This is a genomic window from Pseudomonas fluorescens group sp. (genome assembly GCF_020093335.1).
GTDB lineage: Bacteria > Pseudomonadota > Gammaproteobacteria > Pseudomonadales > Pseudomonadaceae > Aquipseudomonas > Aquipseudomonas petroselini.
Window position 1 is genome coordinate 1 of sequence record NZ_JAIOKW010000001.1, and the last position, 52,732, is coordinate 52,732.

Annotated in this window: 69 protein-coding genes (1 of these 69 cut by a window edge); 30 read left to right on the plus strand and 39 right to left on the minus strand. The window is 59.1% G+C overall.

What is annotated here, in order from left to right:
- Window positions 1-223 precede the first annotated feature (223 nt).
- From K7431_RS00005 to K7431_RS00025, 5 genes are all read right to left on the minus strand, one after another.
- The gene (locus K7431_RS00005; RefSeq protein ID WP_012723978.1) at window positions 224-1,534 is read right to left on the minus strand and encodes an MFS transporter; all 1,311 of its coding nucleotides are present in this window, start codon (window positions 1,532-1,534) and stop codon (window positions 224-226) included.
- Between the two features lie 177 nt (window positions 1,535-1,711).
- On the minus strand, window positions 1,712-2,344 hold the full coding sequence (locus K7431_RS00010) for an N-carbamoylsarcosine amidohydrolase (protein WP_043205282.1): 633 nt from the start codon (window positions 2,342-2,344) through the stop codon (window positions 1,712-1,714).
- A 183-nt stretch (window positions 2,345-2,527) separates the two neighbouring features.
- Window positions 2,528-3,280, minus strand: a complete 753-nt coding sequence (locus K7431_RS00015) for a maleate cis-trans isomerase family protein (RefSeq protein WP_012723980.1) — start codon at window positions 3,278-3,280, stop codon at window positions 2,528-2,530.
- 14 nt (window positions 3,281-3,294) lie between these two features.
- A complete protein-coding gene (locus tag K7431_RS00020) occupies window positions 3,295-4,092 on the minus strand; it encodes an alpha/beta fold hydrolase (protein WP_012723981.1) in 798 nt (265 codons plus the stop codon).
- A complete protein-coding gene (locus K7431_RS00025; RefSeq protein WP_012723982.1) occupies window positions 4,089-5,222 on the minus strand; it encodes an FAD-dependent monooxygenase in 1,134 nt (377 codons plus the stop codon). The genes K7431_RS00020 and K7431_RS00025 overlap by 4 nt, the downstream gene beginning before the upstream one ends.
- Window positions 5,223-5,528: 306 nt before the next feature.
- Between K7431_RS00025 and K7431_RS00030 the strand changes: the two genes are divergently transcribed.
- The 4 genes from K7431_RS00030 to K7431_RS00045 all read left to right on the plus strand — a co-directional run bounded on the left by K7431_RS00030 (window position 5,529) and on the right by K7431_RS00045 (window position 11,252).
- Window positions 5,529-6,581 carry a 2,5-dihydroxypyridine 5,6-dioxygenase gene (locus K7431_RS00030; RefSeq protein WP_012723983.1) on the plus strand — a complete coding sequence of 351 codons (1,053 nt, stop codon included), beginning with the start codon at window positions 5,529-5,531 and terminating at the stop codon, window positions 6,579-6,581.
- 60 nt (window positions 6,582-6,641) lie between these two features.
- Complete coding sequence (locus K7431_RS00035; protein ID WP_043206229.1) at window positions 6,642-7,076, plus strand: MarR family winged helix-turn-helix transcriptional regulator; 435 nt, start codon at window positions 6,642-6,644, stop codon at window positions 7,074-7,076.
- A gap of 160 nt (window positions 7,077-7,236) precedes the next feature.
- On the plus strand, window positions 7,237-7,719 hold the full coding sequence (locus K7431_RS00040) for a (2Fe-2S)-binding protein (RefSeq protein ID WP_012723985.1): 483 nt from the start codon (window positions 7,237-7,239) through the stop codon (window positions 7,717-7,719).
- 5 nt (window positions 7,720-7,724) lie between these two features.
- Complete coding sequence (locus K7431_RS00045; protein ID WP_043205284.1) at window positions 7,725-11,252, plus strand: molybdopterin cofactor-binding domain-containing protein; 3,528 nt, start codon at window positions 7,725-7,727, stop codon at window positions 11,250-11,252.
- Here K7431_RS00045 and K7431_RS00050 read toward each other — a convergent pair.
- On the minus strand, window positions 11,249-11,887 hold the full coding sequence (locus tag K7431_RS00050) for a TetR/AcrR family transcriptional regulator (protein ID WP_043205286.1): 639 nt from the start codon (window positions 11,885-11,887) through the stop codon (window positions 11,249-11,251). The two genes, K7431_RS00045 and K7431_RS00050, sit on opposite strands and share 4 nt — an antisense overlap.
- Before the next feature lie 178 nt (window positions 11,888-12,065).
- Between K7431_RS00050 and ggt the strand changes: the two genes are divergently transcribed.
- Window positions 12,066-13,790 (plus strand): gamma-glutamyltransferase, encoded by a 1,725-nt coding sequence (gene ggt / locus K7431_RS00055; RefSeq protein WP_012723988.1) that lies wholly within the window; start codon window positions 12,066-12,068, stop codon window positions 13,788-13,790.
- A 145-nt stretch (window positions 13,791-13,935) separates the two neighbouring features.
- Here ggt and K7431_RS00060 read toward each other — a convergent pair whose 3' ends face one another.
- The 3 genes from K7431_RS00060 to K7431_RS00070 all read right to left on the minus strand — a co-directional run bounded on the left by K7431_RS00060 (window position 13,936) and on the right by K7431_RS00070 (window position 16,928).
- On the minus strand, window positions 13,936-14,454 hold the full coding sequence (locus K7431_RS00060) for an AAA family ATPase (RefSeq protein WP_012723989.1): 519 nt from the start codon (window positions 14,452-14,454) through the stop codon (window positions 13,936-13,938).
- The gene (gene pnuC, locus K7431_RS00065) at window positions 14,451-15,014 is read right to left on the minus strand and encodes a nicotinamide riboside transporter PnuC (protein WP_012723990.1); all 564 of its coding nucleotides are present in this window, start codon (window positions 15,012-15,014) and stop codon (window positions 14,451-14,453) included. The genes K7431_RS00060 and pnuC overlap by 4 nt, the downstream gene beginning before the upstream one ends.
- Before the next feature lie 279 nt (window positions 15,015-15,293).
- Entirely contained in the window at window positions 15,294-16,928 is a 1,635-nt protein-coding gene (locus tag K7431_RS00070; RefSeq protein ID WP_012723991.1) for a methyl-accepting chemotaxis protein, read from the minus strand.
- 219 nt (window positions 16,929-17,147) lie between these two features.
- Here K7431_RS00070 and K7431_RS00075 point away from each other — a divergent pair, with 219 nt between their 5' ends.
- Both K7431_RS00075 and K7431_RS00080 read left to right on the plus strand, forming a co-directional pair.
- The gene (locus K7431_RS00075; protein ID WP_012723992.1) at window positions 17,148-17,978 is read left to right on the plus strand and encodes an undecaprenyl-diphosphate phosphatase; all 831 of its coding nucleotides are present in this window, start codon (window positions 17,148-17,150) and stop codon (window positions 17,976-17,978) included.
- Window positions 17,975-18,358 (plus strand): DUF1294 domain-containing protein, encoded by a 384-nt coding sequence (locus K7431_RS00080; protein WP_012723993.1) that lies wholly within the window; start codon window positions 17,975-17,977, stop codon window positions 18,356-18,358. The genes K7431_RS00075 and K7431_RS00080 overlap by 4 nt, the downstream gene beginning before the upstream one ends.
- Here the strand turns inward: K7431_RS00080 and K7431_RS00085 are convergent.
- Window positions 18,347-18,703 (minus strand): MmcQ/YjbR family DNA-binding protein, encoded by a 357-nt coding sequence (locus K7431_RS00085; protein ID WP_012723994.1) that lies wholly within the window; start codon window positions 18,701-18,703, stop codon window positions 18,347-18,349. The genes K7431_RS00080 and K7431_RS00085 overlap by 12 nt on opposite strands.
- The gene (locus tag K7431_RS00090; RefSeq protein WP_012723995.1) at window positions 18,700-19,608 is read right to left on the minus strand and encodes a LysR substrate-binding domain-containing protein; all 909 of its coding nucleotides are present in this window, start codon (window positions 19,606-19,608) and stop codon (window positions 18,700-18,702) included. Before K7431_RS00090 ends, K7431_RS00085 begins: the two co-directional genes overlap by 4 nt.
- Window positions 19,609-19,733: 125 nt before the next feature.
- Between K7431_RS00090 and K7431_RS00095 the strand changes: the two genes are divergently transcribed.
- Together K7431_RS00095 and K7431_RS00100 are read left to right on the plus strand one after the other, a co-directional pair.
- On the plus strand, window positions 19,734-20,345 hold the full coding sequence (locus tag K7431_RS00095) for an FMN-dependent NADH-azoreductase (RefSeq protein WP_012723996.1): 612 nt from the start codon (window positions 19,734-19,736) through the stop codon (window positions 20,343-20,345).
- A gap of 207 nt (window positions 20,346-20,552) precedes the next feature.
- Window positions 20,553-21,590, plus strand: a complete 1,038-nt coding sequence (locus K7431_RS00100; protein ID WP_012723997.1) for an alpha/beta hydrolase family protein — start codon at window positions 20,553-20,555, stop codon at window positions 21,588-21,590.
- Here the strand turns inward: K7431_RS00100 and K7431_RS00105 are convergent.
- The 9 genes from K7431_RS00105 to K7431_RS00145 all read right to left on the minus strand — a co-directional run bounded on the left by K7431_RS00105 (window position 21,584) and on the right by K7431_RS00145 (window position 29,130).
- The gene (locus tag K7431_RS00105; protein ID WP_043205287.1) at window positions 21,584-22,759 is read right to left on the minus strand and encodes an MFS transporter; all 1,176 of its coding nucleotides are present in this window, start codon (window positions 22,757-22,759) and stop codon (window positions 21,584-21,586) included. The genes K7431_RS00100 and K7431_RS00105 overlap by 7 nt on opposite strands.
- A 259-nt stretch (window positions 22,760-23,018) precedes the next feature.
- A complete protein-coding gene (locus tag K7431_RS00110) occupies window positions 23,019-24,605 on the minus strand; it encodes an ABC-F family ATPase (protein WP_080567188.1) in 1,587 nt (528 codons plus the stop codon).
- 20 nt (window positions 24,606-24,625) lie between these two features.
- The gene (locus K7431_RS00115) at window positions 24,626-25,819 is read right to left on the minus strand and encodes a tyrosine-type recombinase/integrase (protein ID WP_043205289.1); all 1,194 of its coding nucleotides are present in this window, start codon (window positions 25,817-25,819) and stop codon (window positions 24,626-24,628) included.
- A gap of 187 nt (window positions 25,820-26,006) precedes the next feature.
- On the minus strand, window positions 26,007-26,228 hold the full coding sequence (locus K7431_RS00120) for a hypothetical protein (protein WP_012724001.1): 222 nt from the start codon (window positions 26,226-26,228) through the stop codon (window positions 26,007-26,009).
- A gap of 487 nt (window positions 26,229-26,715) precedes the next feature.
- Window positions 26,716-27,174, minus strand: a complete 459-nt coding sequence (locus K7431_RS00125; protein WP_012724003.1) for a hypothetical protein — start codon at window positions 27,172-27,174, stop codon at window positions 26,716-26,718.
- Window positions 27,167-27,490: a hypothetical protein gene (locus K7431_RS00130; protein WP_012724004.1), complete on the minus strand. Its 324-nt coding sequence runs from the start codon at window positions 27,488-27,490 to the stop codon at window positions 27,167-27,169. The genes K7431_RS00125 and K7431_RS00130 overlap by 8 nt, the downstream gene beginning before the upstream one ends.
- Window positions 27,491-27,539: 49 nt before the next feature.
- Window positions 27,540-28,097, minus strand: coding sequence for an HNH endonuclease (locus K7431_RS00135; protein ID WP_012724005.1), 558 nt, complete (start codon window positions 28,095-28,097; stop codon window positions 27,540-27,542).
- Entirely contained in the window at window positions 28,094-28,705 is a 612-nt protein-coding gene (locus tag K7431_RS00140) for a hypothetical protein (protein ID WP_012724006.1), read from the minus strand. Before K7431_RS00140 ends, K7431_RS00135 begins: the two co-directional genes overlap by 4 nt.
- A complete protein-coding gene (locus K7431_RS00145) occupies window positions 28,699-29,130 on the minus strand; it encodes a hypothetical protein (RefSeq protein WP_012724007.1) in 432 nt (143 codons plus the stop codon). Before K7431_RS00145 ends, K7431_RS00140 begins: the two co-directional genes overlap by 7 nt.
- Before the next feature lie 59 nt (window positions 29,131-29,189).
- Between K7431_RS00145 and K7431_RS00150 the strand changes: the two genes are divergently transcribed.
- Window positions 29,190-29,966, plus strand: coding sequence for a hypothetical protein (locus K7431_RS00150; RefSeq protein WP_148270913.1), 777 nt, complete (start codon window positions 29,190-29,192; stop codon window positions 29,964-29,966).
- 14 nt (window positions 29,967-29,980) lie between these two features.
- On the opposite strand, the gene K7431_RS00155 is transcribed toward K7431_RS00150, so the two are convergent.
- Together K7431_RS00155 and K7431_RS00160 are read right to left on the minus strand one after the other, a co-directional pair.
- Window positions 29,981-30,151, minus strand: coding sequence for a DUF4406 domain-containing protein (locus tag K7431_RS00155; RefSeq protein ID WP_012724009.1), 171 nt, complete (start codon window positions 30,149-30,151; stop codon window positions 29,981-29,983).
- Window positions 30,148-30,789 (minus strand): hypothetical protein, encoded by a 642-nt coding sequence (locus K7431_RS00160; RefSeq protein WP_012724010.1) that lies wholly within the window; start codon window positions 30,787-30,789, stop codon window positions 30,148-30,150. Before K7431_RS00160 ends, K7431_RS00155 begins: the two co-directional genes overlap by 4 nt.
- A gap of 51 nt (window positions 30,790-30,840) precedes the next feature.
- On the opposite strand from K7431_RS00160, the gene K7431_RS00165 reads away from it, so the two are divergent.
- A complete protein-coding gene (locus K7431_RS00165; RefSeq protein WP_012724011.1) occupies window positions 30,841-31,272 on the plus strand; it encodes a hypothetical protein in 432 nt (143 codons plus the stop codon).
- Window positions 31,273-31,342: 70 nt separating this feature from the next.
- On the opposite strand, the gene K7431_RS00170 is transcribed toward K7431_RS00165, so the two are convergent.
- Window positions 31,343-33,256 (minus strand): DNA cytosine methyltransferase, encoded by a 1,914-nt coding sequence (locus K7431_RS00170; RefSeq protein ID WP_012724012.1) that lies wholly within the window; start codon window positions 33,254-33,256, stop codon window positions 31,343-31,345.
- 48 nt (window positions 33,257-33,304) lie between these two features.
- On the opposite strand from K7431_RS00170, the gene K7431_RS00175 reads away from it, so the two are divergent.
- Both K7431_RS00175 and K7431_RS00180 read left to right on the plus strand, forming a co-directional pair.
- Window positions 33,305-33,988 (plus strand): hypothetical protein, encoded by a 684-nt coding sequence (locus tag K7431_RS00175; protein WP_012724013.1) that lies wholly within the window; start codon window positions 33,305-33,307, stop codon window positions 33,986-33,988.
- A 231-nt stretch (window positions 33,989-34,219) separates the two neighbouring features.
- A complete protein-coding gene (locus tag K7431_RS00180; protein ID WP_012724014.1) occupies window positions 34,220-34,540 on the plus strand; it encodes a hypothetical protein in 321 nt (106 codons plus the stop codon).
- Here the strand turns inward: K7431_RS00180 and K7431_RS00185 are convergent.
- From K7431_RS00185 to K7431_RS00220, 8 genes are all read right to left on the minus strand, one after another.
- Window positions 34,524-34,868 (minus strand): hypothetical protein, encoded by a 345-nt coding sequence (locus K7431_RS00185; RefSeq protein WP_012724015.1) that lies wholly within the window; start codon window positions 34,866-34,868, stop codon window positions 34,524-34,526. The genes K7431_RS00180 and K7431_RS00185 overlap by 17 nt on opposite strands.
- A gap of 69 nt (window positions 34,869-34,937) precedes the next feature.
- Window positions 34,938-35,408, minus strand: coding sequence for a hypothetical protein (locus K7431_RS00190; RefSeq protein ID WP_012724016.1), 471 nt, complete (start codon window positions 35,406-35,408; stop codon window positions 34,938-34,940).
- Window positions 35,405-35,647 carry a hypothetical protein gene (locus K7431_RS00195; RefSeq protein WP_012724017.1) on the minus strand — a complete coding sequence of 81 codons (243 nt, stop codon included), beginning with the start codon at window positions 35,645-35,647 and terminating at the stop codon, window positions 35,405-35,407. The genes K7431_RS00190 and K7431_RS00195 overlap by 4 nt, the downstream gene beginning before the upstream one ends.
- The gene (locus tag K7431_RS00200; protein ID WP_012724018.1) at window positions 35,644-37,272 is read right to left on the minus strand and encodes a YqaJ viral recombinase family protein; all 1,629 of its coding nucleotides are present in this window, start codon (window positions 37,270-37,272) and stop codon (window positions 35,644-35,646) included. Before K7431_RS00200 ends, K7431_RS00195 begins: the two co-directional genes overlap by 4 nt.
- Window positions 37,269-38,075, minus strand: coding sequence for a phage recombination protein Bet (gene bet, locus K7431_RS00205; protein ID WP_041160923.1), 807 nt, complete (start codon window positions 38,073-38,075; stop codon window positions 37,269-37,271). The genes K7431_RS00200 and bet overlap by 4 nt, the downstream gene beginning before the upstream one ends.
- A 168-nt stretch (window positions 38,076-38,243) precedes the next feature.
- Window positions 38,244-38,438, minus strand: coding sequence for a hypothetical protein (locus tag K7431_RS00210; RefSeq protein ID WP_012724020.1), 195 nt, complete (start codon window positions 38,436-38,438; stop codon window positions 38,244-38,246).
- Window positions 38,435-38,626: a hypothetical protein gene (locus K7431_RS00215; RefSeq protein ID WP_012724021.1), complete on the minus strand. Its 192-nt coding sequence runs from the start codon at window positions 38,624-38,626 to the stop codon at window positions 38,435-38,437. The genes K7431_RS00210 and K7431_RS00215 overlap by 4 nt, the downstream gene beginning before the upstream one ends.
- Window positions 38,623-39,060 (minus strand): hypothetical protein, encoded by a 438-nt coding sequence (locus K7431_RS00220; protein WP_043205301.1) that lies wholly within the window; start codon window positions 39,058-39,060, stop codon window positions 38,623-38,625. Before K7431_RS00220 ends, K7431_RS00215 begins: the two co-directional genes overlap by 4 nt.
- A gap of 221 nt (window positions 39,061-39,281) precedes the next feature.
- On the opposite strand from K7431_RS00220, the gene K7431_RS00225 reads away from it, so the two are divergent.
- Entirely contained in the window at window positions 39,282-39,914 is a 633-nt protein-coding gene (locus tag K7431_RS00225; RefSeq protein ID WP_148270914.1) for a hypothetical protein, read from the plus strand.
- A 455-nt stretch (window positions 39,915-40,369) separates the two neighbouring features.
- Here K7431_RS00225 and K7431_RS00230 read toward each other — a convergent pair whose 3' ends face one another.
- Together K7431_RS00230 and K7431_RS00235 are read right to left on the minus strand one after the other, a co-directional pair.
- The gene (locus K7431_RS00230; RefSeq protein WP_012724023.1) at window positions 40,370-40,621 is read right to left on the minus strand and encodes a DUF1654 domain-containing protein; all 252 of its coding nucleotides are present in this window, start codon (window positions 40,619-40,621) and stop codon (window positions 40,370-40,372) included.
- 164 nt (window positions 40,622-40,785) lie between these two features.
- Window positions 40,786-41,004: a hypothetical protein gene (locus K7431_RS00235; RefSeq protein ID WP_012724024.1), complete on the minus strand. Its 219-nt coding sequence runs from the start codon at window positions 41,002-41,004 to the stop codon at window positions 40,786-40,788.
- Window positions 41,005-41,271: 267 nt separating this feature from the next.
- On the opposite strand from K7431_RS00235, the gene K7431_RS00240 reads away from it, so the two are divergent.
- Window positions 41,272-41,871 carry a hypothetical protein gene (locus tag K7431_RS00240; protein WP_012724025.1) on the plus strand — a complete coding sequence of 200 codons (600 nt, stop codon included), beginning with the start codon at window positions 41,272-41,274 and terminating at the stop codon, window positions 41,869-41,871.
- Window positions 41,872-41,906: 35 nt separating this feature from the next.
- Here K7431_RS00240 and K7431_RS00245 read toward each other — a convergent pair whose 3' ends face one another.
- The 6 genes from K7431_RS00245 to K7431_RS00270 form a co-directional block, all read right to left on the minus strand.
- A complete protein-coding gene (locus tag K7431_RS00245) occupies window positions 41,907-42,383 on the minus strand; it encodes a DUF4411 family protein (RefSeq protein WP_043205302.1) in 477 nt (158 codons plus the stop codon).
- Window positions 42,370-43,515, minus strand: a complete 1,146-nt coding sequence (locus K7431_RS00250) for a helix-turn-helix domain-containing protein (RefSeq protein WP_012724027.1) — start codon at window positions 43,513-43,515, stop codon at window positions 42,370-42,372. Before K7431_RS00250 ends, K7431_RS00245 begins: the two co-directional genes overlap by 14 nt.
- 108 nt (window positions 43,516-43,623) lie before the next feature.
- The gene (locus K7431_RS00255; protein WP_080567233.1) at window positions 43,624-43,842 is read right to left on the minus strand and encodes a hypothetical protein; all 219 of its coding nucleotides are present in this window, start codon (window positions 43,840-43,842) and stop codon (window positions 43,624-43,626) included.
- A 22-nt stretch (window positions 43,843-43,864) separates the two neighbouring features.
- Complete coding sequence (locus K7431_RS00260; RefSeq protein ID WP_043205303.1) at window positions 43,865-44,173, minus strand: hypothetical protein; 309 nt, start codon at window positions 44,171-44,173, stop codon at window positions 43,865-43,867.
- Window positions 44,174-44,247: 74 nt separating this feature from the next.
- Window positions 44,248-44,475 (minus strand): hypothetical protein, encoded by a 228-nt coding sequence (locus K7431_RS00265; protein ID WP_012724030.1) that lies wholly within the window; start codon window positions 44,473-44,475, stop codon window positions 44,248-44,250.
- Window positions 44,476-44,493: 18 nt separating this feature from the next.
- A complete protein-coding gene (locus K7431_RS00270) occupies window positions 44,494-45,201 on the minus strand; it encodes a LexA family protein (RefSeq protein WP_012724031.1) in 708 nt (235 codons plus the stop codon).
- A gap of 43 nt (window positions 45,202-45,244) precedes the next feature.
- On the opposite strand from K7431_RS00270, the gene K7431_RS00275 reads away from it, so the two are divergent.
- The 15 genes from K7431_RS00275 to K7431_RS00345 all read left to right on the plus strand — a co-directional run.
- Window positions 45,245-45,472, plus strand: coding sequence for a helix-turn-helix domain-containing protein (locus tag K7431_RS00275; protein WP_012724032.1), 228 nt, complete (start codon window positions 45,245-45,247; stop codon window positions 45,470-45,472).
- A gap of 54 nt (window positions 45,473-45,526) precedes the next feature.
- The gene (locus K7431_RS00280; protein ID WP_012724033.1) at window positions 45,527-46,144 is read left to right on the plus strand and encodes a hypothetical protein; all 618 of its coding nucleotides are present in this window, start codon (window positions 45,527-45,529) and stop codon (window positions 46,142-46,144) included.
- A 176-nt stretch (window positions 46,145-46,320) separates the two neighbouring features.
- A complete protein-coding gene (locus K7431_RS00285; protein ID WP_043205307.1) occupies window positions 46,321-47,298 on the plus strand; it encodes a phage replication protein in 978 nt (325 codons plus the stop codon).
- On the plus strand, window positions 47,285-48,082 hold the full coding sequence (locus K7431_RS00290) for a hypothetical protein (RefSeq protein ID WP_043205309.1): 798 nt from the start codon (window positions 47,285-47,287) through the stop codon (window positions 48,080-48,082). The genes K7431_RS00285 and K7431_RS00290 overlap by 14 nt, the downstream gene beginning before the upstream one ends.
- Window positions 48,079-48,549: a hypothetical protein gene (locus tag K7431_RS00295; protein ID WP_012724036.1), complete on the plus strand. Its 471-nt coding sequence runs from the start codon at window positions 48,079-48,081 to the stop codon at window positions 48,547-48,549. Before K7431_RS00290 ends, K7431_RS00295 begins: the two co-directional genes overlap by 4 nt.
- Complete coding sequence (locus K7431_RS00300; RefSeq protein WP_012724037.1) at window positions 48,546-49,124, plus strand: recombination protein NinG; 579 nt, start codon at window positions 48,546-48,548, stop codon at window positions 49,122-49,124. The genes K7431_RS00295 and K7431_RS00300 overlap by 4 nt, the downstream gene beginning before the upstream one ends.
- Window positions 49,121-49,666 carry a hypothetical protein gene (locus K7431_RS00305; protein ID WP_012724038.1) on the plus strand — a complete coding sequence of 182 codons (546 nt, stop codon included), beginning with the start codon at window positions 49,121-49,123 and terminating at the stop codon, window positions 49,664-49,666. Before K7431_RS00300 ends, K7431_RS00305 begins: the two co-directional genes overlap by 4 nt.
- Window positions 49,663-50,517, plus strand: a complete 855-nt coding sequence (locus K7431_RS00310; RefSeq protein ID WP_012724039.1) for a hypothetical protein — start codon at window positions 49,663-49,665, stop codon at window positions 50,515-50,517. Before K7431_RS00305 ends, K7431_RS00310 begins: the two co-directional genes overlap by 4 nt.
- A gap of 121 nt (window positions 50,518-50,638) precedes the next feature.
- Complete coding sequence (locus K7431_RS00315; protein WP_012724040.1) at window positions 50,639-50,824, plus strand: Com family DNA-binding transcriptional regulator; 186 nt, start codon at window positions 50,639-50,641, stop codon at window positions 50,822-50,824.
- 8 nt (window positions 50,825-50,832) lie between these two features.
- Window positions 50,833-51,168, plus strand: a complete 336-nt coding sequence (locus K7431_RS00320; protein WP_012724041.1) for a hypothetical protein — start codon at window positions 50,833-50,835, stop codon at window positions 51,166-51,168.
- A 209-nt stretch (window positions 51,169-51,377) separates the two neighbouring features.
- Window positions 51,378-51,749 carry a hypothetical protein gene (locus K7431_RS00325; protein ID WP_012724042.1) on the plus strand — a complete coding sequence of 124 codons (372 nt, stop codon included), beginning with the start codon at window positions 51,378-51,380 and terminating at the stop codon, window positions 51,747-51,749.
- Entirely contained in the window at window positions 51,749-52,087 is a 339-nt protein-coding gene (locus tag K7431_RS00330) for a hypothetical protein (RefSeq protein ID WP_012724043.1), read from the plus strand. Before K7431_RS00325 ends, K7431_RS00330 begins: the two co-directional genes overlap by 1 nt.
- Before the next feature lie 53 nt (window positions 52,088-52,140).
- Window positions 52,141-52,356, plus strand: a complete 216-nt coding sequence (locus tag K7431_RS00335; protein WP_012724044.1) for a hypothetical protein — start codon at window positions 52,141-52,143, stop codon at window positions 52,354-52,356.
- Window positions 52,353-52,544, plus strand: coding sequence for a hypothetical protein (locus K7431_RS00340; RefSeq protein WP_012724045.1), 192 nt, complete (start codon window positions 52,353-52,355; stop codon window positions 52,542-52,544). Before K7431_RS00335 ends, K7431_RS00340 begins: the two co-directional genes overlap by 4 nt.
- Window positions 52,541-52,732: the 5' portion of a hypothetical protein gene (locus K7431_RS00345; RefSeq protein ID WP_012724046.1), read on the plus strand. Its footprint extends 63 nt past the window's final position; the window shows 192 of its 255 coding nt (coding positions 1-192); the start codon lies at window positions 52,541-52,543; its stop codon lies off the right edge, out of view. Before K7431_RS00340 ends, K7431_RS00345 begins: the two co-directional genes overlap by 4 nt.

Here is a 52,732-nt window from a genome sequence, read left to right on the forward strand (position 1 = left end):
GCTCCCGATGGCGGTGTGTCAGTTGATGCATCTGTGGCTGTTCCACTGCCATCGGGAGCAAGCCCCCTCCCACAGTTTGATCTCCATACATCAGGTAACGGATATACCCCTTGAGAAACACGCGCTTCCACGCAAGGCGCGGGCGCACAGGCCGACCGCGACAAGCAGCGCACAGCGTTTCAAGAAGCCTTGCAGGGTGATTTATCCGCAAAAAGGGTTGTTATCAACGGTTCACCAGTTTCGCCGGCAAGGCGATGACCAGGAAGCTGCTGAGAATCAGGCAGCCGGCGAAAAACCATAAGGCACCGGCGCTGCTGCCTGTGACGTCGATCGCAACGCCCATCAACGAGTTGCTCACCAGGCCGGCGATATTCGCCACCGAGCAGGCCAGGGCAAAGCCGGTGGCCGCCGCCGTACCTTTGAGGAAGGTTGCCGGCAGGCTGAAGAACACCGGCACCGCGCCGATGATCGCCGCCGAGGCAATCGCGAACAGCGCCACGGTGGCCGCCACGTTATGAGTAAAGAAGGTGCTGGTGGCCATGGCCGCCGCGCCGATGAAAAACGGCACGATGATGTGCCAGCGGCGCTCGCGGTGCTTGTCGGAACTGGCGCCGATCAGCAGCATGCCGAGCAGGGCGGCAACGCTCGGCAACGCGGTGAGCACGCCGATATGGAAGGTGTCGATGACCCCGGCATTGCGGATGAAGGTCGGCATCCAGAAGCCCATGGCGTAAGCGCTGAGCAGGATCGAGAAATCGATGCCGCCGAGCATCCACACCTTGAGGTTGAAGAAACCGTCGCGGAAGCCGTGCTTGCTGTCGGCGCCGTCGGCGTCATCCTTGCGCAGTTCGGTTTCCAGCAGGGCCTTTTCCTCGTCCGACAGCCATTTGGCTTGCTGGTAGGTGTTGGGCAGTGCCCAGAAGGTCAGCACGCCGAGCAATACGCTGGGCACCGCTTCGATCAGGAACAGCCACTGCCAGCCGCGCAGGCCACCCATGTGGTCGAAGTGGCCCATGATCCAGCCGGACAACGGGCCGCCGATCACGCTGGACAGCGGCAGGCCGATCATGAACAGCGCGATGATCCGCCCGCGTCGGTGAGTGGGGAACCAAGTGGTCAGGTAGTACAGGACGCCCGGCAGAAAGCCCGCTTCGGCAGCGCCGAGCAGAAAACGCAGGATGTAGAACTGGGTGGTGGAGGTGACCAGCATGGTGCAGGCCGAGAGCAGGCCCCAGGTGATCATGATGCGCGCGATCCAGATCTTCGCGCCGACCCGTTCCAGTACCAGGTTGCTCGGCACTTCGAACAGGATGTAGCCGACAAAGAACAGGCCGGCACCGAGGCCGAACGCGGTTTCGCTGAACTGCAACTGGTCAAGCATCTGCAGTTTGGCGAAGCCGATGTTGATGCGGTCGAGGTAGGCGGCCAGGTAGCAGAAGCACAGGAACGGAATCAGCTTCCAGGTGATCTTGTGGTAAAGCGTGTTGACCGGGTCGGCGACGGTGGTCGCGGGCGCTGCATTCGCAATGGGCATTGGGTGTCTCCTGGCGGTGACTTATGGTTTTTATACAGCCGCTTTTGTTCCAGCACTTCGGAGTGCTGTAGAAGCGACTTCCAAAGGCAGTGTCAGAAGACTGAGGTCTTTCGGTTTTGCATTTCAGGCCTCAGTTTGTTCAAGACCGCGCTCTATGGCGCGGTTCTCGGTACCGTCTTATGGCTCCCTGAACTTGCTCATCGCCTCCTGCTTGCTCACCACGTCGCCATACTTGCTGTCGATATCGAACAGGTTGGCCTCATGGGGCGCCGGGTGCCGGTCGCCGACGCATTCGCGCACGACGATGGTGCGAAACCCGTGTTGCACCGCATCCACCGCCGTGGCGCGGATGCAGCCGCTGGTGGAACAACCGGCCAGCACCACGGTGTCGATGCCCTGGGCATGCAGCATCGGCGCCAGGCTGCTGCCGAAAAACGCACTGGCGTACTGTTTGGTGATCACCACTTCATCGGCTTGCGGCAAGACTTCGGCGCAGAACGCGGCCAGTGGGTTGCCTTCGACCATGTCTTTCATCACCGGGGCCTTTTTGACCCAGATGCCACCGTCGACGAAATGGCCGGGATGGTAGCGGATATTGGTGTGCACGACCGCAATCCCGTGCTCGCGTGCGGTGGCCAGCAGCTCAACGCTTTCGGCCACGGCCGTGACCACGCCCGGCGCGAATAATGGCGCGCCTTCGGTGGTGTAGCCCTGCATGAAGTCGATCATCAGCAGCGCGGCTTTTTTGCCGAAACCGATGCGGTTGCCCCAGACGCCCTGATAATTGGCGTCGGCGGATTGTTCGCTCATCTTCCCAACCTCCTCATTCATAGCTGTGGTGAGCGGTTTATTTGTGGTGAGCGGGCTTGCTGTGGTGAGCGGGCTTGCCCCGCGCTGGGCTGCGAAGCGGCCCCAAAAAAGCGGGAGCGCTACGCACTCCAGCGCGGGGCAAGCCCGCTCACTACAAAAAACCTGCTCACCACAGATGCGGTTTCAGTAGGCGCCGGAGAGCAGCGCGCCCGCGCCGGGAACGATGGGTTCCAGGTCCAAGGCCTTGAGCATGGCGTAAGTGGTGGCGATCGCGGCCGTCAGCACCGGCTTGCCGGTTTGCGCCTCGACCTTGGCCACCACCGGCAACGATTGCATCTGCACGCAGGCGGACAACACGATCACGTCGACACCGTCCAGGTTCATCCCGGCGACGATGGCCGGCAGGTTGGCCGGGTCGTGGCGGGCCACTTCGAGGTTGTCGGGGATCTCCAGGGCACGCCAGTCCACGACCTCGAAGCCCTCTTCGCGGATGTAGTTCACCACCAGTTCGGTCAGTGGCTTCATGTACGGCGCGACAATCGCGATGCGCTGGGCGCCCATTACTTTCAGGCCTTCGATCAAGGCCCCGGCGCTGGTGATGACCGGTGCATTGGCATCGTTGTCGGCGGTGGCCTTGCGCAGGCGTTGTTCGGAATTGCGGTGATAACCCAGACCCATGGCCATGATCGCCACCAGGCACGCATAACCCAGCACATCGACCTTGGCGTCGGACAGTTCGACGGCGCAACGGTCGGACTCGCCGTCCATGGCCGCCAGTTCTTCCTTGCGCACTTGTTTCATGCGCATGCGGCTGGAGTGAAAGGTAAAGCGCTCGGGGCGGATCGCCTGGCGGGCGGTGAGCATCGCCGGGATCTCGGTTTCCATGGTGGTGTTCGAGCTCGGCACGATCTGGCCGATGCGGTAGGGCTTCTGCATGGTGGTCTCCAGGGTTATTGTTCGAGGAAGTCGCCGAGGGCGTGGAAGAAACCGTCGAAGTCATCCCACGGAATCATGTGCCCGGCATTCGGTACGCGGGCCACCTGGATGGCCGGTTGCAGGTCCTGGATTTCGGTAATGTCCTCGTCGAGGATCACGCCGCCGCGCCCGGCCACCATCAGCAGGGCCGGCGCCTTGAGAGACGGCAAGTGCTGATGGAAATCCACCGTGTGAAAGTCATTGAAGGCGCGCACGATGGCGGGCTCATAGCAGGTGTGCAGCCATTCGGCGCGCAGTTGCAGTTGCTCGTCGGTCCAGGTAGCGCAGAAGGCGCGCATCGCCTCGGCGTCCATGCCGATCAGGGATTGGCGAATCGAGTCGACGTACCACGGCAGCTTGCTTGGGTATTCGCGTCGGCCCGGGCCGGACACCGGCGGGTCGATCAACACCACGCGATTGACGCCCTGGGGATGCAGCACCGCGCTGCGCAGGGCAAAGCGTGCCCCCATGGAGTGGCCCATCAGGTGGTAGCTGTGCAGGTTCAATGCATCGGCAAACGCGCCGATGTCCTCGGCGCAGGTATCGGTGCTGTAATCCAGCGCGGGGCCGGTCGAGGACAAGCCGCGACCGCGCACATCCAGCACGTAGGTGTCGAACCGCGCGCCCAGGCGCTCGGCCACGAAGCCCCAGGTGATCGCCGGACTGGTGATGCCGGGAATCAGGATCAGCGCCGGGCCCTTGCCGCCATAACGCAGGTAATGCTGGCGGATGCCATTGGCCTGCACGTTGCCGCCGTAGAGGAAGGTGCTCACGCGGCCACCCCCGATTTCAGTTCCTGGGCGTACAGGTCATAACCGTAGACCCAGGCCGGGTCTTCCTGGGTGCGCAGCCAGGTGTTGGCGTTGGACACGGCTTGTACGCGTGACGCACGTTCCTTGCGGTTGGCTTCGTAGAGCTGGAACGCGGTGCGGTAGTCGCTGATGCCGGTTTCCTGCAGGCAGCGAGTGAGCATCGCCGCGTCTTCGATGGCCATGCCGGCGCCCTGGGCCATATGCGGCTTCATCGGGTGGCAGGCATCGCCGAGCAGCACCAGGCGGCCACGGCTCCAAAGCGGCAGCGGGTTACGGTTGCGCAGCGGCCATTTGGTCACGCTTTCGGTGGATTCGATCAGGGCTTGAACGGTGGGGTGGTAGCCCTTGAAGGCGTCGAACATCTCTTCGCGGCTGCTGTCGACGAATGCGCCCTGGAAGTCCCATTCGGCATGGGGCACGCCGGTGACGTAGTAGTACTCGTCGCGCTTACCGGTGGTGTAGTAGACCATCATGTGGCGATCTTCGGTCCACCACTTGATGCAGTCCTCGAACTTCAGGTCGTACTTGGCCAACTGGTCGCCCCGGATCAGCGCACGGTGGGCGACCCAGCCGCTGTACAGCGGTTTTTCCGCGCCGAGCAGTTCTTCGCGGATCTTGGAGTTGATGCCGTCGGCACCGATCACGATGTCGGCGTAAGTCACCTGGCCGTCGGCGAAGGTCAGGCGCACCTGGGTGTCGGTTTCTTCAAGGGTTTCCAGGCGCTTGTTGAAGTGCAGGGTGCCGGGCTTGAGGGTCGACATCTGCAACGCGTGCAGGTCGCCACGGTGCACGGTGATGTAGGACGCGCCGTAGCCGGTGAGCGGGATGCGCGAGAGGTAGTCGCCGGTCTCGCCGCAACGGCTGAACCAGTGCTCGGGGTGCGAGCCCATCAGGTCCAGCTGCTTTTCGATGCCCATGCGGCGGAAGATTTTCATGATGTTGGGGCCCATGTGGATCCCGGCACCCAGTCGGGAAAACTCCGGCGCCTGCTCATACACATCCACGTCGAAACCAGCTTGCTGCAACAGGGTGGCAGCGGCGGCACCGCCGAGGCCGGCGCCGACGATGGCGATTTTCTGAGTGCTTCCCATGGGGCGTGTTCCTCTGTCTTTTGATTTTTCGGCGGCGTCTGTCCGCAAGATTTTAAAGTGTATACGCTCATTTTTTTAAATGGGAAGCCCATCTCTGTAAATTTATTTTTTGGCGATAATGGTCCCGTGTGACTTGATAACGCCAACAAATAAAGGAATTGTTTCGATAGGTAACGTTTTTGTGCGCCGCTTGCAGTCTGTCTGCAATTCGGGTCTTATCGTTATTAAATGGCGTATACGCTATAAAAATGCACTAGGGTGAAGCGCAGTGCTTGAACTTGGTGCAGGCCCACAGGAGACAGGAAAATGCCGGTAAGCGATTGCGAACTGACCCAGATGTTTGAACACGTGTTGACGCTGTCCAAGGTCGACCCGACCCAGAGCGTTGCCGTGCTCAAGAGCCATTACTCCGACCCGCGCACCGTGCGTGCCGCGATGGACGCCGCGCAGCGCCTGGGGGCCAAGGTGTATGCGGTGGAGTTGCCGTCGTTCAACCATCCCAAGGCGATGGGTAACGACATGACCGCCTACTGCGGCGACACTGCGCTGACCGGCAATATCGCGGCGCAACGCGCGCTGGAAGCCGCCGACCTGATCGTCGACACCATGATGCTGCTGCACTCGCCGGAGCAGGAGCAGATCCTCAAGACCGGCACGCGCATCCTGCTGGCCGTGGAGCCGCCGGAAGTGCTGGCGCGGATGCTGCCCACCGAAGAAGACAAAGTGCGTGTGCTGGCGGCGGAGCAGTGGCTGAAAAAGGCGCGCTCGATTCAGGTGACGTCCCGCGCCGGCAGCGACTTCCGTGCAGCCTTGGGGCAATACCCGTCGGTGACGGAATATGGTTTCGCCGATGAGCCGGGGCGCTGGGACCATTGGCCGAGCGGTTTCCTGTTCTCCTGGCCCAACGAAGAAACCGCCGAAGGCGTGCTGGTGCTGGACATCGGCGACATCCTGCTGCCGTTCAAGACCTACACCCGCGAGAAGATCACCCTGGAGATCGAGAAGGGCTTCATCACTAACATCCATGGTGGTTTCGAGGCGGAATACCTGCGTGACTACATGAAATATTTCAATGACCCCGAGGTGTACGGCATCTCCCATATCGGCTGGGGCCTGCAGCCACGGGCGCAGTGGACGGCCATGGGGCTGCACGACAAAAATGACGGCATGTGCATGGACGCGCGGGCGTTCTATGGCAATTTCCTGTTCTCCACCGGGCCGAATACCGAAGTGGGCGGAACGCGCAAGACGCCGTGCCATATGGACATTCCGCTGCGCAATTGCGATGTGTATCTGGATAATGAGGCCGTCGTTATTGCGGGGGATGTGGTGGCGCCGCGCGCCTCTCTCGCGCGCTGATCATCGGTATGGGGATGGAGTATCATGCCTCCCCACTTTAACCACCCACCGAGCTGCGCCGTGCCTGATTCCTACGTCTTTTCTGAACAAGTTGGCCACCTGCTGCGCAAGGCCTACCAGCGCCACCTGGCGATCTTTCAGCAGAATGTCGGCGACTCGCAGCTCACCGCCGTGCAATTCGTGACCTTGTGTGCGCTGCGCGATCACGGTGCAAGTTCCCTGACAGAACTGGTCAAGGCGACTGCGGTGGACCAGGCGACCATTCGCGGTATCGTCGAGCGGCTGAAGGCCAAGGCGCTGATCAGCCTGGAGCCGGACCCGCAGGACAAGCGCAAAGTGGTGGTCGACCTGTCCCCGGAAGGCGCCGAGCTGGTTGCCCAGACTGCACCTCGCGCCGCGCAGATCAGCGAACTGACCATGAGCAACCTCAACCCCGCCGAACGCGTCGCGGTGCTGTTCCTGTTGCGCAAGATGATCGACGACCCGCAGGAATAAACAGCCCACTCACCATACGGTCCTTTGGCACCGTTTTTGCTCTGAGTTCATGTAGTAGTCACTTCATCATTCAAGTGTGTCGTGAGGCCCCAGGTCCGCGACGCTTTTTTTTGACTGTTTCATGTAGTGCCTGCTTCATCAACTGTTACGGGCGAAGCGAATGATCAGCCAGCACATCACGGTAGCGCTTGAGGTCAACGGGCACGTCAGCGAAGTCAGCGCCATGGCGGACACGCCGCTGTTGCTGGTGCTGCGCAATGACCTGCAACTCAATGGCCCCAAATACGGCTGCGGCCTGGGGGAGTGCGGTGCCTGCACCGTGATCATCGATGGCGTGGCGGCGCGCTCATGCGTGTTCCCGCTGGCAGGTGCGGTGGGGCGCGAGATTCTCACCCTTGAAGGCCTGGGCACGCGGCAGGCGCCGCACCCGGTGCAACAAGCCTTCATCGATGAGCAGGCCGCGCAATGCGGCTACTGCCTCAACGGCATGATCATGACCACCAAGGCCTTGCTCGACCGTAACCCCCACCCCAGCGAAACCGAGGTGCGCAACGCGCTGTCGGGCAACCTCTGCCGCTGCGGCACCCATATCGAAATCCTGCGCGCCGTACTGCGTGCGGCCCGCTTGATGACCGTGGATTGATAACCATGACAGACACTCCGCTTTCCCGTGACCAGTGGCTGGCCAAGGCCGGCGTCTTGCTGATCGTCGATGACGTGCTGCCGCCCTCGGGGCCGGTGGCCAAGGGTGGCACGCCCACTGTGAAACCCAAGGAACTCGGGCTGTTTATCGCGGTGAGCGATGATGGGCGGGTCTACGCATTCAATGGCCATGTGGACCTGGGTACCGGTATTCGCACGTCACTGGCGCAGATCGTGGCCGAGGAACTCGACCTGACAATGGAGCAGGTGAAGATGGTGCTCGGCGACACCGAACGCGCGCCCAATCAGGGCGCGACCATTGCCAGTGCGACGCTGCAGATTTCCGCCGTGCCCCTGCGCCATGCCGCCGCCGAGGCGCGGCGGTTTCTGCTGGCGCGGGCGGCGGGGCGCTGGGGCGTGAGCACCGCCAGTCTTAAGGTGGACGCCGGCGTTATTCAGGCGGCGGACGGGCGCACCACCAGCTACTTTGAACTGGTCAGCGGCCAGCACGACCAACTGCGCATCAGCGGTGATGCGCCGCTGAAGGCGGTCGAGGAGTATCGCCTGGTGGGCAAGGGTGCCGCACGGGTGGATATCCCCGGCAAGGCCACCGGCGAGCTGACCTACGTGCACGACATGCGCGTGCCGGGCATGCTCCATGGCCGGGTGATCCGCCCGCCGTATGCCGGGCTTGATTGCGGGGAGTTTGTCGGTAATAGCCTGCTGAGCGTGGACGAATCGTCCATCGCCCATATCCCAGGCGTCGTTGCGGTGGTGGTGATCCGCGATTTTGTGGGCGTGGTGGCCTTGCGGGAAGAGCAGGCGATCAAGGCGGCCGCCGACTTGCAGGTGCACTGGAAAGCCTGGAACAACGCGTTGCCGGACATGAGCGATGTCGAGCAGGCCATCCGCGACAACCCCCGTGTGCGGCGCACCGTCCTCGACCAGGGCGACGTCGATGCGGCCCTGGCCAATGCCAGTCAACGCATGCCCCGCACTTACCTGTGGCCGTACCAGATGCATGGCTCGATCGGCCCCTCCTGTGGCGTGGCCGATTACTCGCCTTCCGGCAGTCGCGTATGGTCGGGCAGCCAGAACCCGCACCTGTTGCGCGCTGACCTGGCGTGGTTGCTGGAGTGCGAAGAAACCCTGATCGACGTGATCCGCATGGAGGCCGCCGGTTGTTACGGGCGCAATTGCGCCGATGACGTGTGTGCGGATGCCTTGCTGTTATCCCGTGCGGTCGGCAAGCCGGTGCGCGTGCAACTGACCCGCGAACAGGAACACCTGTGGGAGCCCAAGGGCACCGCGCAGCTGATGGATGTGGACGGTGGCCTCAACGCCGATGGCAGCATTGCCGCCTACGACTTTGAAACCAGCTATCCCTCCAACGGCGCGCCGACCCTGGCGCTGTTGCTGACAGGCCGTGTCGAGCCGGTGGCGGCGATGTTTGAGATGGGCGACCGCACCTCGATCCCACCCTACGATATCAATAATATGCGCGTGACCATCAACGACATGGCGCCCATTGTGCGCGCCTCGTGGATGCGCGGCGTATCGGCCTTGCCCAACACCTTTGCGCATGAATCCTATATCGACGAACTGGCCTTTGCCGCCGGCGTCGACCCGGTGGAATACCGCCTGCGCTACCTCAAGGACGAGCGCGCCATCGACCTGGTGAAATCCACCGCCGAACGCGCCAACTGGGCACCGCGCACCGCGCCGATGCAAACCGCCAACGAAGACCATCTGCTGCGTGGCCGTGGCTTTGCCTACGCGCGCTACATCCACAGCAAGTTTCCCGGGTTCGGCGCGGCCTGGGCGGCTTGGGTGGCGGACGTGGCCATCGACAAGCAGACCGGCGATGTGTCGGTGACGCGGGTGGTGATCGGCCATGATTCGGGGATGATGATCAACCCGGCCGGGGTGCAGCATCAGATCCACGGCAATGTGATCCAGTCCACCAGTCGCGTACTGAAGGAGCGCGTGACCTTTGAAGAGTCGACCGTGGCGAGCAAAGAGTGGGGCGGCTATCCGATCCTGACCTTTCCCGACGTGCCGCAGATCGACGTGATGATGATGCCGCGCCAGGACCAGCCGCCCATGGGCGCCGGTGAGTCGGCGTCGGTGCCCAGCGCGGCGGCGATCGCCAATGCAATCTACGACGCCACCGGCATTCGTTTTCGCGAGTTGCCAATCACTCCGGAGCGGGTGCTGGCGGCGCTGAATGCGGCGACCCTGGGTGAGCCGGCCAAGTCGCCGGGAAAACGCCGAAAATGGTGGTTCGGCGCGCTGTTCGCCACCTTGGGCGCGGTGCTGGCGACAGCCTGGCCGTTCCAGGCTGAAATCGCACCGATTGCACCGCCCAGTGCCGGCACCTGGTCCAAGGCCACCCTGGAGCGCGGGCGTTTGTTGGCGGCGGTGGGCGATTGCGCGGTGTGCCATACAGCGCCCGGTGGCGCGACCCATGCCGGTGGGTTGGCCATGGAAACGCCGTTCGGCACGTTGTACAGCAGCAATATCACCCCCGATGTGAAGACCGGGATTGGCGCCTGGTCGTACCCGGCGTTCGAGCGGGCGATGCGTGACGGCATCGGCCGTGACGGGCGCAACCTGTACCCGGCGTTTCCCTATACGGCGTTTCGCAATATCACCGACGCGGATATGCAGGCGCTGTACGCCTACCTGATGTCCCAGGCGCCGGTGAGCCAGGCGCCAACGCCGAACGCCATGCGCTTTCCGTTCAATATCCGGCCGTTGATGGCGGGGTGGAATGTGCTGAATGTGCGGCGCGGTGAAATCACGCCGCAGCCTGAGCGCGGTGAGCAATGGAATCGCGGCAATTATCTGGTCAACGGTTTGGGTCACTGCGCCGCGTGCCATTCGCCGCGCAACGTGATGGGGGCGGAGAAGGGCGGCAAGGCGTTCCTGGCGGGCGGCATGGTCGATGGCTGGGAGGCGCTGGCGCTCAATGGCTTGTCCAAGTCACCGACGCCGTGGACCGAAGAGCACCTGTTCGCTTACCTGAGCACCGGCTATTCCGACGCCCACGGCGTGGCGGCAGGCCCGATGGGGCCGGTGGTGAGTGAGTTGTCGAAATTGCCCAAGGCGGATATCCGCGCCATGGCGGTGTACCTGGCATCGCTTAACGGCAATGCGACGGCCGACGTCCCGGTGGCCGCTGCTGTGACCGTACCCAACCCCAATGGCCGAAGAGTGTTCGAAGGTTCGTGCAAGGCCTGTCATGCCGACGGCCTGGGGCCGAAACTCTTTGGGGTGAGCCCGTCGTTGGCGACCAATACCAATGTGCACAGCGATCAGCCGGATAATTTGATCAAGGTGATTCTGCAGGGCATCAGCAACCCGGCGACCCGGGATCTGGGGTATATGCCGGGGTTCAAGGACAGTTTGTCGGACAGCCAGGTGGCGGACCTGGCGGCGTACCTGCGCGGGCAATTCGCGCCGAATGCGCCGCAGTGGAAGGGGGTGGAACAGAAGGTGGCGCATCTGCGCGCCAACCCCGGTACGCACTAGGGCGTGACGCCGCGCACCACCAGGTCACTGATAAACCCCAGCCAATCCTGCTGCGGCCCTTTGTCCGCCAGGTCTTCACCGAGGAACGAACTGAGGGTATGGCGGTTGGAGTTATAGAAGTAGCACAGCGAGGCAATCATCAAGTACACGTGCTTAAGGTCCACATCCAGGCGAAACACCCCTTGCGCCTGGCCGGCTTCGATAATCGGCTTCAGCACGCCCACCGCTTCCCCCGACAGCCTGCGCATCTCGCCGGACTGCTGGGCATGCTTGCCCTGGTGCAGGTTCTCGATGCTCAGGATCGCCACGAATTCCGGATGCTTGACGTAGTAATTCCAGATGAACGCCACCAGGTCGCGCAGGGCCTGCTCGGGTGCGTCCAGGCTCAGCTTGAGCTTGCTTTCGGCTTTGTTGAACTGTTCGTAGGTGTGTTCCAGCACGCAGACGAACAGGTGTTCCTTGCTGCCGAAATAGTAATACAGCATGCGGTCGTTGGAGTCGGCTTCCTTGGAGATGGTATCGACACGGCCGCCTGAATAACCGTCACGGGTAAACACCTTGACCGCCGCCTGGAGGATACGCGCGCGGGTCTGGTCGGCCTGTTGGGCGCGGATGCCGGTTTTCTTGATCGCCATATCCCTCTTCATCGCCCTATCAGGGCGCCTTGCACGACAGTCAGGGCGCGGAATATAGCATGGGCTTTTTCGCGTCCGTTCTATGACCGACAAGTTCTGTAATAAAAACGCCATTGCGCTGGGGATTACCTGTGCGCCGGGCTATTTTGGTGCGTCTCAATAACTAGAGTAGCCATGGATGAAATACCAACCCTTCAGCCGTACCTTGATTGCCACAGCCCTGGTGTTGACGGTCAGTGGTGTGCACGCCGCTTCCCAGGCCCCGGTGGCCGGTGAAAATGGCATGGTGGTGACGGCCCAGCATTTGGCCACTCATGTGGGCGTGGATGTGCTCAAGGCCGGCGGCAACGCGGTCGATGCTGCTGTCGCGGTGGGCTATGCGCTGGCCGTGGTGTACCCGGCGGCGGGTAACCTGGGGGGTGGCGGTTTCATGACCGTGCAACTGGCAGACGGGCGCAAGACCTTCCTCGATTTCCGCGAAAAAGCCCCGCTGGCGGCCACCGCCGATATGTACCTGGACAAAGACGGCAACGTCATCGAAGGCCTCAGCGCCAAGGGCCACTTGGCCGTCGGCGTACCCGGCACCGTGTCGGGGATGGAACTGGCCCTGAGCAAATACGGCACCCTCAAGCGCGCTCAGGTCATCGCACCGGCGATCAAGCTGGCGGAAAACGGCTTTGCCCTGGAGCAGGGTGATATCGACCTGCTGCACACCGCCACCGGCGAGTTTGAAAAAGACAAGGACATGCGCGCGATCTTCCTGCACAACGGCCAGCCGCTGCAGGTGGGTCAGAAACTGGTGCAGAAAGACCTGGCCAAGACCCTCAAGGAAATCTCGGCCAAGGGCACCGACGGTTTCTATAAAGGTTGGGTCGCCAAGGCGCTGGTGGATTCCAGCCAGGCCGGCAAGGGCATCATCACCCAGGCGGACCTCGACAAATACAAGACCCGTGAGTTGGCACCCATCGAGTGCGACTACCGTGGCTACCACGTGGTCTCGGCACCGCCACCAAGCTCGGGTGGCGTGGTGATCTGCCAGATCATGAACATCCTCGAAGGCTACCCGATGGCCGACCTCGGCTATCACTCGGCCCAAGGCCTGCACTACCAGATCGAAGCCATGCGCCACGCTTATGTGGACCGTAACAGCTACCTCGGCGACCCGGACTTCGTGAAGAACCCGATCGAGCACCTGCTGGACAAAAACTACGCGACCAAACTGCGCGACGCCATCGAACCGCAAAAGGCCGGGGATTCCCAAGCCATCAAGCCGGGCGTATCACCTCACGAAGGTAACAACACCACCCACTATTCCATCGTCGACAAGTGGGGCAATGCGGTGTCGGTGACCTACACCCTCAACGACTGGTTCGGCGCGGGCGTGATGGCGAGCAAGACTGGGGTGATCCTCAACGATGAAATGGACGACTTCACCGTCAAGGTCGGCGTGCCGAACATGTACGGGCTGGTCCAGGGTGAAGCCAACGCCATCGCGCCGGGCAAGGCGCCGCTGTCGTCGATGAGCCCGACCATCGTGACCAAGGATGGCAAGGCTGTGATGGTGGTGGGCACGCCAGGTGGCAGCCGCATCATTACCGCGACCTTGCTGACTATCCTGAATGTCATCGACTACAAGATGAACATCCAGGAAGCCGTGGACGCGCCGCGTTTCCACCAGCAGTGGATGCCGGAGACCACCAACCTCGAGACGTTTGCCGTGAGCCCGGACACCCAGAAGATCCTGGAAAGCTGGGGCCACAAGTTTGCCGGTCCGCAGGATGCCAACCACTTGGCGGCGATCCTGGTGGGCGCGCCGTCGCTGGGTGGCAAGCCGGTGGGTAACAACCGCTTCTATGGGGCGAATGACCCGCGTCGTAATACGGGGCTGTCGCTGGGGTACTGACGGGGGCGCGCGGGCTTGTCGAATCTTCGCACCGCCCGCGCTGGGGGGGGAAGCCGCCCTAATAAATACGCCGCGTACTGCCTGGCAGTATGCGGCGATTGGTTTTAGGGCGGCTTCGCCCCCCAGCGCGGGGCAAGCCCGCTCACTACAACAGCTGTTCTACTGCGGTGAATGCGGCGCTCCGGCGTTCTTCCCAATTTCCCCTGATGACCACGACGGGTTGCTGGTGCTGCTGCATCCAGTCCAGGCTGTCCTGGAAAAACGCCCTGCGGTCGGCCAGCTCAGGTTGGCAGCGTTGCCCATCGGCCGTCCACTCCACATCTTCCGGCGACAACAGCAGGTGCAGGTCGTAGTGCCGAGCCAGCAGTTCGTCGTCCAGCCAGGCCGGGTAGTCGCCAAACAGGGTCTGGCTCCACAGTTTGTTGGTCAGCAAGTGCGTATCGAGGATCAGCAGGCGGGGCTGTTCGGCGCGGGCGGCGTCTTCCCAGGCGAGTTGGCCACGGGCGATGGCCGGGATATCCGCAAGGCAGGTATCACGCTGGTGATGGTCGATGAATTCGCGCACGTATTCACGCACCATCAACCCGCCAAACTGCGCTTGCAGCTCCGTCGCCAGCCAACTTTTACCACTGGATTCCGGCCCGGCCAGTACCACCACCTTCATGCGTGCAACGCCGGGTCGGCGCGCCATTCGCGCCAGCCTTGCACGGCGATCACGGTAAACAGCGCGTAGAGCGCGGCGGTGAGGTAGAGGCCTTTGTAGAGAAATAGCCCGACGAAGATCACGTCCACGGCAATCCACAGTGGCCAGCACTGCACGCGCTTCTGCGCCATCCACAGTTGCGCCACCAGGCTGAAACCGGTCAGGGCGGCATCCAGCCAGGGTTGGGCGGCGTCGGTCCAGTGCGCCATCGCGGCGCCGAGCAGCAAGCTGCCGATTGCCCCCACCGCCAGGCTGGCCATGATCGCCGGCACACCGAGGCTCGTCACTTGGCGGCCCTGCTGGACCTCGCCGGCGCGGGTCCACTGCCACCAACCGTAGACTTGCAGCGCGGCGTAGACCACCTGCAAGAGCATGTCGGAATAGAGTTTTACGTCGAAGAACACCCAGGTGTACAGCAACACCATCACCAGCCCGATAGGCCAGCACCAAGGGTTCTGCTTGACCGTCAGCCATACGGCGATCACCCCCAGGGCGGCGGCGAACAGTTCAAGCCCGGACATGGTGGTTCCTTGGGAGAGTGGGAGAGGGCGAGGATTGTAACCAAAGAAGGTGGGTCTAGGAATTGGCTGTTGTAGTGAGCGGGCTTGCCCCGCGCTGGGCTGCGCAGCAGTCCTAAAACCAATCGCCGCATACTGTCAGGCAATACGCGGCGTATTTATTGGGGCTGCTACGCAGCCCAGCGCGGGGCAAGCCCGCTCACCACAACAAGCCTGCTCATCACAATAGGCCCGCTAACCACAATTGGCTTGCTCACCACAACAAGCCCGCTCACCACAAAACTACACTTTGAATTGGCGCAGCAGGCCGTCGAGTTGTTCGCTCAACCCGCGCAATTGCGCACTCGCCACGCTCGACTGTTCCGCCGCCAGCGCCGTGCTGTGGGACAAGCCGGCGGCCTGGGTGACGTTCTGGTTGATGTCTTCCACCACATGGGCCTGTTGCAGGGTGGCGCTGGCAATCGACGCATTCAGGCCGTTGAGGTTATTCAGGGCTTGCCCGATGGCGGTCAGGCTGGCGCCGGCCTGGCCGGCCTGTTCGATGGTCAGTTGCGAGGCGCTGTGACTGTCGCTGATCACCTTGACCGCCGCTTCCGAGTGGCCTTGCAGGCGCTCGATCATGCCCTGGATCTCGGCGGTGGACTTTTGCGTGCGCTGGGCCAGCAGGCGCACTTCATCGGCCACCACGGCAAAGCCACGGCCTTGTTCGCCCGCGCGTGCCGCTTCAATCGCCGCGTTAAGGGCCAGCAGGTTGGTCTGGTCCGCGATGGAGCGGATGACCTCGAGCACGCTGCCGATCTGGGTACTTTCGGCGGACAGGGTGCGAATCACTTCCACCGCCTGGCTGATGGTGCCCGAGAGCTGGTCGATCTGCTGCAGGCTGCCGTCGATGTTGACCTGGCCTTGCTGCGCCTGGGCCTGGGCATCGCGCATTTCGCTGGCGGCGTGTTCGGCGTTCTTGGCCACGTCCTGCACGCCGTAGGTGACTTCGTTGATGGCCGTGGCCACCAGCTCCATCTGCTGGGACTGTTGCTGGCTGCGGTCATGGGCCTGGGTGGCGTTGGCGCCCAGCTCTTGCGAGGACTGGCCCAATGCGTTGGCGCATGCCTGCAACTGGGTTACCACCAGACGCAGCTTGGCGGTAAAGCTGTTGAAGTGTTGGGACAGTTGGGTGACTTCGTCCTGGCCATGGGTATCGAGGCTGCGGGTGAGGTCGCTTTCGCCGCTGGCGATGTTGCCCATGGCATTCACGGCGTCCTGCAGCGGGCGCACGATGCTGCGGGCGATCAGCGAGACCAGCAATGCCATGACCACCGCGATGCCCAAGCCGATAAACGAGGTTTTCCAGACCTGGGCGCTGAACTCGGCCTGTACATCATCCACGTAGACCCCGGAACCGATGATCCAGCCCCACGGCTCGAACAGTTGGATATACGAGGTCTTGGCCACGGGCGCTTCGGCACCCGGCTTCGGCCAGCGATAGTTGACGATGCCCGCGCCCTTGGCCTTGGCCAGAATCACGAATTCGTTGAACACGGCAAACCCGTCGGGGTCGCGGATCGCCGACAGGTTCTGGCCGTCGAGCTTGGGGTTGGCCGGATGCATGATCATCACGGGCGTGAGGTCGTTGATCCAGAAATAGTCGTCATGGTCGTAGCGCAAGCCGCGCACCGCGTTCATGGCTTGTTTCTGGGCGGCTTCGCGGGTCATCACGCCGGTGGTTTCGAGGCTGTGATAAAACGTCAGGATACCGCTGGCGGTCTGGACCACGTGTTGGGTCTGCAGGCGCTTGGCCTGGTAGAGGTCGTCATGGATCTGCTTGAGCATCAGCAAACCCAGGGCCATCAGCATCAGCACGGCGACTATCAGGATCAGCCAGAGCCGTCGGCTGATCGACATATTGCGCAAACTGTTCATCGTCCTGTCACTCCGGGCTTTTTATAATTGTGGGCGCCACATCGACTTTTACGCCTTGTCTGATAGGCTTTCGGCCTGTAATCGAAAAACCTGAGTACTGTCTGATTTTTCACAGGATTTTTGCAGCGCGGGGTTGAAACTCAGCGCTGTGTCTTGTCGTCAGTGAACCATTAAAAAGATTAACAAGGCTTGCCGTAGAGCAAGACCTTTGGGGGAAGTATGGATTTTTGGACCGCCATTCAGGCAGTGATTCTTGGCGTTGTGGAGGGGCTTACCGAGTTCCTGCCGATTTCCAGCACCGGCCACCAGATCATCGTCGCCGACTTGCTCGACTTTACCGGCGACCGTTTCAACGCGTTCAATATCATCATTCAGCTGGGCGCCATCCTGGCCGTGGTGTGGGAGTTCCGGGGCAAGATTTTCGAAGTGGTCAGCGGCCTGCCGACCCAGCGCAAGGCCCAGCGGTTTACCGTCAACCTGCTGATCGCCTTTATGCCGGCGGTGGTGTTGGGGGTGATTTTCGCTGACGTGATTCACCACTACCTGTTCAACCCGATCACCGTGGCCACGGCCCTGGTGCTGGGCGGCATCGTCATGTTGTGGGCCGAGCGTCGTGAACATGAAGTGCATGCCGAGACCGTCGATGACATCACCTGGAAAGACGCGCTCAAAGTCGGCCTGGCGCAGTGCCTGGCGATGATCCCGGGCACCTCGCGTTCGGGCTCGACCATTATCGGCGGCCTGTTGTTCGGGCTGTCACGCAAGACCGCCACCGAGTTTTCGTTCTTCCTGGCCATGCCAACCATGGTCGGCGCGGCAGTGTATTCGGGCTACAAGTACCGTGACCTGTTCCAGCCGGCGGACCTGCCGGTGTTCGTCATCGGCTTCGTGACCTCGTTTATCTTCGCGATGATCGCGGTCAAGGGCCTGCTCAAGTTCATTGCCAGTCACAGCTATGCCGCGTTTGCCTGGTACCGCATTGCGTTCGGTTTGCTGATCCTGGCGACCTGGCAGTTCGGCTGGATCGACTGGACCGCGGCCAAGGCATGATGATCCAGCACCCACGCCTGAAGGCGGCGATCTTTGTGCTGCTGTGCGCGGCGCCGTTGTTGGGTTCGGTATTGGTGTGGCAGCGTGGCGAGACGCTGATCCCGCTGGTGGCCTATGGCGTGGTCAGCGTGATCGCGTTCTTCCTGTACTGGAGCGACAAGCGCAAGGCGCGCACCGACAGCTGGCGCACGCCGGAAAATATCCTGCACGCCGTCGAGCTGGCAGGCGGTTGGCCGGGCGCGTTGATTGCGCAGCAGGTGTTCCGGCACAAGACGCGCAAGGTGTCCTACCAGGTGCTGTTCTGGGTGATCGTGTTGCTGCACCAGGTGTTTTGGCTGGACCAGATGTTCCTCGGCGGTACCCTGGTTTCAATCCTCTAGCAACAACCCGATCTGCGTGCGCTTGGGCAGTTTGCTCACCACCAACTGGTGGGAGCGCTGCAACAAGCCACGCAGCTCCTCGGCGCCCAGCGGGTAGGGCGTGTTCATGATGATCCACTGCGCACGTGCCAGGTACGGCGCCGGGTGGATGCCTGGGCGGTCCACATGGCCGAGGAACAATTCCTTGTCGACCTTGAACGCCAGCGAGTCACCGCGCAGGTTTTGCAGCGCGAACATCTTGTTGCCGGCAATCGAGAATACCCGCACGCCGCCCCATTTGTAGTCCTCCCGCGCGCCGGGCAGGCTCAGGCAGAAGGTCGCGACTTGGGCTTCGGTCATTTTCATAGCAGGCGGTCTCCACAGCCTTTGAAACCTTCTTCCAGGTAATCAATCCAGGCGCGGATGGCCGGCAACACGCCACGGCGATGCGGGTACACCGCTTGCAGCCAGCCGCCCGGCAACGACCATTCCGGCAGCAGTTGTACCAACTGGCCGCTGGCCAGTTCGGCTTCACAGTACATCATCGGCAGTATGGTGAAGCCCAGGCCCATGATGGCGCTGGTTTTGCGCACGATGAAGTCGTCGATACCCAGCCGGGCCTCCATCGCCAGCTCGTGGGCATGGCCCTGCGGGTCGATAATGCGCTGATGCACCAGGCGATCCGCCTCCAGCGCCCCGAGGATCGGCAATTGCTTGAGGTCCTCAAGGCTGGCCACCTGACGACCGAGCATCAACGCGGGGCTGGCCACCAGCACGGTCTGCGCCTGACGCAGGCGCTTGGTGACCAGCAAGGGGTCTTCATCACCGAGCTCGCGCACACGCAGGGCCACATCGATGCCCTCGGCCACCAGGTCGACGCGGCGGTTGACCAGGGTCATCTCCAATTGCACCTGAGGGTGGGCTGCGAGAAAACCCGCGACGATTTCCGGCAGGATGTGCTGTGCCATGCCCACCGGACAGCTCACCCTCAGCCGCCCACGGGGCTCGCTGGACATGCTGGCGACGGCCTCATCGGCCATTTCCGCTTCCAGCAGCATGGCCTGGCAATGCCGCAGGTAACGCTCGCCGACGGCGGTGAGGGTCAATTGGCGGGTGGTGCGTTGCAGCAGGCGCGCGCCGAGGCGTTCTTCCAGCTCGGCGATGCGTCGCGACAACCGGGACTTGGGAATCCCCAGCAGGCGCCCGGCCGCCGCGAAACCGCCGGCTTCCACGACTTTGGCGAAATAGTAGAGGTCGTTGAGGTCTTGCATGGTCAGCCTATTGTCCTGTCAGTGGGACAAACTATCGCATTTGAGCTGACTTATCGACTATTCGTTTGATGCGTAGGATCACCACCATCTGATCGCCCCTGTCGATCCCACCTCGGAGATCCACCATGAAACTGTTGCATATCGATTCCAGCATCCTCGGTGACAACTCGGCGTCCCGTCAGCTCAGCGCCGGCGTGGTCAAGGCCTGGCAAGCTGCGGAGCCGGGTGTGGAAGTGACCTACCGTGACTTGGCCAGCGAAGGCATCAACCACTTCTCCGGCGCGACCTTGGGCGCCCTGGGTACCGCTGCCGAGCTGCGTGATGCCGCGCAAAAGCATGAGGCCGAGCTGAGCGCATCGTCGCTGGCCGAGTTCCTCGCCGCCGATGCGGTGGTGGTGGGTGCGCCGATGTACAACTTCACTATTCCAACCCAGTTGAAAGCCTGGATCGACCGCATCGCCGTCGCCGGCCAGACGTTCCGCTACAGCGAAGCCGGTCCGGAAGGCCTGTGCGGCAACAAGAAAGTCATCATCGTGTCCACGTCCGGTGGCATGCATGCCGGGCAAGCCACGGGTGCCGCCCATGAAGGCTACCTGAAACTGCTGTTTGGCTTCCTGGGCATCACCGATATCGAGATCGTGCGTGCCGAAGGCCTGGCCTACGGTGACGAAGTGCGCAGCAAAGCCCTGAGCGACGCCAACGTACTGATCAACGAACAATTGTTCGCCGCCGCGTAAGGCTTGTGTAAATTTCGCCCTTCCTCGGTTTCAATCTGAAGCCGGGCGCCTAAACTCTGTATTCTGCTCGCCTGAAAACGACCGGAGTACGGAGTTTTTTCGTTTACCCGCTGTCATTACTTTGGCCCAGGTTGTGCAAGCATGGGTTTAACAACCTGGACGTTTCTTCGATATGTCGGTTCTCACGCAGCAAAGGTGGACATCCCCATGATGCGTCTTTGTGCTGTTATGGTTCTTTCCCTGCTCGGCGGCCTGATTTCAGTGCACGCTGCGCCGGCACCGCACCCGCATTGGAGTGTGGGTTTCCATCGCATGACGTTTCTTGATCCGCTGGACCTGCAGCCGATGAAGGCCGTGGCCTTTTACCCGTCCACCGGGCTTGAGCACACCACGCAATTGGGTGCGTACCACGTCGCTGCCACCGAAGACTCCAAGATTGCCATCGGCCGTTTCCCGATGTTGATGTTGTCCCACGGCAACACTGGCACGCCCCTGGCCCTGCATGACCTGGCCACCTCATTGGCGCGCAAAGGCTTCGTGGTGGTGGCGGTGTTGCACCCCGGCGACAACTACAAGGACCACAGCCGCCTGGGCACGGTGAGTAACCTGTATGGCCGGCCTATCCAGATTTCCGAAGCGATCACCGCGACCTTGGGCGACCCGATGCTCTCGCCGTTCGTGAACATCGACCAAGTGGGGGTTATCGGTTATTCCGCTGGGGGCGAGACCGCGTTGATCCTGGCCGGTGCCAAGCCGGACTTCGACCGGTTGCGCCGTTATTGCCAGGAGCGCCCGGAAGACCGCGACGCCTGCACCACCAAGGGCGAACTGGTGGTGGACCGTGACGACCTGCAACCGCAGTCCGACCCGCGTATTCATGCCTTGATGCTGATGGCACCGCTGAGCCTGATGTTTGGTCGCCACACCCTGGCGGATGTGCATGTGCCGGTGCTGCTCTACAGCGGCGACGGCGACAAGCTGGTGGCCGTGGACAAGAACGCGGCGGCCCTGGCGCGCAAACTGCCGGAACCGCCGGACTTCAAACTGCTGGCCGGGGCCGGGCATTTCGTGTTCATGGCACCGTGCGACAGCGATCAGTTGGCCGCAATGCCGGCGATTTGCACCGATGCCGATGGCGTCGACCGCGAGGGCATTCACCGCGACCTGATTTCCGAGGCGGGGCGTTTTTTCAGCCACACCCTCGGCCAATCCACCCGCGCCGGTTTGCAGACGGCTGATCAGTAAGCGCGGCGCTTGAGCAATAGCGTCAGGCCCAGTGCGGTCACCGACAGCAGTGCCGCGCAGAAGAAGATCCAGCCATAGCCGAGGTTCAGCGCCACGGCGCCCATCAATGGCCCGGCAATCGCCAGGGCCAAATCAAAGAACACCGCATACGCACTCAGTCCCGCGCCTCGGCTGCTGTTGGGCACCTGCTTGATGGCTTCCACACCCAGCGCCGGGTACACCAGTGACAAGCCAAAGCCGGTCAGCCCGGCCCCCATCAATGCCACCCCGGTGGACGGTGCGAGCCAGAGCAGCGTCAGGCCCAAGGTCTCGATGGTCATGCAGGCAATCGCGGCGCGGAAGCCACCAAAGCGGCTGATGGCGGAGATAAACACTAGACGCGACAGGATAAAGCACACGCCGAACACGGTCAGGCAGTACGCTGCGCCGGCCCAGCCGCGATTGAGGTAATACAGGGTAATAAAGGTGGTGAGGGTGCCGTAGCCGATAGATGCCAGGCACAGGCTGGCGCCAAACGGTGCGATACGCCCGAACACCGCCCAGAACGGCAGGCGCTCACCGCGCACTACCGGCACCGAGGGTTTGTTGCGGATCAGCACCAGGCCCAATGCGGACAACACCGACAGCGCAATGCCGAGGCTGTTGTAGCCATACTCGGCCACCATCACCACGCCCAGCGGCGCACCGATGGCGATAGCACCGTAGGAGGCAATGCCGTTCCACGAAATCGAGCGCGCCGTGTGTTCGGCACCGACGGCGCCCATGCACCAACTGATGGTGCCCACGCCGATCAGCCCTTGGGCTACGCCCAGCAACAGCCGCGCGACGATCAGAATGCCCAGGCTCAATGACGGCAAGCTATCCACCAGCGTCGCGAAAAACGTCAGCACGCCACTCACAAGGATCCCGGCCAGCCCCAACACGATCGCGCGTTTGGTGCCGACGGTGTCGGACATGCGCCCGGCCATGGGGCGGCTGAGCAGGGTGGCCAGGTATTGCGAGCCGATCGTGACCCCGGCCACCACGGCGCTGAAGCCCAGTTGTTCGTGCACATAGCCTGGGATCACCGCAATCGGCAGGCCGATGCAGATAAAGGCGATGAAGGTGTAGAAGACGATGGAGACGATCTTCAGGGTGATCGACATTGAACTGGGAGCGGCGGCAGGCATGGGCACTCATTCGCGGGCGGGCGGTGAGGGCATGATGGCAAGGGCCAGGGGGAAAAGAAAGCAGGCTAACTACTTTGCCTGATGAACAGGCGTGTTGTTGTGGTGAGCGGGCTTGCCCCGCGCTGGGCTGCGAAGCGGCCCCAATAGAAAACACCGCGTTCTGTCGGACAGAGCGCGGTGTTCTTTTTAGGGCCGCTGCGCAGCCCAGCGCGGGGCAAGCCCGCTCACCACAACAAGCCCGCTCACTACAAGGGGTGTTTTAGAACACCACGCCTTGGCTGCGCAGGTAGTCGTCGTAGGTGCCGCTGAAATCGATCACGCCATCGGCGCTCAACTCGATGATGCGGGTGGCCAGGGACGATACGAACTCGCGGTCGTGGCTGACGAAGATCAGCGTGCCTGGGTAATTCTCCAGCGCCAGGTTCAGTGCTTCGATGGATTCCATGTCCAAGTGGTTGGTCGGTTCGTCCATGATCAGCACGTTCGGCTTTTGCAGGATCAGCTTGCCGAACAGCATGCGACCTTGCTCACCACCGGAGATCACCTTGACCGACTTGAGGATCTCGTCGTTGGAGAACAGCATGCGGCCCAGGGTGCCACGGATCACTTGTTCGCCTTGGGTCCACTGGCCCATCCAGTCGAACAGGCTCATGTCGTCTTCGAAGTCGTGGGCGTGGTCCTGTGCGTAGTAGCCCAGTTCAGCGGCTTCGGTCCACTTGATGCTACCGGCGTCCGGCGTCAGTTCGTTGACCAGGGTGCGCAGCAGGGTGGTCTTGCCAATGCCGTTCGGGCCGATGATCGCCACGCGCTCGCCAGCTTCAACCTGGAAGCTGAAGTCTTTGAACAGCGGCTTGCCATCGAAGCCTTTGGCCATGCGCTCGACGATGACCGCCTGGCGGTGCAGCTTTTTGGTCTGTTCGAAACGGATGAACGGGCTCACGCGGCTCGAAGGCTTGACCTCGGCCAGTTGGATTTTGTCGATCGCCTTGGCGCGGGAGGTGGCCTGCTTGGCTTTCGAGGCGTTGGCCGAGAAGCGGCTGACGAAGGATTGCAGTTCGGAGATCTGCGCCTTCTTCTTGGCGTTGTCCGACAGCAATTGCTCGCGGGACTGGGTCGCCACGGTCATGTACTCGTCGTAGTTGCCCGGGAACAGGCGCAGCTCGCCGTAGTCCAGGTCAGCCATGTGGGTGCACACGCTGTTCAGGAAGTGACGGTCGTGAGAGATGATGATCATCAGGCTGGAGCGCTGGGTCAGGATGTTTTCCAGCCAGCGGATGGTGTTGATGTCCAAGTGGTTGGTCGGTTCGTCGAGCAACAGCACTTCAGGATCGGAGAACAATGCCTGGGCCAGCAGCACACGCAGCTTCCAGCCTGGGGACACTTCGCTCATCGGGCCAAAGTGCTGTTCCAGGGGGATACCCAGGCCCAGCAGCAACTCACCGGCACGCGATTCGGCGGTGTAGCCGTCCATCTCGGCGAACTCGGTTTCCAGCTCGGCCACGGCCATGCCGTCGTCTTCGCTCATTTCCGGCAGCGAGTAGATACGGTCGCGCTCGGCCTTGACCTTCCACAGCTCTTCGTGGCCCATGATCACGGTGTCGAGCACGGTGAATTCTTCGTAGGCGAACTGGTCCTGGCGCAGTTTACCCAGGCGTACATTCGGCTCCAGCATGACCTGGCCGCCGGACGGATCCAGGTCGCCGCCGAGGATTTTCATGAAGGTCGACTTGCCGCAACCGTTGGCACCGATCAAACCATAACGGTTGCCGGCGCCGAACTTGACCGAGACGTTCTCAAAGAGCGGCTTGGCGCCGAACTGCATGGTGATGTTAGCTGTGGAGATCAATTACTTTACCTATCAATAGCTTAGGGTGCGCTTATTTGAACTGGGACCAATTTGGGACCAATCTGGAGCTTTTGCATTTCGCTCCAGTCCGAGCTTGAGTTGATCCAACGCGCATAAGTCGAGAGCAGCATCTGCACACTATGGCCGAGCTGCTGGGAGATGAAGGCGGGGTTCATGCCAGACATAATGCATATTGTCGCATAGGTGTGACGACAGTTGTATGGCGGGCGACGACGGATGTTTAGTGCTTTTAGGGTAGGAACCCATTGCTTGTGCAGGTCGGACGTTTGTCGGACGTAGGCTGCGTTCTTTGAGGGCGGGAAGATGTAAGGGGTTTCCAGCACCTTGCCTTTGCCCTTTTTCCGACGTTCTGCGTATTCCTTGGCGAAATCCAAGGCATGCAGGGCGCGGTCATTTAACAAAACAAAGCGGTCACCACCCGTTTTCGTTCGCTCCACCACTTCCCCCAGTGCGACACCACGACACACGTGGGCCGTCTTCTTCTGCTCGTCCACCTCATCCCAGCGCATCGCCAGAGCTTCGGAGAGACGCATTCCTGTAAAAAACACAAACTCAAAAAATGCCGCATAAATCGTGCTGGGCCAGTGATCGTGCTCGTACATCTTGGCGATGATCAGGTTTGCCTCTTCCAAAGTGAACGGGTCAATTTCCTTCTTGCTGCGCTTGGGTAACTCCAGGATCGCCGCGGGGTTCTTCGGGATAAGCTCTTCGGACATTGCTGAGTTCAGGATGGTCGACAGCTTTGAGATCGCGTTGCGCTTTACTCCGGGGGACTTCCACTCACTGGCTGCCATTACCCGGCGGAGCAGCGTAGTGGTGATCAGGTCGATTCGCACCAGGGCCAGGCCGGGCATCCAGTACCGGTTCAGTGCACCCTTGTAGTTCGCCTTCGTTCCACCGACCACCTCACGGCTATCCAGCCAGAGCTGGGCATACTCGCCGAAGTTGATCTTCCCGCCGGCGACGTTGCTGGAACTGGGAAAAAGCTCGGCGTACTTGTCGTCGTCGAGCAGCCCCAGCTTGATCAGGCCTTTTACTTGATCAACAACCTGTGAGGCAGACTTGATTCCTTTCTGTGTCGGGGGATAGGGGAGCGTTTCACTCCGCCGGCTGCCGTTCCACATAAAGCGGATGCGGATCGATCCGTGGTGGAGGTCCATTCCTGCGGGCAAACCCATTGGCTTTCGAGCCATTCGTAATATCTCCTGATGCTGTAGATGATCCTGCCGCAATGAGTGTTCCAGACACCTTCAGGTATCTGCTTTCTGGCGCGCTTTGAGCGCAGGGCGGCGAGGGTGGTACCGAGGAGCTCGGCCATCTGCGCCTCAGGCACCTTGTCGCCAGTGATCCCGTCGTTTAGCTGTTCTGCTGCTGCCATACTTACCTCCCGCCGCCCGCAGTGGGCCGCGCTGTCTTGATGATGTGAACTGCCAGGCCGAAGGTGATCAGCAGCCAGGCGCTGGTGCCGGCGAATGCGTAGAGCAGCGACTCTGTGGTGCCGGTGCCAACCAGGTCAGGGCCTATCCAAATGAACCAGCTACCGGTTACGACCAGGTACAGCAAAGCGCCCAGCAGGATCAGGGGGAGTTTGATTGCGAACATGGGGTGTCCTTGCCGCGCTGGGCGGCTGAAGGTGGGTTAATCGGTTCTGAAGACTTCGGAGCGAACGGCTCGCCAGTCTTGTTTGGTGGTCACCGGCTCGCGGCCGAACCAGCGCTCTGCCTCTTTCGCCAGGTCCTCGCGGGCCTGACTCCAGCCGCCGCCACGCCGAAGCGCGCACACTCGCACTTGGTCGCCGAGCGATTTGCACCGCCCGATCTTCGTTTCTGCGCAAATAAACATGCGTGCATACCTCGCCCGCCGCTCACCGGCAGGCACTTGTGATTTAATGAAATGAATTCTTAAAGGTGACGCGAAATGGATAAGGCGTTTAGAAACCCGCTGTTTTTGACTGGGCTCCCATTGGCAGTCTGCGGTCTCGCGATAACTGCGCCGGCCCTCTGGATATCCGGCTTGGTACTGATGGTGTGTGGATGGGCGAAGGGCAAGAAACAGCCTTGATGCTCACCGGCAGGCATGTAGGGGGGGGTTAGGGTTTTGCTGCTGCTTTTCGCTTTCGGGCAGCGATGACCAGGGCTTTCGACGTGCTGGCCACTCCGCCGGCAACGTCCTCGGGCAATATCGCCGCCATGCAGTGAGGGCAGAGGGGCGCCATCTTCGTGCTGCGCCAGGCTTCGTCCATCACCTTTGCTGCTCTGCTACGCATCTGGAAGCTTTCGGCCTCAGCGAGTTCGCGCTGGCGGCGCTTTAGCGAGCTTATGCCGGCACTGAACACCTCGACAATTCCCACGAACGCATCAAAGGGCTCCACCTCGGATTCGCAGTCGCTGCACCAGACGCGCCGCTCTTTCTCGTCGTACACCAACTTCTTGTGCTGGCAGGTGCTGGTCGGCCTGCGTGTCATGCCGCGGGCAACGCGAAGGTCTTCGATTTGCACGACCTTCACGCCGTACAGATAGTCCTGCGGCTCGATGGGTACGTCACCCATGGCCGGCTCCCTCTCGAACGGTAATGCCGACCGCCGCCAGTGCATTGCGCACATCAATGACCGGTACCAGGCCCATGGCGCAGTCAGCCGTGTCGTCCTTCTCGCGGTCTAGGCGCCCGTCGTTGTCCCATGCTTCGACGGCAGGCAGGTTAACCACCAGCATCTCGCGGGACCGCTTGAACCAGTGCCAGGCCTTGGCGATGCACGGGTCACCGTAGCTGCCGTTTGAGAGGCGGCAATTTTTGACCAGGGCCGGGAGGCGGTGCGCATGGGCGCAGTAATCGGCCTCGAACTCATCCTGCATTGTCTGCGTCATGGCCTGGGCCCTCGGTAGATGAACACGTAGGCGAACCAGAGGGTGGCGATCATGGCGTCACCCGCTTGAACTCGACGCCTGGCGCCAAGTAGCTCCGGTTGTAAATGATGGATTCAATGGTGCTTACGCTCACACCAAACTCGGCCGCTAGATCCTTGACGCGTGCGCCGGCTCTCCGCCTTGTACGGATCGCCACTGCTTGGCCACCGGTCAACTTGGCGCTGTGATGGTTGCTCCCGCCGAGATACGTGCCGTGTCGTTTTCGATCCTCGGCATTTTCAGTATTGGTTCCGTACTTCAGGTTGTCGGGGGAGTTGTCTGAGGGCACCCCGTTCAAGTGTCGAACTACCAGTCCATCTGGGCATGCGCCGTGAAAAGCATCCGCCACCAGCTGATGAACTCCGACAGGTCGAGACTTCCCGCTAGGCAACATGATCGACGCGGTCTTGTAGCCCTTGCTGGTAGTCTGCTGCGCAAGCTCATACATAAAGGCAGGGTCAATGATGGAAACTGATCCGCGCTGAGTCCCTTGCCCACGACGGCGGTGGGAAAACACTCGGCCGTCATTGGTTGCTGAATATCCAGGGAACGAAGGGCACGGTTTCATTGCTCGGCCCTCCGAAAAGAAACGCACCAGACCCACGGGTTGGCTTGCCAGTCGCCGCCGGTGGATTCCCATAGGTCGCGCCACTGACGCCGCAGATCGACCTCGGCATCGTGCTCGCGCAGGGCGGTGCTGATTCCTTCGGCGATTATCTGTTCGGTGCTGATATCCTGCAGCCGCTCGACGCGCACGTCGGTGATCTCCAGCAGGATGCGGCTGGAGTGCCTGTGCATGTGGATGCTCGGCTTCCACTTCACTGGGTACTCCCGGCCCTCAGCTGACTTGCAGTAAATGGCGTCGGGGTTGGTGGCGCGGTAAACGATGTGCTCACCGGTGCCGCCGCCGTAGTTGCGAACTTGCAAGCCCCATGTCTCGCGCACCCACAGCCGGTCGCCGGGTTTGCCATAAGGGCAACGGATGATGTCTTTTCCGGTCTCCCACCAAGCTCCCATTGGAGTGCCAGAGGCGCATGTGGTGTGTGCATTTGCACTGGGCTGAGGTTTGCACGCCCGGCGCGTGACCGTCTTCCTGCCTTCCAGGATGGCGCGCACCATCGGCGCCGAGAACAGGATGGGGCGTTCTTTCGGTTGTGGTGTGATGGTCATCAGCATTCACTCCAGTTCATGGCCTGGATGTATTCGCACGGAACCATCAGGTGGTCGGGTGGCACTGTGCTTTCGGTCTTGGTGTCGCCGAAATACGCAATAGCGGCCTGGGCGCGCTCGAGCGACAGTTGGGCATGGCGCATCTGCCAGGACTTTCGCTGCTTATACGAGCGCAGCGCCAGGGCCTTATCGGTGTAGGCGAATCGCCGGCCATGCTCGCCGCCTTCCTTCAGGACGCGTTTTCGGTATTTCTTCAAATTGGCCTCGCGATGCGCTCCACCGAAGAGGTCGTTGTGGAACTCCTCCAAGATGTACCAGCACTGCTCGGTTTCGCCGATAACCACGTACTTTTTGCAGGTGACTTCCAGGCCTTTCGGGTCGAGCTCGTCGACGTAGCGATAATGGTCCGGGCCGAGTTTTATCTTTTCCATGGTCGAGCTCGTCCTTGCCGCTATAGCGGCTGACTTTGAGGTGGGGATGGGAGTTCAGCATGGCGATGGTATTTTGTTACAGTGCTCAGCTTAATTTGCCAAGGACGACACCAATGGAGCGTTACCGGGTTTACTGGGTGCAGCAAGTACAGTGGTGGACCAGCAGAAGTTTTGAATGGTGGGCTGCGCACCTCACGGCGTTCTACATAGGCGGCGCTGTTATCATCATGGGGGCAAGGTTTGATGAGTTAGTTTCTTTAAAGCTAAATGAAATAGGGGACTTGGCTGCTGGAGTATTTGGGCCTGCAGCTTTTTTATGGTTAGTGTTGGGGTACTTGCAGCAGGGTCGAGAGTTAAAGCTGAGCTCGGAAGCATTACAGTTGCAAGCAAAAGAATTAAACGAATCGGTGTTGCAACAAGCGGAAATCGCTAGAGCGACCAATCAAACGCTGAAGAATTACGAGCAATCTTTAGAGCCGATATTTCATTTTGATTTTGTCAATGTGGAGGATGATTTTGTGGAAGGTGATCACTATATTAACCACAATTTTGTTCTGCATAATACAGGCGCGCTGTGTGAGCATGTCTTCGTGTGCGCCGTGAACGATGACGGCACCGAGGAGGCTGTTAACCGGTATCCTTTTGTACAGAAGAACGGAAGGATTTCAGTAGCGATAGTTGACATTTTTAAGGAGAATACGAACCTTGAAGTAAAGGTTTCTTACGTTAAAACCAGCGGCGCTTCTGGTACTCAAATATTTGATTTCGAAAAAATTCGATCTTATGACGATGCTGAATGGTATATAAATGTCGATAAACGAATTTTACGGTTCTGAATGTAGCTATTCATCTAGCAGAGAAAATCGTCCAACCCGTTGCGACTTCCTCCGTCGACATTGAGTCCGGTGGGGCTGGTCAAAGTGTGGCCGCCGGCGCGCAGGTTAGTGGTCATGGCGTGGAAGGCAGCGAAGTTGAGGCCGGGCAGGCCGGTCATGGGACCGCTGAGGTAAATACGCTTCATGCGGCCACCTGCTGCTGTTCTTGGCGCAGCGCCGCTTGGACTGCCTCGACCACTCGGCGAAGGTAGGTGAATTTGTGGTTCTCTTCGACCGCCTTACCGTCGAGCGGGTAATGCCATTCTTCGCCGAACAGTTCAGTCAGTAGCGCGCTTTGATGCCAGCATTCGTTCGGGCTCTCGATACTGCGCAATGAGTCGATGTTGTGCCAAAGCTCGCGCGCCTCATCCTTGCTCAGTTCGCCCAGCTCCCAGTCGTGTCGCCCGGTCTGTTGCCGGCGGCGCTGCACGATGCACTTCTTGGCCAGGGTGTGCAGCGCGTCTCCGCTGAACACGGTGGCGCTGATTCCCCGATCCAGGCAATTCAGAACATAGTCCCAACCGCAGTTCGTGACGAAATCGGCGACGGTGCGCGGGCCCATGCCGCTCCAGTACGCATTCCAGCTACTGTCCCAGCAGTTGATGGTGATCTTTCCCTGGGCGCTCTGGTAGTTGGGGTCGGATTCGATCGGGCAGTCGCGGCTGCCGAAGTCCTCGAGGAAGACGGTGATCGGGTCCAGCCGCGGAGCGCCAGTGATGACCAACTTCGTTACTGTCGATCGCTCCACCTTCAGCGGCGCGGTGACTTTGTTTTCTGTAGGCATGGGAGGGACCCTTGAAGTACTATTCGTGGTTCTTAATAAGGAGATATATCGATGCGCGACGGACACGTTAAAATGTGGAAAAAACATGTGTATCGGCAGAAGGTTAAATTCTTTGTTTTCAGCTCCTACGCACTACTTTTTATCGCCGCTATTTGGCCGGTAGCTTGTAACTATGACATTCGTCCAGCTTTTGAGACTCCAGAGATGTGGTTTCAGCGAAGCGGAGCAGTGATGACTGTCTTCGCTTTTTTGGCGATAACAGTTAGAGATTTTCCAGTAAACCCTTTCTATTCAGCTAGACTTCTTGATGATCAACTGAAGGCCGATGTGTTGAGTGAGTTTGATGTGAGGTTTAATTTAATATTTGCTCTTGGTTTTTGTCTTACAGCTATCGGCACCATTATATGGGGGTATGGGGACACGGCTTATAAAATTGCAGTCTCTCCGGATACGTTATCCGTGATTTTCGGGTTGGGTAAATAAAGTAATTGGTTGGCTTTGTAAGTAATTTCGTCTTTTGGTTTTTCTGGAAAGTGCTCTAAGTGTGACGGCTCTATGCCGCTAACCGCTGGTAAAGTTCGATGATGTCGGCAGCGTTGGCCCTGACTAAGGCTTCGGCTTCGTCCGGGCAAACGCTGTTGCCGATGAGCCTGACCTGATTCGTCTTGTTGATCGGCAGCCACTGCTCGGCGCCGGTGACCGGATCAACGAACAGCCCGCGATCAATGATGTAGTCCTTGTCGAATCCTTGAGCTGCTTTCAGTTCCGGCGGCTGCAGCATGCGCAAGGTGATATCCACCAGCACATAGCCCCCGATCATGATCATCTCTGCGGGTTCCTTGAAGTGTTGCGGAAGATGCTCGTGCATGAAGGCGGCGCACCGGCGGGCGCCTTCGATTTGCTCAAGCGTCAGCGTGTCCGGAACCCGTACGACTTCGACCAAGGCGACACGATCTTTTGTCGGTAGGGTATGCATCGGCTCAGTCAGCGAAACGCCGCCCGTATCACAGCCGTAGTACTTCACCAGGTAAGCGTTCACCAACCGCTGGTTAGAGCCTGACTGGCAGATGGTGGACATCGGCGCATCAGCGGGGCGCCCATCACCCTTGTAGAACCCGCCGTTGGCCTGCTCGAAGAACGCCGCCACGACGCCGTGTCGAGCAGCACCGGCCAGCACTGTCTGCGCGGGATCGTCAGGCGTGCTGCCAACAGCGTTCTGCCCGAACGCCGTCATGTGTCCGCACACAATGACCTGCTCACCGCGATTGGCGCCAGTGACCGTGCGGGCCGCCTCATCTGGAGAATATCCGCTGCGCTCCCCGTGGTGGGTAAGATGGGTCAGGTGGCAGGCCGCCATCGCAAAGTGCCCTCCCTTAACCTGGGCGACTTGGGTGCGCAGCGGCTCCTGCACATCGAAGTTGCGCTGTGACGATCCATTGGCGCACTCAGTTAGAAATGGCGCCGCGACGGGCTGCACCAGCGCGTGATGGGTGCCGCCGGAGCTGATGGTTGATACCGCTTCATCGACGCTGTGGGTGCTGGTGTGGGATGACGAAGTGCCGCGCAATGGGACAATGAAAGGCTTGTCGCTGGTTATGACGTGCCGCCACATACCCTTGGCCACGCGCCGGCGGGTGTTCAGCGCCATGGGCTTGTCCCGGAAGATCGTCTTGCCCAGGTTGCTCCAGTCAATGCATTCGGCGGCCGTGCGCCACGGTTGCTGTTTTGCTGTTGGCTTCTTGTGTCGTACCGGCTCCGGCCAAACGATCGGCAGACCATCGCTGCGCGCCACCAGGTACAGGCGTTTGCGGATGGTTGGGGCGCCGGCGTTCGCCGCGATCCTCTCCCGCCATTCGACGTTATATCCCAGGCCCCGGACCAGGCTTTCCACCGGCACGAAGTCCCCGATCGATTGCAGAACCTCCGGCATGTCCGGGTGATCGGCCGGCAGGCCGGTGCTGAGCGCCGCAATGAATGACTTGAAGGTGCGACCGCGCTCGACCTTGATCGGCTGCCCGTCCTCATCTATTGGGCCCCAGTCGCAAAACTCTTCGACGTTCTCCAGGAACATCAGGCGAGGCCTGGTTGCATGCGCCCAGCGAACAACAACCCAGGCCAACCCGCGCACGCCACGGTCGCGCGGTGCGCCGCCCTTGGCCTTGCTGTGGTGGCGGCAGTCCGGCGATGCCCAGAGAATGCCAACGGGCTGCCCGCCGGTGGCCATTACCGGATCAACCTCAAACACGTCGGCAACGTAGTGCGCGGTCTTGGGGTGATTGGCGCGGTGCACGGCCAGCGCAATCGGGTTGTGGTTCACTGCCACGTCTGGCTCCCGGTACGCCCGGGCAATACCCGTGCTTGCGCCGCCACCGCCGGCGAACAGGTCCACCACCAGCTCTTTCTGGAATGGCAGGCCCATGCTCGGCTGTCCATGGACGAATGGGGGCTTCTTCTGTTGTGCGGACATAGGGGATCCTCGCCTGTATATTGCGGCGCTAAAGATTAGGGGCTGGAAATGTCTAAAGAAGTGCCATCAACAACTGGCTATAAACCGATGACGCAATGGGCAATTATTCCGGGGTTGGCCCTTGCGATAGTTCTGGCTGTTTTGGCCCTGCTTACGCCAGTCGCGGCTTGGTATGGCGTGTTAATGCCCGAGGGCCGTAGCGCTCCAGATTGGTTCATGCGCAGCGGAGCTGTTACTGCGGTATTCGCATTCGCAGCGCAAGAGCAAGCGGCAAGCGCTATTGAGCGACTCTCGCCCAGGGGGTTTGGCTCCAAAGAGATCAACAGCCTTCGCTTGGTTTTCGTGAGGCCATTAAATTGGATCAAGAGATTTATATTCTGGCTTGCTATAGCCGGCTCTTTGATTTGGGCTTACGGCGACATTTTTATGCTAAGTATCCAAAAACAAGGAGTGGACATGCACGTTCAGTGGTATCTAACAGCCGTTGTGAGCCTACTAACATTGATTTCAGGGGTTTTCTGGATTCGGTCAGCTACAGCTCGTGTCCTTCACGATCCGAGCAGGAGAGATGGCGCCGGTATGCTTTCCTCTGCCATTGTTGACGACTCTGGTGGAATGAATGTTGATGTGCTGGAGACAGCCAAACTTCAGTCAAGGTGGAATAAATGGGCTGCTATGTTCGCTGGCGCCGCAGCTTTGGTGCAGTCTTTCTCCAGCTTTTTTTTCAGCTAGATCGCCTGACGTAAGTCTTGGTCAGGTCTGCCATAACCTGACCCGCCGAAGCCCCAGAATGACAACCCGTCGCCGACTAAGGCGTGGCTGCAGCTGTCTTGCAGGTAGAACGGGTCGTCCATGGGTTATCTCCAGGCAGGCGCCGCCATCCGTTGTCCGGTGGTGGCAATTTGGTTTGGGTTGGGGTATTACGGGTGACCGGCATGGAGCCGGATCAAGGAGCAAAACGAAATGTCGATGAAGATCACGATTAATCGCAAAGGCCTCGATCAACTTTTAAAAAACGCCAAGGAAATGGAGGGGACGCATCAGGTGAAGCTGACAGATACGCTTAATCCGGAATTCGTCTCCTCCCACAGCAAATTTTCTGATTTGGAAGATTTGTTCGCTGCATCGGGATTTAAGATTGATAGCCCCGAAGACTTTGCCGCAATTCCGGACGACGAATGGGACAAATTCATTTCTGAGAATACGGACTTCACCAGTTGGGAAGAGATGCAGCGCTCCGGCGGTATCGAGTATATGAAAGCCAAGCTTAATAAAGGCCTGTAGGACTTGATGGAGAAAGTATCTTGTCACCAGGGTCTTTCCTGATTTCGCTTAAGCTTTGATTGTGAAATTCACGCGCCACGTTTTCGCTAATCACAATTTCGTGGCGCGGATACCGCAAGAACTCGATCAGCTCGTCGTTTGCCATCAAATCCATCTTCATGATGGCGATCTGCAAAACCTCGCTGATGATCGGCACCTGGCCTCGCAGTCGGATACGCTCCATCGCCTGCTCGATACCCGGCCTGACCTTGTGCCGCAATTCCTTCTCGGCGACCGCTATGCGCTTCTGCGCAGCTTTGGCCGACCGTTCCTGTACTGATTTGGCCATGGCCTACCTCTTCTATTCCGCTGGCCGGCAGTGCGAGCCAGGTTTGACGTTTGCGTTGCTGGATACAGGCTATGCGGCGCATGAATCGACCTTCACCTGGTGCCAGGCGCCGACCGCTTCGAAGATCCGCGCTGCGTGCGCCTCGTCGAGCGACATCGCTTCCGGAATTGCGATCCAGCCCGAAGCCACCATCTGGCTTTGATTGGCCTCGTCGCGCAGCTTCTTGTAGCAATGCTCGATCACATCTTCCAGGTGGTCGGAGAGGTAGACACCATCGGGCGCCACCTCCACCGATTTGCTGTAGCGGTCGCCGCGGGCGTCGATGCAGAGGGCGCTGAGGTAGATCGTCCACCGGTGAGGGATGCCGCAGACAGCCTGGCCAATCTTCCCAGGAGCGATGTTCTTCAGCGACTTGTAATTGATCATGCCCTGGCGGCCGCTGGGGTCGATATTTACGACGGCGACGTGGTTGGAGGCCAGCAGCGAGCGGCACGACCGGGCAATGCGTGCCTGCAGGTTGTGCGGCTTACGCTTGCTCATAAAGCCTCCGCGAGTTTGCGCAGCGCTTCACGCTCGGCCCGGGTGATGGGCGGCTTGCGGCGCTTGAGGATGGTTGTCGGGTCGATGAATTCCGAACGCTTCGCCGGGTCTGGATTCATCGGCGGACTATCGCCGATGGTGAGCTTGCCGCCGGCGGCCAGGTGCCGCCGTACTTGACTGGAAAGCTCCAGCGCTTTCTCGCGCCGGAACTCGATATCAGATCTGAGGTTGCTGATCATGCTGCCGCCTTGCCGAGTGTCACCCCGGCCATGCTGAAGGTTGATCCCTGCGCCGCGACCATCGCGTCGAGCGCTTCCCAGTTGACCAAGAGGACGGTGATTGGCGCCTGACCATATGCCACGGCCTTCACCAGGGCCTCGAAGTCCGTCACGCTTGCCTGCAGCGCTACCTGCTCGACCACGTGGTTCGTTACTGGCTTTGTAGCCTGGGCGACGGGTGCCGCTGTCTGAACTGGCGTGGCGCGGACAGGCTCGGCCGTCGCCACTTTCTCCACGACTGGCTCAGGCTTGATGGCTGCCAGTCGCTGGGCTTCCTGCTCTTCGGCGATGCGCTTCGCGTCCGCCTTTGCCTGCTCCGCCTTCTGGTGTTCGGAGATGCGGAATTTGATCAGCGTCACCAGGTCATCATTGGTCTTGGTGACCAGCTGCTGCACGTCGTTGAACAGGAAGGCGTAATCAACGGCGAGCTCCGCCAGGCTGGTCAGGTTCAAGCGAATGCTGTCCGCTGCCTGGCTTGCATCGATCTTTGCTCGGGCCAGCTCGGTATCAACTGCGTCCTGAAGGCTGGCGATAGTGCGCTTGTTCTTCATGGCGCCGGCGAAGTCCGAAACGACATGAGGCAGCGTGACTTTGCCAAGGGTCTTGTTGATTGCGGCGATGTGATCCGCCAGGGCGAGCTCGGCTTTTTGCTTGATGTTGGTCTTCACTAGCAGTTCTTGAGCCTTCACCAGCTTGTCGACTTTTAGGCGGGTCTCGCGGGCATGCGCACTGATGCGATCCAGCGACGAAAACAGCTCGTCGATGCTTTGGGTCTGCGACAAGGCCTGCTTCTTGGCGGCCGCGACAGCCTCCTCAACGTCGCCGCACCATTTGACCGCGTTCTTGGCGTCGGCGAAGTCCTGGTCCGTAGAGAGTGTGGTTTTCACCGAGTCGATTACAGCCAGGGCTGAGTCTTCAAACACCTTCAGGTTGCTGGCGGTGACCATGCCGGTCAGCTCGATGCGTAGGGCGGGCAGTTCATCAGGTGCCTTGCCGACTACGATTGAAGGCGCATCGGCCATTTCGAAGTTGGCCAGGTCTGCCTCGAACTGTTTCCAGCCTTCGAGCAACTGGGCCGCTCGCCCAGCGACGGGCCGGTACTCCATGTGCACGAAGTTTTCCGGCGTGCCGTCCGAACAAACAAAGATCACTCGCTCTGCGCCGCTGACCAGCAGTTGCTGCTCAAGCTGCCAGTAGTAGTGCGGAGCCAGGTCGCCAGCCTTCACCTGGGCCACGACCGACTCATTCCAGAGCTTGTGCTCGAACAGGGTCTCTCCGAGCATCGTGGCGCCGTCCATGGAGGCGAGTAGGTTGCCCTCGGTAGCAACGATCGGATAAAGCTCTTCGCCGATCAATGCCTCGGTCAGTGGGCGCGCCAGGGCTTCGGTTGCATGTCCCTTGTCGAAGACAAACTGCTGAGAAGGTGTGGCGTCTGGCGTGATGCCCGTCTTCTTGGCGATCAGCAGGTCGGTGCGGGATTGGTACTTCGAGGCGCCCATCATTGCTGGTGCTTCTGAAGCGGTGCGGTACTGAGCGCGGAGGGCAAGCCACTCGGCGGAGCCTTGAGCTACGTTGTGAATTTTCATGCTGCGTCTCCATCGAGGGCTTTGAGGTTGGTGATTGTTTCGATCTGGTCATCGCGCAATGAGTACTTACTGATGACGTTGGAAATGATGTGCTCGGGGCTGGTGCGACCGGCGTCGATCAGCGGCTGCCACTTTTCGATGTTTTCAGCCAGCAGTTCGTCGGGATAGGCAGGCTTGGCGTCCGATTTTGGTGGCGCCTGCCGCGCCGGTGAGACGTCTTTGGCGGCGTCCTCGAATGTCTTGCCTTCCATCTCGTCTGCCGTTGGTGCAGATCCGACTTCGGGGAATGCTTTGCGCAGGGCCTGTGCCTCGGCGCACTTTGCAAGCTGGGCAAAGGCTCGACGCTTCCACATGGCGTTGGGCGCCGCAGTGTCCTTGCTGGCTGTTGCGTAGTTTTCGATCCAGCGCTCGTTGGCTGTGTATTCGGCCACCAGGCCGTTGCTCATCTGCCGCTTGACCGTCACGCGGCACCATTCGGGATACGTGACTTCTACACCACTCAACTTCGCAGTCACTGGTGGGCCATATTCTGGTTCGCTGATCCCGGCGTATTGGCCGGTGCGCGCCGCTTGAATGCGGTACAGGCCGATGCCTGGCATCACCGTGTCCTGCATCTTTTTTGTCTTGGAGTTCCAGATCGGGACGATGTGCACCGGCTTCAACATCGGGTCCAGGTGCGCGGCCTGGCAGTAAGCCAACACCATCACGACTGAGTTCTTTTCGGCGCCGGGGTAGAGGCTGCTGCTCAGCACTTCAACGAGCGCGGCCTCCGACATCGCAGGGGTGTTGTCGTCCTGCTTCATTACTGCGGACATGGGGATTCCTTGCCGCGATGCTCGCAGCGATTGAAGGTGTTGGTTATTGAGTGATTCGATCAGCGAGGGCGCTGAGCAACATCAGAAAGGTGAAGAGGGCAAGGACAGGGAAGGCACCGCGCCAGATCAGCAGGCGCCGGGTGCGCTGGTGGGTGGTCAAGGCCGAACCCTCACCGCAATCCGCCCACCCTTCATGGTTGGCGCCAGGCGCTGCGGTAGATCCCGCACCAGGTCCTCACGCTTGCGGCCGATGAGCTCGTTGAAGGGAAGGCCGAAGCCCAGGATGGCAATGCGGCGCTCGATGTCGTCGAGCTGCTCGTCGATCAGCGATTTAACCGGTGCGGTGGTCATGCGGCCTCCTTGCGCTGCCTGGTGACTTTCAGGAGGCGCTGACAGTAGTGGGCGAACTCTTCGTTTGTGATGGCGTTGCCGGTGAGCATGTTGGTAATCATGTTCAGGACGACGCGCTGGGCGCCTGGCTCGCTGGCGGGGTGCTCCAGGGCCTCGAGCGCTTCATCGATCAGGATGTGCGGGCTCATAGGTCGGCATCCACATCGTCTTCTGCCTCTTCCCGTTCTGCTGCCACTGCATCGGCGGCGTAGGGACGGAGCAGGTCCATGGCGAACCTTTCAACCGTTTCGACTGGGCGCTCATTGCCCAGTAAGTCCGCTGCATGGCTGCGCGCTTCACTCTGGCTACCCAGGATCGCTGACAGGAACAGGCGGGCGAACGAGTCACGCTCGTCAAGTCCGTCGATCTGGCGTTGATTCAGGATGCCTTGCAGGTACGTGCAAAACCGATCAAACGTCACCACCTGCGGCTGGCCGTAGCGGCGCTTCCACTTGATGTCCATGCCGCACACCAACTGTTCCGCCGAGTGCTCCAGCCACTCCTGCTCCGCGCTCGCCTCGCTGACCTCTGGAGGCAACTGAGCGTCGTAACGCTCCTGGCATATCTTCAATGCTGCGTTCATGGTCGCCTCCAAGGTGGCGGGTTGTTCACCTGTATTCGTCAACACTCATGCCTCCCGCTGGTTGCCGATGGGCGCGGGGGAGGAGTGCTGACGTAATAGAGGTGGGGAAGGGGGGCCAGGCCCGTTACTGGCGACGGCCTGGCCTGGTGGTAGCGCTTTGCCGCTGGTAATCTCGAGCAATTGCAAATTTCGCGTTGCAGCCAAGGAACGGGCTTTTCCATATGGACGCTAAGATCCACAAGAAGCATCAGCGGTCGTTAAAGGGGGCTCCTGACTCGGATGCCGTCGCAGATGCTCATGTCGCTGGACGAGGCTTCAGCGAGGAATCAGAACTGTTCTTTGCCGGTGTCGGAGCCAAGAAGCGCGAAGATATTCAAAAGCAATTTTCGCAAGACGAAGCACCTGAGCCAGCTAATGCAGCCAGACCTGATCACGAGTTGGATAGGGTGACGCTGCAGCTCAGAAGAGAATTCGCACTGCTGAACAGAATATTCGAACTTCGGGAGATGGCCCGGGACCGCAGCAGTAAAAAACTGAGTCGCAAGGCTTCAAGGGACGCGATAAAACAGGCGAAAGAGGCCAGTGCCGCCAAAAAGCCGAAAAAAGTCCCGCCACCGAAGCGCACGAAACCTTCTACAAAGGAGGCTGAATCAAAGTGGACTCGAAAGACTTGTTGGCGCTGTAATTCAAATTTCTCGATTCATGCTGACTGGGAAAGGCCTCCAAGCCTTTGTCCGGCATGTTCGAAGGACATCAACGAAACTTATCTCCCTTCTGCGCCGGAACGATCAAGCCCTGTCGGCTGGGTCCGCATTGTTAATGGTGGTGCCCCTGGTTTAGGGAAACGCCGGTAGCTGCTCTGCAGTTGGCTTCCGAAAGCGCCTGATTCAGGCGCTGACGTGAAATCTTCTGTTGGCCGGCTTCTCGCTACTGGCGTCAGTCGCCGGCCTGAATCAAATGTCACTCCAGCCGCGGGCCTTTCGGCTTGTTCTCCCGCTGGATAACTGTTCTTGGCGCTTTACGCTGCACGCCCGGGTCAGTTGCCAACCCTCTGAACCGTTAAGGCCGGTTCATCGCTGCCTTTCAATCTAGGCCGGTGGTGATCCGGCAACGGGTGTCGCTAAAGAGCGGTGCAGCTCTTGCTGCTGGCCGGCATCTTTCATTGCTGGCTTGAGGTGATAATCACAGAGTGTGTTTGTGGTGTCAACACGTAACGTGTTTGTATTGTTCATGATTGGATCACGCTGTGTGGTTTTTATAGGGTGATTGAGAAGGACGGGGCGCTGAACTCGCCTGCCGGCGTGCTCATTTAGGAATCGCAGTACTCGCGCCAGCCGATCCTTACGGCGCCATCATCCAAATGCTCGATCCTTATGCCGGCGGTGTCGCCGATGTCTTGGATGACCTGACGCCAAGCTTCAGGACTTTCATCGTCGCGTCTGGAGACCTCAACTAACTGAATCCTCTGCACTCGGGGGGAGGCAATTATGCGTTGCAGGCGGTGACCAACAAGCTCGTAGGAATTTCTCGGTTTCGGTGTGGAGTAGGGCGTCTGATCCATGCTTCGCTCCTTGCGATTGCTGTATGTATGAACAGTATTTGTGTTGACGTACATTGGCAATAGCCTCAGATGTAAATTCATGCATAAATGCATATCTTGGCCAATGGATTTTTCCTACGGTCACAAAAAAGCCCGCTTAGAGGCGGGCGCGTAGACTCGAACCGTTAATCCGGCTTCCGGGCCTTTAACCTGGCCAAGCCCTGCTTGATGTGCGCGGCGATCTTTCCAAAGGTCAAGAGTTCGCCGCGCAAGTTATCGCCGACCTCGGCATGGCCTTGGCTTTCGACGAGCAGCGTCAACTCCATCAGCGCAGCTTCCAGGACGACCTGGTTCTCATATATGCGTCCCAAGATATCGATGAGGGAGTATTCGGGTGAGGGCATTGCTCCGCCTGCATAGGGGGCATGAAAAGCATAGCGCAGGCAAAAAAATGGCCCGCTTATGTGCGGGCCTAAAGGGAATTCTTCAAAGGAGTAGGGGGAGCTTGGCCCAGGCCATGTAAATGCCAGGTGAAAAGGATGTCGCAAATGCAGAAAGCCCTTCATTTGATCCCTCCCGTAATTGAGCCCGCACTTTTGCTTTTCATGGCGTACAGCCACCATTGGCGGGACGGCGAAGGGTAGAATGGCTTTTTATCTAGAGTGTGAGAGATGGAACCTAACGAGGTAATTGACGCGCTCGCCGAGCAAGTGGAAGACGCAAAAAGCAGAGGCCTTAAAGAGGTATCCATCGAAAGCCTGGAGATGTACATGGCTGCTTTGCGCGCGCGCGTTGATAAGCTATCTCCGCTGACCGAGGCAAATACCGAATTCCAGAGGCAAGCCAACGAGCACGCTTTCCAAGATCGACAGGCGATGTTCAGGACGGTTATAGATTCAGGTCAGGCAGCGTTGAAATCGAGCATTCTTGTCGGGGGAGGCGCTGCGGCGGCATTATTGGCGTTCTCCAGCTCAGCGTGGAAGGCTCTCAACACTGCCGGCCTTGAATTGTTGGGTTTGACAGTGTTTGTGTTGGCTTGCGGCGTGGTCTTTGCCGTTATCGCCAGCGGCGCCACTTATCTCTCTCAAGGGCTCTACCACGACGGGATGGGGAAGCCGCACAACTGCTGGGAAGATCGTGCAGGCAATGCATTGCGTTATACGTCGCTGACTCTGGTGGCTATTTCCTATGGACTCTATGGATGGGCATGCTGGAATATTTACAGGATCATGGGCAGTTTTTCTGTTGGAAGCTACATTCCTGTCGGCTAATCAGATACAAGAAGCCCGGCGCTGGGCCGGGCTTATTAGAAAGTGGCTTTAGATTGCTTAATGAAGCTTACAAAGTCGATCACGATCGTAGGAGGTTTTTTATATCCACATACAGCAGGTATCTTGTACTTGGACAGTGATTTCGGAAGGGTGAGCTGGGGGGATTCATTTGATACAAGCGGCAGGCCCTTTATCTCAGCTGTTGCGATAATGATTAAATCATTTTCTCCTACACCAGCTCCGTATCGATTCCCATCGATTTCTAATAATGCTTTAAGTCTGGCTGCACATCGCAATATGGCTGTGTCAGGGTGGAGAATGCTTATATCCTCATCCTTCAGCCATTTACCGCACTCGGGTGTTTTAGCCGTTGTCTCGTCGAAAGCAACCAATGGCATCGAAATTGTGCCAAGGAATATTTGATTGCTGACCCAATTCCAAAGCTTTGGAAACTGCTCTTTAGGGTAATTGTCCCAAGCATATATCATTGATGAAGCATCAAATGCCCACATAGAATTCCTTAAGGCTATCTATATCCCTGATTTTAATTCCGTCTAAGTAGGTGCTGGCTTTCGCGAGACTGATATTTCTTGCATTAAGAGAGTCGAGTACCACCCGCACAAATCCATCGCCAAAAATGTGCTTTGGCTCTCGATGTCTAAATGCTCTATTACCGCTTTGGTCAAGCTCTGGCATTTTCAGGCGCGCGCGATAGCTTCTGTAAGCTTCGTATTCATCGTTTCGTATGAGACCTTCGTCGCGAAGACGTCGAATTATAACCTCGCCGCTCACACCCCACGCTTTTCTCTGTGGCTCAAGCCAATCGTCAAAATCCTCTGCGTCATCTGGCTTGCTGCCTAACTCTATAAGGCGCAAAAAACTGTCTGGTACTAAAACTAACCCTGCGAATTCGTTGGCTTCTTTCTCATGACCGCTCGCATTATGAAAATCACCATCATCATCAATAGAGCTTTCATTGTGCAGCAAAATGTGCCCAAGCTCGTGCATTAGAGTGAAGGTCTGAAGAGTCTCAACATACTGTTTTTTAACAAAAATAAGAGGGCATTCTTCGCTGTATAAAGAGAACCCAAGAACAGGGTTTTCTTTAGCTATTTGCCACTGCCCGTGATACCCGTTACTTCTAAATACGAGTATTCCCTTCGCTTCTACAGCAGTGCGGTACTGCTCAAACGTAGAGTGCTTCTTTAAGCATAGCCACTCTCTTGTTGCATGAGCCGCTTCTTTGACATTTTCTGAAATTTTCGGAGGTGCAAATCGAGCGATATCTTCATTTTCGATATCGCTTACCAGATCTAGATAAATATCTCTCTGCCGCTCAGCGCGTTCAATTAGATTGCGGAGCTTATTGTTAATAGTGGGCTTTTGATTTGCTATACTACGAAATGCGGCGGTATGGATTGTCACTGGATTAGCTTCACCTTCCTCCATGAAAAAGAGAACACCACGGCCAAAGTAGTCTGCGATTCTCTTCAGCTGGGCGAAAGATAGCCCTCGCTCCCCCTCTGCAGCCTTCGACAATGTGGCCTCAGCCACTCCAGTCTCCGAAGCAAGTGTTCGCAACGATATGCCGCTTTCCCGGCAGCACCAACCGATCCGTGCATGATTGAAATCTATTCGCTCCATTTGCCCATAACCCTCGGGTCAAGCTCCTGTAAATCTTGAAGGGAGTGTACGGTTCCTGCTATCAACCGTCTAATTTAGTCGACCGCCGCCATTTCCATCTGACTCACATCACCTGGGCACACCATATAAGTGATTCAGCGCTACCAGCTCAACCACCGCCACGATGGTGCAGAGCACAACGAAGCCAGGGCTGAAGACTCGCTTGCGACCTGATGAGCCCCAACAACTAGGACCCGCGTCGGAAATGAAAGGAAGCACCATGAGGAACGCCAACCAAGCCCATACCCAATACTTGCTCCAGAAGCTCTGCTCTCGCCATTCAGTCATTGGCTCACCCTGGGCTGCAGCATCAGGAAAACCAGCCATACCCAGGGCACTTCATGGCTCGAAGGCGATGTAACAGCGCTAGTGCTTCAGGATAATCATAGTCCGAGGCGCCGAGCTTGGAGCGCTGTACGTATTGCAAAGCGTCATCAACCTGCTGCATATCTGCGAGTCGCTTAAAATTGCGACATTGCTCTATACGTTCAGCTTCCGTAACGGGCATTGGTACTGCGTCGAGCTGTTTTTCGTACTCGGTTTTTTCTTTTGGCGTGCTGAAGCAGCCCGAGAAGATAAGACATGCGACTGCGAGCGTCGCGATCCGTAAAGCGCTCATCACCACATTCCTTTGTGTACGCGAGTGCTGATCAGCTCGCGGTAGTTCGGTCTATGTTCCCGCGTCAGACGCGTCTATTCGGGCTTGCTTCTGTTGATCCGCCCGGCCTTCACCTCATCCGCATACCCAGTGAGCCTGTCTGCTTCCTCATAAAGCGTACCCACCAATCCCATCAAGGCTATGGCGTCGGCATCACTGAGCTTTTCCGCAAGCTTGCCAAGGTCAACACAGGACTGCTCAAGGTTGAATGCGATCGCCTTGAGGTCGCGGCGCAGTTGATGGTTTGGCTTCGTGAGGGACATAGGGCCTCCTGAAAAGCATCAGTAAAACTTCTGCAACGCCTGTACAACCACGCCCACGATCCGGCAATTCTCATCAACTGCCTCGATCGGGTAGCTGGGGTTCAGCGGCTTAAGGAACAGCCGGCCGCCGTCGCTTACCAGCTTCTTGAATGTCGCCTCATTGCTGTCCGGCAGCTTGGCCACGACCAGCTTACCTGGTGCAACCTCCGCTTCAGTGTCCACCAGGATCAGAGTGCCCTCGGTGATGCTTTGGCCGGCGGGCGCCGTCATCGAGTCACCTTTGACTGTCAGCCAGAACGCAGGGCCTTTGGAGTCGTACTCCGAAAACTCGTAGGTGTCCGAGATTCCAGCAGGGTAGGGTTCCACTGCTTCCGCCCAGGCGCCGGCGGCAACCCAGCTCACTACCGGGTAGCGGAATGATTTGGTGGGCTGTGCGGCGATTGAAATATTCGAGGGGCTTTCGCCAGGCAAAAGCAGCGCTGCAGGATCGATTTTCAGTTCATGGGCAATCTTGGAGATATCGTCAAGGTTTGGCTCCCGAGCATCTTTCTCATAGTTTCCTATGCGCGATTGGGATTTCCACCCGCACGCCTTTGCCAAGGCAGCCTGAGAAAGCCCTGCTTTTTCTCTGTAGTGCGCGATGCGCGATCCGAGTGTCTTCATGGATCGAATTTTAATCACGGAGTGAAATAAATTCCGCCCACTTATTGTGTTTGCCAATAACACGTTATGTGTTTATCCTTGGTTTATTGACCGCAGGAGCAACGCAATGAACCTCATAGCAGAGTTTCGTGAGGAGGCCGGAATCACCCAGGCAGCCTTACACCGAAAGCTCAACTGGAAGCAGTCGCGGCTCGCTAACTACGAGTCGGGCGCACGCCCATTGAAGCTTGATGACGCCCGGAAGATCGTCCAGGCGCTGAATGAATTAGGTGCGAAATGCACTTTGGATCGCGTTTTTCCGCAGCAATCTTCTGCGGATGTTCGGGCCGCCTAAGTGACATCCCTGTCCGCCGTTCCATTGAAGCCAGATTAGAAGAGAGCAGTCCCCATGCAAACGTCCAGTTCCAGACACACCGTACAAACCCGTGATCAGGTGCTGGTCGCCCACGCTGCAAACCAGATTGCACGCACCAGCCTGAGCCAGGACGACTTCGCCCAGGCGCTGAGCCGCGAGCTTCATCTGTCGTGCCCGGAGAAGGCTATCGCCAAAGAGGTGCCGGACTTCGCAGCGCTGACGTTACAGAACGACGTTGCCGACTTCGTGAGGGCGACCGGCCGCTGGCTCAAGCGTGTTCAACGCTGGCTGAACGGCGATCAGGAAATGCCGTCGTGGCTGGAAGAGTCGTGGGTCAACGCTCTTGAACCTGAATTCCGTGACCACTGCGTAAACGAACTGGCAAGTCGCCACGGTTTGACTGGCGCCCGCCAGATGACCAGCGACCTATGCGCCAACAAAAGCTTCGGCGCACTGATCCGTGCCCTGGGTGATGTGATCGACACCGGCAGCGAAGTGTTTGACGACCAGGTGATGTGCGAGCAAGACCTGCCGCACTTGCCGGCGTTCGCCAAGCAGTGCCGTCAGGTTGAAGCGAAGGCGGGGGAGTTGGGGCGCAAGGCTGAGCAGTTGATGAAAGACGCCAGGCCAAATTTGAAATCTATCGCCTGAATTTCAGGCACAAAAAAGCCGACGTACGAGGTCGGCTAATTCGATAACACTTTGTGAGACCGATTATATGCAAACCCCGCCACATATCAATAGCTCTACCAATCTCGCGCCACGTTTTCCGCAATCTGAAAGCGTGGCGCGTATTAGCTCACATTCCGTCCCCTTGGCGGCCTGACATGCAATACACCGTCACGATTAACCAGGTGAAGGCGCTGGAGTGGGGGCTGAACTCTCAGCAGGCCCTGCTGTTCGCGTTCGTCTACGGCTGCCCGAGCTGGACCAAGCCAATCAAGACCGATGACGGGATCTTCTTCGCGCTGAGCAAGGCAAAGATCATCGAGGAGCTGCCGCTGCTCACTGATAAGCCGGACACCGCTTACCGCATGCTGAAGGCCCTGGAGGAGGCCGGTTTGATTGAGCTTTCCAGTACTTCGAACATCACGCTTTTCCGCCTCACAGAGAAAGCGATCGAGTGGAACCAGAAGCTCGACGGGTCGGAAAAATATCCGACCCCGCCAAACAATAAGGGTCGGAAAAAAATCCGATCTACCTCGGATAAATCTCCGAGCAAGGTCGGAAAAAAATCCGGCCAAGGGTCGGATAAATCTCCGACAAATCAGGATACCAATCATCAGGGTACCAATCAGGAAACCAGTCAGGACTTGCAGGACGCCACCGGCAAGCCGGCTCAGTCCCGCGGCTTGGTGCTGGTTGTTGATCGCACCGATGCCCCGCGGGTCGAGATCCCCGCTGACATGCCGGGCCCCAAAGACCAAACCTGCAAAACCTTCAAGGTCTGGGCGAACTACGCCATGGCTTACCGCAAGCGCTACGGCGCCTGGCCGGTGTGGAACGCCAAAGTCGGTGGTCAGCTCGGCCAACTGGTTGACCGCCTGGGCGCCGACGTCGCCCACCATGTCGCCGCCCACTTCCTGAAAACCAGCGATGCCGCTGTCCTGCGCAAGTGCCACAGCCTCAACGAACTGCTGGCCAATGCCGAGAGCTACCACACCCAGTGGGTCACCGGGCAGCGCATCAACGGCACAACCGCCCGCCAGATGGAACGGACCGAGGCGAACCACTCCGCAGCCGAGCAGGCCGCCCAGATGGTCCTGGACAAACGCCAATCAGGTGACCGCAATGAATACCTCTGAAATGAACGACCAGCAGGTTGCCGGGCTGGCCGCTGCCATCTGCGCAACGGCCGAGGCCATGGGCCAGGAAATGAACCCTGGCACAGCCGCGATGATGGCTGAAGACCTTTGTACCTACCCGGTGCCCGTCGTCAAGGCGGCGCTGAAGGCGTGCCGCTTCGAAGTGAAGGGCAAGCTGGCAATGGCTGACATCCTGCAGCGTGTCCAGACCTCCGACGGCCGCCCTGGGAAGGACGAGGCATGGGCAATTGCCATGACCACCAACGACGAGTACGAAACCGTTGTCCTGACCGACGAAATCCAGCTGGCCCTGGCCGCTGCGAAACCCATCTTGGATGGCGGCGACAAAATCGGCGCGCGCATGGCCTTCATCGACGCCTACCAGCGGTTCGTGGGCCAGGCCCGCGAGGATGCGAAACCAGTCAACTGGCATGTGTCAGTGGGCTTCGACGCCAACCGCCGCATCCAGGCTGTGACCAAGGCAATGGAGCTGAAGCGCATTCCCCACGAACACGCCCAGAAGTACCTGGCAGACCTTAGCGTTGAGCCGATCACCGAGGATGGTCGTGCCATTGCAGGTCTGCTCACCGGTTCCGTCACCCGGGCAGAGCCCGTTCTTCGCCAAAAACTGGAGGTCGTGAAGAGCTCGATGCTGGAAATGCGGATAGCCAGCGAAGAGCGAAAGGATGAGATCCGGATTGCAGCGGCCAATGAGTTGGCTGATCGCCGGGCCCTGCTGATCAAGCAGGCGCAAGAACTGGAAGAGAAGAGGGCGGCGCAATGACCGACAAGATCAGCGTCAACTGTCAGGCCAAGCTCACCGAGGCGATCACATGCTTGACCACCATGTACCGGGACAAGAAGTTTGTGGTGGTCTCCCTGCGCCCGGGCAAGGACCGCACGCTCGACCAAAACCGCCTGTGGTTCGGGATGTACAAGCGCATCGCCGAAATGACCCAGATCGGCGACGCGGCTGACGCCCGGCGCTACTGCAAGCTGCATTTCGGCGTGCAGATCCTGTTGAACGAGGACGCAGGGTTCCAAGCCGAGTGGTACCGGGTCATGCGCCATCTGCCCTACGAAACGAAGCTGGCCATGATGGGGGAATGCCACCTGTTCGGGCCGGACGGCTTCCCGGTGACAAGCCTGTTCAATCGCGCCCAGGGCATCAATTACACCGAACGCATCGCCACCTACTTCACAGGCCAAGGTGTAGTTTTCACTGATCTACTCAGCAAGGAGGCTGCATGATCGCCAAGCAACCCAAACCTAAGAAGTGCAATAATCCGGCATGCGGCATCAGCTTCCCGCCGCAGCGGCTCGGCCAGGCAGTATGTAGCCCGAAGTGCGGTCTGGCCATCAAGGACGTGAACCAGGCGAAGGCGCGCAAGTCGCTGGCCGAGATCGGCCGCAAGGAACTGCGCGCGGCGAAAGTGAAGATCAAGTCGCGTGCCCAGCACATGAAAGAGGCACAGACAGCGTTCAACGCCTGGGTCCGTGAGCGGGACATCGGCCTTCCATGTGTGAGCTGTGGACGGCACCACAACGGCCAATGGCACGCCGGGCACTACCGCACCGTCGGCGGCAACCCTGAGCTTCGCTTCGAACCGCTGAATGTGTGGCGCCAGTGTGCACCGTGCAACAACCACAAGTCGGGCGACATCGTGAATTACCGGTTGGAGCTGGTGAAACGCATCGGCGCCGACAAAGTGGATTGGCTGGAAGGGCCTCATGAGCCTCAGCGCTACACCATCGAGCAGTTGCAGGCCATCAAGGCGAAATACCGGGCAATGACCAGAGAGCTGAAAAAAGGGGAAGCCGCATGACCTATCGCAACGTCGTTTCAGCAGTAGTTCGAGCCCTCGCGGCCGAGACCATTACTTCGGCAGGCGGCTGTGACTTCGAGCCGAAGGTGCAGTGCGCCAAGCAGAAGGGGGAGATCGTCGGTAAGGAGGCAGCGTTTCTTCAGGACTGCTGGGTGTTCGGACGCCTACATAAATCGCTGTCTGCTGAGCATTGGCGCGCACTGGTGGCGAAATTCTCAACGCATACCGAGCGCAAGCATGCAGCAATTTCCGAATTGACTCGGTTGATGCGCTCGCCGGCGCCGGAGCGTTTCCTGCACTGCGCCGTGGTGACATGGGCGCTTCCTCGGCTGCCAGGAGTGGACGGCAAGCGCTCCACGAACGTCCTGCCGGCCGGTTGGTACGAGATGGACAACTGGTCGAACGAGCCGCACCCGATCAAGACTCAGGAGCGCTGGAGGCGTGATATTCGTAAGGCGCTGGAGCGTGAAGTGGATGAGGCTTTGGTGTGTGCACAAACATTGCTGGATGCAGAAGGACTCATCGAGACAAAAGTTGCTTGACCAAGATTGCTCCACTGAGCCATTATCAACCCATCCTGTCATTCCTGCGCGTGTTGAGGGGTGAGCTAAAAGCCCAGCCGCCAAAGTTGGGCTTTTCTGTGAGCGCGAAAAAATTCGAGTTATCAGTATTCACCACTTTAGTCTCACTGGTTGCAGTGTTGGGCCCATTTTCCTATGGGGTACTGGCGCTCTATGAAATCGGGAGACTGGGGTATTTCAACGCACCAGTTGACTTCCTGCAGTTAGGGTCTTTTGGCTTTTCCGATGTGATACTCAAAGCTTACCCATCGGTGATTCCGATGGTTGCAGTGGCGGCTCTTTCCGTCAGGTTCTTATGGTTGAAAGGCATTCATCGAGCATATGCGGTTTTGCATATCGTTGGGCTTTTCGCTCTTTTGCTTATTACTTTAGTTAACGGCTCAGCCTGGAAGATATTTTGGGTTTGCGTTGCTGCCATTGCGATACTTTTTTTATTGATAAAAGGTCCTCCTGCGCCGCCGGAGATGGGTAATGAGTCAGAAGAAGACTCGAAACCATTAGAAACAAAAGACCAGAAGTTTTGGCGAATCGCTCAATGGTGTCCTGCGCTGATGATCATCGTCTTCGTTTTGGGTTGGATGGTGTCCGCTTACGGTGCAAAAAATGCTGAGCTTGAGACTTACTACTGGTGCACCAAGGATGAGGTTGTCCTAGGGTTCTATGGAGATAAGGTACTAACGTCAAAATTGCAGAATGGGGATATTGGTCATACTTTCTCAATTCGCGACGTTAAAACGTTGACGGAAATGAGTTATCAAAAGATTGGACCACTCAAGGTTGCTCCTCTTTGGAAGCCTGCTCTCGGCAGATAATTCCATGAGTCGAGGGATTCAATAGCGGCCTAGCGATTTGATAAAAAGCAATAACATAGCCCGCCAAAAGCGGGTTTTTTATTGCCCACGGAAAGGGCGATTCAGCAAAAGGAATTTGCAGATGTTGAAAGAATTCAGATGCGGTAACTGCAAAAGACTTCTCGCCCGCACGGGTGGGTTTACAGAGCTCCAGATCAAGTGTTCCCGGTGCGGGACGTTGAATCATGCGAAGGACAAGATCCTCGAGCAATCGCCTTTGAGCGACATGAAAGCGGAATCTTCCGCGAAAAATCATTCGACTCAATAGGTGACAAAATGACTGTACGAGTACTCGGCAAACACTTCAAAAACGACCTGACTTTCAGTGGCCGCGCCAGCGATGTGGCTACGTTGTTCACACCACAACAAAACGTGAATGGCATCATTTTTTATGACATCCGTACCTGGATCCAAAACACCGTAAGTGTTGGACTGACCCCGCCACCAGATCGTTTTAAATTTACTCTACCGATCATTCATACAGGGGGTGAGGTTTTTCAACCCATCGTGATTCCTGCGGGTCTTGGGGTATATATGCAGTTGAGCGACAGTTACAACATTCCCGTGTATATGCGCTGGGACTATCTCAACGCCGACGGCACTGTGGCGTAACTCACGCTGAAGACGGCAGGCCTGCATAAGTGCGGGCCTACCAAGAAATATCGCGCGGCTTAGGTCGCGCAACTATTCAAGGCCTCGCCATCGGGCGGGGCCTTTTCGTTTTCGGCTCCACCACACCCATTGCTCCGAGCTGGGAGTGCTGCTGGAGCTGACTTATCTGTACAGGTCGTACCTCGGCCACCTTTCTCTATGGAGTGGCGATGGATCCTAACGACCTGGGGCCAGGCACGTTCGCGTGGCTTGGCGGTACCGGCACTGTGCTGCTCGGTGGTCTGTTGTGGTTGAGGAAATTCCTCTCCAAGGACGCTACCGATCGGGCAATGGATAACGCCGACATTGGCACCGTCCGCCGGCTGAATGAACTGCTCGACACTGAGCGAGCCCGTGCCAACGCCGCCGAGGCCCGCGCCGACCAATTCGCCAAGGAGCGCAACGAACTCGCCGCGGCGGTTGGACGGATGGAGGGCAAGATTGAAGCGCTCACCAGCCAGGTCGCGCAGCTTACTGATCGTGTGACGCAGCAGAGCGACGAGATCAACCGCCTGCGCACCAAGCTGGGAGGAGTTGCCTGATGGACAGATGTGCAATCAACTTCATCGCCCGCCACTGGTGGAGGCGAGCCGAAGTGTGGGTAATCGCGCTGTTGCTGGTTACCGGTGGTTTTGCTCTGGGCTGGCAGGCTGGCGTCTGGTCAGCCAGCAGTGAGCAGACCAAGCAACTTGCAGAGGTGCGCGCCGCCTATGACGCCGCCCTGGGTAAGCGCGATGTGCGCCTGAACAGTTTGGCCGAGAAGACCCAGGACGCCGCGGTGAAGGTGCAAGAGGCGTCGAACTCTGCCGTCCAGGCGGCCGACACGGCGAGCAAGGCGGCCGAGAAAGCCAACGAAGCGTTAGAGCGGCAGGCGCCGTAGTCCGCGCCACGTTTTCGAATGCGCCAAATCGTGGCGCGTGCAAGGAGGTTGCCATGAGCATCAAGAAGACGCTGATCCACTTCAACGACATCACGCTCACCTTGTCTGCGGATGACCTGAAGGCTGCGCTGATCGCCAAGTATGGTGATGCCGCTTCAGAGGTGCTGGTCGACGGTGTGATCCTTCAGAGCTCCACATATTCCGCGTATTGCCCGGATGATGGCGTGAAGTTCACCTTTGCTCAGCCGCTGGAAGGGCACAACACATGAGCAGCGTCACCCGCCTGCGCCACGCGCTACCGATGAGCCAGGACATCAACTCTGCTGTAAGCGCTCTCGACAAGGCCATTGCCGATGCCGTGGACGCCGCCAAGGAAGCCGGGCTGCCCCAGGGGCTGATCGTGAGCCTGCTCCACGGTCACACCCACGCACAAACTCATCAGATGGTGACCGAATGACCATCAAGGTTTTGGAGTTCAAGCGGGAAGACTGGCGCGATGCCGCCAAGACCCTGCGCAAGATTGCCGATGACCTCGACGCCGGTGAGCATCCCGAGTGCACGGTTGGCGCCTTGACGCTTATCGGCGCGAAGGGAGAGGTGACAGTGTTCGGCCTCGGTCCTAAGTGCGATGACCTCCAATGCCTC

Bases quoted from the DNA above. Each gene is read 5' to 3' on its own strand.
- K7431_RS00005 (WP_012723978.1), bottom strand. From the start codon at position 1,534: ATGCCCATTGCGAATGCAGCGCCCGCGACCACCGTCGCCGACCCGGTC.
- K7431_RS00010 (WP_043205282.1), bottom strand. From the start codon at position 2,344: ATGAGCGAACAATCCGCCGACGCCAATTATCAGGGCGTCTGGGGCAAC.
- K7431_RS00015 (WP_012723980.1), bottom strand. From the start codon at position 3,280: ATGCAGAAGCCCTACCGCATCGGCCAGATCGTGCCGAGCTCGAACACC.
- K7431_RS00025 (WP_012723982.1), bottom strand. From the start codon at position 5,222: ATGGGAAGCACTCAGAAAATCGCCATCGTCGGCGCCGGCCTCGGCGGT.
- K7431_RS00030 (WP_012723983.1), top strand. From the start codon at position 5,529: ATGCCGGTAAGCGATTGCGAACTGACCCAGATGTTTGAACACGTGTTG.
- K7431_RS00040 (WP_012723985.1), top strand. From the start codon at position 7,237: ATGATCAGCCAGCACATCACGGTAGCGCTTGAGGTCAACGGGCACGTC.
- K7431_RS00045 (WP_043205284.1), top strand. From the start codon at position 7,725: ATGACAGACACTCCGCTTTCCCGTGACCAGTGGCTGGCCAAGGCCGGC.
- K7431_RS00050 (WP_043205286.1), bottom strand. From the start codon at position 11,887: ATGGCGATCAAGAAAACCGGCATCCGCGCCCAACAGGCCGACCAGACC.
- ggt (WP_012723988.1), top strand. From the start codon at position 12,066: ATGAAATACCAACCCTTCAGCCGTACCTTGATTGCCACAGCCCTGGTG.
- K7431_RS00060 (WP_012723989.1), bottom strand. From the start codon at position 14,454: ATGAAGGTGGTGGTACTGGCCGGGCCGGAATCCAGTGGTAAAAGTTGG.
- pnuC (WP_012723990.1), bottom strand. From the start codon at position 15,014: ATGTCCGGGCTTGAACTGTTCGCCGCCGCCCTGGGGGTGATCGCCGTA.
- K7431_RS00070 (WP_012723991.1), bottom strand. From the start codon at position 16,928: ATGAACAGTTTGCGCAATATGTCGATCAGCCGACGGCTCTGGCTGATC.
- K7431_RS00075 (WP_012723992.1), top strand. From the start codon at position 17,148: ATGGATTTTTGGACCGCCATTCAGGCAGTGATTCTTGGCGTTGTGGAG.
- K7431_RS00080 (WP_012723993.1), top strand. From the start codon at position 17,975: ATGATGATCCAGCACCCACGCCTGAAGGCGGCGATCTTTGTGCTGCTG.
- K7431_RS00085 (WP_012723994.1), bottom strand. From the start codon at position 18,703: ATGAAAATGACCGAAGCCCAAGTCGCGACCTTCTGCCTGAGCCTGCCC.
- K7431_RS00090 (WP_012723995.1), bottom strand. From the start codon at position 19,608: ATGCAAGACCTCAACGACCTCTACTATTTCGCCAAAGTCGTGGAAGCC.
- K7431_RS00095 (WP_012723996.1), top strand. From the start codon at position 19,734: ATGAAACTGTTGCATATCGATTCCAGCATCCTCGGTGACAACTCGGCG.
- K7431_RS00100 (WP_012723997.1), top strand. From the start codon at position 20,553: ATGATGCGTCTTTGTGCTGTTATGGTTCTTTCCCTGCTCGGCGGCCTG.
- K7431_RS00105 (WP_043205287.1), bottom strand. From the start codon at position 22,759: ATGCCTGCCGCCGCTCCCAGTTCAATGTCGATCACCCTGAAGATCGTC.
- K7431_RS00115 (WP_043205289.1), bottom strand. From the start codon at position 25,819: ATGGCTCGAAAGCCAATGGGTTTGCCCGCAGGAATGGACCTCCACCAC.
- K7431_RS00120 (WP_012724001.1), bottom strand. From the start codon at position 26,228: ATGTTCGCAATCAAACTCCCCCTGATCCTGCTGGGCGCTTTGCTGTAC.
- K7431_RS00125 (WP_012724003.1), bottom strand. From the start codon at position 27,174: ATGGGTGACGTACCCATCGAGCCGCAGGACTATCTGTACGGCGTGAAG.
- K7431_RS00130 (WP_012724004.1), bottom strand. From the start codon at position 27,490: ATGACGCAGACAATGCAGGATGAGTTCGAGGCCGATTACTGCGCCCAT.
- K7431_RS00135 (WP_012724005.1), bottom strand. From the start codon at position 28,097: ATGAAACCGTGCCCTTCGTTCCCTGGATATTCAGCAACCAATGACGGC.
- K7431_RS00140 (WP_012724006.1), bottom strand. From the start codon at position 28,705: ATGCTGATGACCATCACACCACAACCGAAAGAACGCCCCATCCTGTTC.
- K7431_RS00145 (WP_012724007.1), bottom strand. From the start codon at position 29,130: ATGGAAAAGATAAAACTCGGCCCGGACCATTATCGCTACGTCGACGAG.
- K7431_RS00150 (WP_148270913.1), top strand. From the start codon at position 29,190: ATGGCGATGGTATTTTGTTACAGTGCTCAGCTTAATTTGCCAAGGACG.
- K7431_RS00155 (WP_012724009.1), bottom strand. From the start codon at position 30,151: ATGAAGCGTATTTACCTCAGCGGTCCCATGACCGGCCTGCCCGGCCTC.
- K7431_RS00160 (WP_012724010.1), bottom strand. From the start codon at position 30,789: ATGCCTACAGAAAACAAAGTCACCGCGCCGCTGAAGGTGGAGCGATCG.
- K7431_RS00165 (WP_012724011.1), top strand. From the start codon at position 30,841: ATGCGCGACGGACACGTTAAAATGTGGAAAAAACATGTGTATCGGCAG.
- K7431_RS00170 (WP_012724012.1), bottom strand. From the start codon at position 33,256: ATGTCCGCACAACAGAAGAAGCCCCCATTCGTCCATGGACAGCCGAGC.
- K7431_RS00175 (WP_012724013.1), top strand. From the start codon at position 33,305: ATGTCTAAAGAAGTGCCATCAACAACTGGCTATAAACCGATGACGCAA.
- K7431_RS00180 (WP_012724014.1), top strand. From the start codon at position 34,220: ATGTCGATGAAGATCACGATTAATCGCAAAGGCCTCGATCAACTTTTA.
- K7431_RS00185 (WP_012724015.1), bottom strand. From the start codon at position 34,868: ATGGCCAAATCAGTACAGGAACGGTCGGCCAAAGCTGCGCAGAAGCGC.
- K7431_RS00190 (WP_012724016.1), bottom strand. From the start codon at position 35,408: ATGAGCAAGCGTAAGCCGCACAACCTGCAGGCACGCATTGCCCGGTCG.
- K7431_RS00195 (WP_012724017.1), bottom strand. From the start codon at position 35,647: ATGATCAGCAACCTCAGATCTGATATCGAGTTCCGGCGCGAGAAAGCG.
- K7431_RS00200 (WP_012724018.1), bottom strand. From the start codon at position 37,272: ATGAAAATTCACAACGTAGCTCAAGGCTCCGCCGAGTGGCTTGCCCTC.
- bet (WP_041160923.1), bottom strand. From the start codon at position 38,075: ATGAAGCAGGACGACAACACCCCTGCGATGTCGGAGGCCGCGCTCGTT.
- K7431_RS00210 (WP_012724020.1), bottom strand. From the start codon at position 38,438: ATGACCACCGCACCGGTTAAATCGCTGATCGACGAGCAGCTCGACGAC.
- K7431_RS00215 (WP_012724021.1), bottom strand. From the start codon at position 38,626: ATGAGCCCGCACATCCTGATCGATGAAGCGCTCGAGGCCCTGGAGCAC.
- K7431_RS00220 (WP_043205301.1), bottom strand. From the start codon at position 39,060: ATGAACGCAGCATTGAAGATATGCCAGGAGCGTTACGACGCTCAGTTG.
- K7431_RS00225 (WP_148270914.1), top strand. From the start codon at position 39,282: ATGGACGCTAAGATCCACAAGAAGCATCAGCGGTCGTTAAAGGGGGCT.
- K7431_RS00230 (WP_012724023.1), bottom strand. From the start codon at position 40,621: ATGGATCAGACGCCCTACTCCACACCGAAACCGAGAAATTCCTACGAG.
- K7431_RS00235 (WP_012724024.1), bottom strand. From the start codon at position 41,004: ATGCCCTCACCCGAATACTCCCTCATCGATATCTTGGGACGCATATAT.
- K7431_RS00240 (WP_012724025.1), top strand. From the start codon at position 41,272: ATGGAACCTAACGAGGTAATTGACGCGCTCGCCGAGCAAGTGGAAGAC.
- K7431_RS00245 (WP_043205302.1), bottom strand. From the start codon at position 42,383: ATGTGGGCATTTGATGCTTCATCAATGATATATGCTTGGGACAATTAC.
- K7431_RS00250 (WP_012724027.1), bottom strand. From the start codon at position 43,515: ATGGAGCGAATAGATTTCAATCATGCACGGATCGGTTGGTGCTGCCGG.
- K7431_RS00255 (WP_080567233.1), bottom strand. From the start codon at position 43,842: ATGACTGAATGGCGAGAGCAGAGCTTCTGGAGCAAGTATTGGGTATGG.
- K7431_RS00260 (WP_043205303.1), bottom strand. From the start codon at position 44,173: ATGAGCGCTTTACGGATCGCGACGCTCGCAGTCGCATGTCTTATCTTC.
- K7431_RS00265 (WP_012724030.1), bottom strand. From the start codon at position 44,475: ATGTCCCTCACGAAGCCAAACCATCAACTGCGCCGCGACCTCAAGGCG.
- K7431_RS00275 (WP_012724032.1), top strand. From the start codon at position 45,245: ATGAACCTCATAGCAGAGTTTCGTGAGGAGGCCGGAATCACCCAGGCA.
- K7431_RS00280 (WP_012724033.1), top strand. From the start codon at position 45,527: ATGCAAACGTCCAGTTCCAGACACACCGTACAAACCCGTGATCAGGTG.
- K7431_RS00285 (WP_043205307.1), top strand. From the start codon at position 46,321: ATGCAATACACCGTCACGATTAACCAGGTGAAGGCGCTGGAGTGGGGG.
- K7431_RS00290 (WP_043205309.1), top strand. From the start codon at position 47,285: ATGAATACCTCTGAAATGAACGACCAGCAGGTTGCCGGGCTGGCCGCT.
- K7431_RS00295 (WP_012724036.1), top strand. From the start codon at position 48,079: ATGACCGACAAGATCAGCGTCAACTGTCAGGCCAAGCTCACCGAGGCG.
- K7431_RS00300 (WP_012724037.1), top strand. From the start codon at position 48,546: ATGATCGCCAAGCAACCCAAACCTAAGAAGTGCAATAATCCGGCATGC.
- K7431_RS00305 (WP_012724038.1), top strand. From the start codon at position 49,121: ATGACCTATCGCAACGTCGTTTCAGCAGTAGTTCGAGCCCTCGCGGCC.
- K7431_RS00315 (WP_012724040.1), top strand. From the start codon at position 50,639: ATGTTGAAAGAATTCAGATGCGGTAACTGCAAAAGACTTCTCGCCCGC.
- K7431_RS00320 (WP_012724041.1), top strand. From the start codon at position 50,833: ATGACTGTACGAGTACTCGGCAAACACTTCAAAAACGACCTGACTTTC.
- K7431_RS00325 (WP_012724042.1), top strand. From the start codon at position 51,378: ATGGATCCTAACGACCTGGGGCCAGGCACGTTCGCGTGGCTTGGCGGT.
- K7431_RS00330 (WP_012724043.1), top strand. From the start codon at position 51,749: ATGGACAGATGTGCAATCAACTTCATCGCCCGCCACTGGTGGAGGCGA.
- K7431_RS00335 (WP_012724044.1), top strand. From the start codon at position 52,141: ATGAGCATCAAGAAGACGCTGATCCACTTCAACGACATCACGCTCACC.
- K7431_RS00340 (WP_012724045.1), top strand. From the start codon at position 52,353: ATGAGCAGCGTCACCCGCCTGCGCCACGCGCTACCGATGAGCCAGGAC.